The organism is Pseudomonas sp. NMI760_13, assembly GCF_021283245.1.
In the GTDB taxonomy this organism is placed as follows: Bacteria; Pseudomonadota; Gammaproteobacteria; order Pseudomonadales; family Pseudomonadaceae; genus Aquipseudomonas; species Aquipseudomonas peradeniyensis.
This window is the reverse complement of the sequence record NZ_JAJSRC010000005.1, coordinates 223,271-280,694: the sequence shown is the minus strand read 5'-3', so window position 1 is coordinate 280,694 and position 57,424 is coordinate 223,271. Positions and strand designations below refer to the sequence as shown.

At 64.4% G+C, this 57,424-nt stretch carries 47 protein-coding genes and 3 pseudogenes (2 of these 50 cut by a window edge); 20 read left to right on the top strand and 30 right to left on the bottom strand.

All coding sequences use genetic code 11. The annotated features are described in order from the left end of the window. Both LU671_RS08090 and LU671_RS08085 read left to right on the top strand, forming a co-directional pair. On the top strand, positions 1-992 hold the 3' portion of the coding sequence (locus LU671_RS08090; protein ID WP_203646992.1) for a DHA2 family efflux MFS transporter permease subunit. It extends 544 nt beyond the left edge of the window; only the last 992 of its 1,536 coding nucleotides appear in the window; the start codon falls outside the window, past its left edge; the stop codon is at positions 990-992. 94 nt (positions 993-1,086) lie between these two features. After that, complete coding sequence (locus LU671_RS08085; protein WP_203646991.1) at positions 1,087-1,833, top strand: SDR family oxidoreductase; 747 nt, start codon at positions 1,087-1,089, stop codon at positions 1,831-1,833. Between the two features lie 161 nt (positions 1,834-1,994). Here LU671_RS08085 and LU671_RS08080 read toward each other — a convergent pair whose 3' ends face one another. From LU671_RS08080 to ccoG, 4 genes are all read right to left on the bottom strand, one after another. After that, entirely contained in the window at positions 1,995-4,046 is a 2,052-nt protein-coding gene (locus tag LU671_RS08080) for a PAS domain-containing protein (RefSeq protein WP_232855378.1), read from the bottom strand. Positions 4,047-4,114: 68 nt separating this feature from the next. Then, positions 4,115-6,178 (bottom strand): PAS domain-containing sensor histidine kinase, encoded by a 2,064-nt coding sequence (locus LU671_RS08075; RefSeq protein ID WP_232855377.1) that lies wholly within the window; start codon positions 6,176-6,178, stop codon positions 4,115-4,117. A 65-nt stretch (positions 6,179-6,243) separates the two neighbouring features. Continuing rightward, a complete protein-coding gene (gene mapR, locus LU671_RS08070; protein ID WP_186714559.1) occupies positions 6,244-7,653 on the bottom strand; it encodes a GntR family transcriptional regulator MpaR in 1,410 nt (469 codons plus the stop codon). A 39-nt stretch (positions 7,654-7,692) separates the two neighbouring features. Next, a complete protein-coding gene (ccoG, locus tag LU671_RS08065) occupies positions 7,693-9,099 on the bottom strand; it encodes a cytochrome c oxidase accessory protein CcoG (protein WP_232855376.1) in 1,407 nt (468 codons plus the stop codon). Between the two features lie 425 nt (positions 9,100-9,524). On the opposite strand from ccoG, the gene LU671_RS08060 reads away from it, so the two are divergent. Next, complete coding sequence (locus LU671_RS08060; protein WP_232855375.1) at positions 9,525-10,061, top strand: MgtC/SapB family protein; 537 nt, start codon at positions 9,525-9,527, stop codon at positions 10,059-10,061. A 539-nt stretch (positions 10,062-10,600) separates the two neighbouring features. Here the strand turns inward: LU671_RS08060 and LU671_RS08055 are convergent. The 3 genes from LU671_RS08055 to LU671_RS08045 form a co-directional block, all read right to left on the bottom strand. Then, positions 10,601-11,500 carry a hydroxymethylglutaryl-CoA lyase gene (locus LU671_RS08055; protein WP_232855374.1) on the bottom strand — a complete coding sequence of 300 codons (900 nt, stop codon included), beginning with the start codon at positions 11,498-11,500 and terminating at the stop codon, positions 10,601-10,603. 20 nt (positions 11,501-11,520) lie between these two features. Beyond that, complete coding sequence (locus LU671_RS08050) at positions 11,521-11,922, bottom strand: MerR family transcriptional regulator (protein ID WP_028692177.1); 402 nt, start codon at positions 11,920-11,922, stop codon at positions 11,521-11,523. Between the two features lie 215 nt (positions 11,923-12,137). Next, positions 12,138-13,010 carry a helix-turn-helix domain-containing protein gene (locus LU671_RS08045; RefSeq protein ID WP_232855373.1) on the bottom strand — a complete coding sequence of 291 codons (873 nt, stop codon included), beginning with the start codon at positions 13,008-13,010 and terminating at the stop codon, positions 12,138-12,140. Positions 13,011-13,176: 166 nt separating this feature from the next. Here LU671_RS08045 and pobA point away from each other — a divergent pair, with 166 nt between their 5' ends. The 4 genes from pobA (at position 13,177) to feaR (ending at position 17,817) form a co-directional block, all read left to right on the top strand. Further along, entirely contained in the window at positions 13,177-14,364 is a 1,188-nt protein-coding gene (gene pobA / locus LU671_RS08040; RefSeq protein ID WP_232855372.1) for a 4-hydroxybenzoate 3-monooxygenase, read from the top strand. Positions 14,365-14,611: 247 nt separating this feature from the next. Next, positions 14,612-16,111, top strand: a complete 1,500-nt coding sequence (locus LU671_RS08035) for an APC family permease (RefSeq protein ID WP_232855371.1) — start codon at positions 14,612-14,614, stop codon at positions 16,109-16,111. Next, positions 16,092-16,655, top strand: coding sequence for a DUF3156 family protein (locus LU671_RS08030; RefSeq protein ID WP_232855370.1), 564 nt, complete (start codon positions 16,092-16,094; stop codon positions 16,653-16,655). The genes LU671_RS08035 and LU671_RS08030 overlap by 20 nt, the downstream gene beginning before the upstream one ends. A gap of 196 nt (positions 16,656-16,851) precedes the next feature. Continuing rightward, the gene (gene feaR, locus LU671_RS08025; RefSeq protein ID WP_203646983.1) at positions 16,852-17,817 is read left to right on the top strand and encodes a transcriptional regulator FeaR; all 966 of its coding nucleotides are present in this window, start codon (positions 16,852-16,854) and stop codon (positions 17,815-17,817) included. A 157-nt stretch (positions 17,818-17,974) separates the two neighbouring features. Here the strand turns inward: feaR and LU671_RS08020 are convergent, their stop codons facing one another. The 4 genes from LU671_RS08020 to LU671_RS08005 form a co-directional block, all read right to left on the bottom strand. Continuing rightward, positions 17,975-18,340, bottom strand: a complete 366-nt coding sequence (locus LU671_RS08020) for a cupin domain-containing protein (protein ID WP_050705511.1) — start codon at positions 18,338-18,340, stop codon at positions 17,975-17,977. Between the two features lie 30 nt (positions 18,341-18,370). Beyond that, complete coding sequence (locus LU671_RS08015) at positions 18,371-19,669, bottom strand: NAD(P)/FAD-dependent oxidoreductase (RefSeq protein WP_203646981.1); 1,299 nt, start codon at positions 19,667-19,669, stop codon at positions 18,371-18,373. A 375-nt stretch (positions 19,670-20,044) separates the two neighbouring features. Then, positions 20,045-21,202 (bottom strand): cationic peptide resistance protein CprA, encoded by a 1,158-nt coding sequence (gene cprA / locus LU671_RS08010; protein ID WP_232855369.1) that lies wholly within the window; start codon positions 21,200-21,202, stop codon positions 20,045-20,047. A gap of 376 nt (positions 21,203-21,578) precedes the next feature. Continuing rightward, positions 21,579-22,409 carry an alpha/beta fold hydrolase gene (locus tag LU671_RS08005; protein ID WP_232855368.1) on the bottom strand — a complete coding sequence of 277 codons (831 nt, stop codon included), beginning with the start codon at positions 22,407-22,409 and terminating at the stop codon, positions 21,579-21,581. Between the two features lie 116 nt (positions 22,410-22,525). Between LU671_RS08005 and LU671_RS08000 the strand changes: the two genes are divergently transcribed. Further along, positions 22,526-22,966 carry a MerR family transcriptional regulator gene (locus LU671_RS08000; RefSeq protein ID WP_232855367.1) on the top strand — a complete coding sequence of 147 codons (441 nt, stop codon included), beginning with the start codon at positions 22,526-22,528 and terminating at the stop codon, positions 22,964-22,966. A 118-nt stretch (positions 22,967-23,084) separates the two neighbouring features. Here LU671_RS08000 and LU671_RS07995 read toward each other — a convergent pair whose 3' ends face one another. Then, entirely contained in the window at positions 23,085-24,038 is a 954-nt protein-coding gene (locus LU671_RS07995) for an acetoacetate decarboxylase (ADC) (RefSeq protein ID WP_232855383.1), read from the bottom strand. A 206-nt stretch (positions 24,039-24,244) separates the two neighbouring features. Here LU671_RS07995 and LU671_RS07990 point away from each other — a divergent pair, with 206 nt between their 5' ends. From LU671_RS07990 to LU671_RS07965, 6 genes and pseudogenes are all read left to right on the top strand, one after another. After that, positions 24,245-25,471, top strand: coding sequence for an NADH:flavin oxidoreductase/NADH oxidase family protein (locus LU671_RS07990; protein ID WP_232855366.1), 1,227 nt, complete (start codon positions 24,245-24,247; stop codon positions 25,469-25,471). 56 nt (positions 25,472-25,527) lie between these two features. After that, on the top strand, positions 25,528-25,941 hold the full coding sequence (arfB, locus tag LU671_RS07985; RefSeq protein WP_203646975.1) for an alternative ribosome rescue aminoacyl-tRNA hydrolase ArfB: 414 nt from the start codon (positions 25,528-25,530) through the stop codon (positions 25,939-25,941). 129 nt (positions 25,942-26,070) lie between these two features. Continuing rightward, complete coding sequence (locus tag LU671_RS07980; RefSeq protein WP_232855365.1) at positions 26,071-33,819, top strand: RHS repeat-associated core domain-containing protein; 7,749 nt, start codon at positions 26,071-26,073, stop codon at positions 33,817-33,819. Between the two features lie 17 nt (positions 33,820-33,836). Then, a pseudogene (locus tag LU671_RS07975) lies at positions 33,837-33,980 on the top strand (IS5/IS1182 family transposase); the annotation flags it as partial. 488 nt (positions 33,981-34,468) lie between these two features. Continuing rightward, the gene (gene katB / locus LU671_RS07970; RefSeq protein WP_232855364.1) at positions 34,469-36,010 is read left to right on the top strand and encodes a catalase KatB; all 1,542 of its coding nucleotides are present in this window, start codon (positions 34,469-34,471) and stop codon (positions 36,008-36,010) included. Between the two features lie 199 nt (positions 36,011-36,209). Next, positions 36,210-36,518: a hypothetical protein gene (locus LU671_RS07965; RefSeq protein WP_232855363.1), complete on the top strand. Its 309-nt coding sequence runs from the start codon at positions 36,210-36,212 to the stop codon at positions 36,516-36,518. A gap of 726 nt (positions 36,519-37,244) precedes the next feature. Here LU671_RS07965 and LU671_RS07960 read toward each other — a convergent pair. Then, a complete protein-coding gene (locus LU671_RS07960) occupies positions 37,245-38,675 on the bottom strand; it encodes an MFS transporter (RefSeq protein ID WP_232855362.1) in 1,431 nt (476 codons plus the stop codon). A gap of 144 nt (positions 38,676-38,819) precedes the next feature. On the opposite strand from LU671_RS07960, the gene LU671_RS07955 reads away from it, so the two are divergent. Then, on the top strand, positions 38,820-39,752 hold the full coding sequence (locus LU671_RS07955) for a LysR family transcriptional regulator (RefSeq protein ID WP_232855361.1): 933 nt from the start codon (positions 38,820-38,822) through the stop codon (positions 39,750-39,752). 33 nt (positions 39,753-39,785) lie between these two features. Here LU671_RS07955 and LU671_RS07950 read toward each other — a convergent pair whose 3' ends face one another. From LU671_RS07950 to LU671_RS07925, 6 genes are all read right to left on the bottom strand, one after another. Continuing rightward, entirely contained in the window at positions 39,786-40,691 is a 906-nt protein-coding gene (locus LU671_RS07950) for a MurR/RpiR family transcriptional regulator (RefSeq protein ID WP_203646970.1), read from the bottom strand. A gap of 78 nt (positions 40,692-40,769) precedes the next feature. Beyond that, positions 40,770-41,534 carry an ABC transporter ATP-binding protein gene (locus tag LU671_RS07945; RefSeq protein ID WP_232855360.1) on the bottom strand — a complete coding sequence of 255 codons (765 nt, stop codon included), beginning with the start codon at positions 41,532-41,534 and terminating at the stop codon, positions 40,770-40,772. Positions 41,535-41,553: 19 nt separating this feature from the next. Then, a complete protein-coding gene (locus LU671_RS07940) occupies positions 41,554-42,666 on the bottom strand; it encodes a succinylglutamate desuccinylase/aspartoacylase family protein (RefSeq protein WP_232855359.1) in 1,113 nt (370 codons plus the stop codon). Between the two features lie 9 nt (positions 42,667-42,675). Then, positions 42,676-43,374: an ABC transporter permease gene (locus LU671_RS07935; protein WP_186714582.1), complete on the bottom strand. Its 699-nt coding sequence runs from the start codon at positions 43,372-43,374 to the stop codon at positions 42,676-42,678. Between the two features lie 12 nt (positions 43,375-43,386). Continuing rightward, positions 43,387-44,076: an ABC transporter permease gene (locus tag LU671_RS07930; protein WP_186735854.1), complete on the bottom strand. Its 690-nt coding sequence runs from the start codon at positions 44,074-44,076 to the stop codon at positions 43,387-43,389. 24 nt (positions 44,077-44,100) lie between these two features. Continuing rightward, a complete protein-coding gene (locus LU671_RS07925) occupies positions 44,101-44,877 on the bottom strand; it encodes an ABC transporter substrate-binding protein (protein ID WP_232855358.1) in 777 nt (258 codons plus the stop codon). Between the two features lie 77 nt (positions 44,878-44,954). On the opposite strand from LU671_RS07925, the gene LU671_RS07920 reads away from it, so the two are divergent. Then, the gene (locus tag LU671_RS07920; protein ID WP_232855357.1) at positions 44,955-45,230 is read left to right on the top strand and encodes a hypothetical protein; all 276 of its coding nucleotides are present in this window, start codon (positions 44,955-44,957) and stop codon (positions 45,228-45,230) included. A 106-nt stretch (positions 45,231-45,336) separates the two neighbouring features. Here LU671_RS07920 and LU671_RS07915 read toward each other — a convergent pair. After that, positions 45,337-45,456: pseudogene (locus LU671_RS07915) on the bottom strand (NAD(P)H-dependent oxidoreductase); the annotation flags it as partial. Between LU671_RS07915 and LU671_RS07910 the strand changes: the two are divergent. Beyond that, positions 45,456-45,647: pseudogene (locus LU671_RS07910) on the top strand (LysR family transcriptional regulator); the annotation flags it as partial. The pseudogenes LU671_RS07915 and LU671_RS07910 overlap by 1 nt on opposite strands. 4 nt (positions 45,648-45,651) lie before the next feature. On the opposite strand, the gene LU671_RS07905 reads toward LU671_RS07910, so the two are convergent. After that, on the bottom strand, positions 45,652-46,089 hold the full coding sequence (locus LU671_RS07905) for a carboxymuconolactone decarboxylase family protein (RefSeq protein WP_050706207.1): 438 nt from the start codon (positions 46,087-46,089) through the stop codon (positions 45,652-45,654). 196 nt (positions 46,090-46,285) lie between these two features. Between LU671_RS07905 and LU671_RS07900 the strand changes: the two genes are divergently transcribed. Both LU671_RS07900 and LU671_RS07895 read left to right on the top strand, forming a co-directional pair. Further along, on the top strand, positions 46,286-46,744 hold the full coding sequence (locus LU671_RS07900) for a nucleoside deaminase (protein WP_198743857.1): 459 nt from the start codon (positions 46,286-46,288) through the stop codon (positions 46,742-46,744). Then, complete coding sequence (locus LU671_RS07895; protein WP_232855356.1) at positions 46,741-47,934, top strand: cyanate transporter; 1,194 nt, start codon at positions 46,741-46,743, stop codon at positions 47,932-47,934. Before LU671_RS07900 ends, LU671_RS07895 begins: the two co-directional genes overlap by 4 nt. Here LU671_RS07895 and pdxR read toward each other — a convergent pair. The 9 genes from pdxR to LU671_RS07850 all read right to left on the bottom strand — a co-directional run bounded on the left by pdxR (position 47,927) and on the right by LU671_RS07850 (position 57,269). Next, on the bottom strand, positions 47,927-49,360 hold the full coding sequence (pdxR, locus tag LU671_RS07890) for a MocR-like pyridoxine biosynthesis transcription factor PdxR (protein WP_232855355.1): 1,434 nt from the start codon (positions 49,358-49,360) through the stop codon (positions 47,927-47,929). The genes LU671_RS07895 and pdxR overlap by 8 nt on opposite strands. A gap of 256 nt (positions 49,361-49,616) precedes the next feature. Next, entirely contained in the window at positions 49,617-49,958 is a 342-nt protein-coding gene (locus LU671_RS07885) for a hypothetical protein (protein ID WP_232855354.1), read from the bottom strand. 165 nt (positions 49,959-50,123) lie between these two features. After that, positions 50,124-51,380: a glycolate oxidase subunit GlcF gene (gene glcF / locus LU671_RS07880; RefSeq protein WP_232855353.1), complete on the bottom strand. Its 1,257-nt coding sequence runs from the start codon at positions 51,378-51,380 to the stop codon at positions 50,124-50,126. Between the two features lie 9 nt (positions 51,381-51,389). After that, positions 51,390-52,436, bottom strand: a complete 1,047-nt coding sequence (glcE, locus tag LU671_RS07875) for a glycolate oxidase subunit GlcE (protein ID WP_232855352.1) — start codon at positions 52,434-52,436, stop codon at positions 51,390-51,392. Further along, entirely contained in the window at positions 52,436-53,935 is a 1,500-nt protein-coding gene (glcD, locus tag LU671_RS07870) for a glycolate oxidase subunit GlcD (protein WP_232855351.1), read from the bottom strand. The genes glcE and glcD overlap by 1 nt, the downstream gene beginning before the upstream one ends. Before the next feature lie 6 nt (positions 53,936-53,941). After that, complete coding sequence (locus LU671_RS07865) at positions 53,942-55,162, bottom strand: M20/M25/M40 family metallo-hydrolase (RefSeq protein ID WP_232855350.1); 1,221 nt, start codon at positions 55,160-55,162, stop codon at positions 53,942-53,944. A 173-nt stretch (positions 55,163-55,335) separates the two neighbouring features. Next, on the bottom strand, positions 55,336-55,665 hold the full coding sequence (locus tag LU671_RS07860; RefSeq protein ID WP_232855349.1) for a hypothetical protein: 330 nt from the start codon (positions 55,663-55,665) through the stop codon (positions 55,336-55,338). Positions 55,666-55,739: 74 nt separating this feature from the next. After that, positions 55,740-56,390, bottom strand: coding sequence for a DUF998 domain-containing protein (locus LU671_RS07855; RefSeq protein ID WP_232855348.1), 651 nt, complete (start codon positions 56,388-56,390; stop codon positions 55,740-55,742). 63 nt (positions 56,391-56,453) lie between these two features. After that, complete coding sequence (locus tag LU671_RS07850; RefSeq protein ID WP_232855347.1) at positions 56,454-57,269, bottom strand: sulfite exporter TauE/SafE family protein; 816 nt, start codon at positions 57,267-57,269, stop codon at positions 56,454-56,456. Positions 57,270-57,377: 108 nt separating this feature from the next. Between LU671_RS07850 and LU671_RS07845 the strand changes: the two genes are divergently transcribed. Further along, on the top strand, positions 57,378-57,424 hold the beginning of the coding sequence (locus LU671_RS07845) for an AraC family transcriptional regulator (RefSeq protein ID WP_232855346.1). 721 nt of this gene lie beyond the right edge of the window; the window shows 47 of its 768 coding nt (coding positions 1-47); it begins with the start codon at positions 57,378-57,380; the stop codon falls past the right edge of the window.

Below are 57,424 nucleotides of genomic sequence, written 5' to 3'. Positions count from 1 at the left end.
TCGCCGCCGCCGTGGTGCGCCAGCAGATGCGTGCGCGGCCGGTAGTCACCAGTCGCCAGCCGATGGACTATATCGGCCTGCTAACCCTGATCATCGGTGTCGGCGCGTTGCAGGTGGTGTTGGACAAAGGCAACGACCTGGACTGGTTCGAGTCGTCGTTCATCGTGATTGGCACGCTGATCTCGGTGGTGTTCCTGGCGGTGTTCGTCATCTGGGAGCTGACCGATCGCCATCCGGTGGTCAACCTGCGTTTGTTCGTGCACCGCAACTTCCGCATCGGCACCCTGGTGCTGGTGGGCGGCTACGCGGGGTTCTTCGGCATCAACCTGATCCTGCCGCAATGGCTGCAGACTCAGATGGGCTACACCGCCACCTGGGCGGGCCTTGCGGTGGCGCCGATCGGCCTGCTGCCGGTGCTCATGTCGCCCTTCATCGGCCAGTACGCCCATCGCTTCGACCTGCGCTTGCTGGCCGGTATCGCCTTCCTGGCGATCGGTACCAGTTGCTACATGCGTGCCGGCTTCACCAACGAGGTGGACTTCCTGCACATCGCCCTGGTGCAGTTATTCATGGGCATCGGCGTGGCGCTGTTCTTCATGCCGACCCTGGGCATCCTGCTGTCGGACCTGCCGCCGCACCAGATCGCCGACGGTTCCGGGCTGGCCACCTTCCTGCGCACCCTGGGCGGCAGCTTTGCCGCGTCGCTGACCACCTGGATCTGGATTCGCCGGGCCGACCAGCACCACGCCTACCTGAGCGAGCACATCAGCAGCTTCGATCCGGCCACCCGGCAGACCCTGGAGCAGCTGGGCGGGGCCACTCCGCAGAGTTACGCGAAGCTGGAACAGATCCTCAACAGCCAGGCCTACATGATGTCGACGGTGGACTATTTCACCTTGCTCACCTGGGTGTTCGCCGGGTTGATCCTGCTGGTATGGCTGGCCAAGCCGCCCTTTACCGCCAAGGCCGGGCCGGCTTCGGCGGGGCATTGAACCAATGATCCTGTCCATGCAGCACCTGCCCCGTTTTCAAATGATGGCATTTCCCCTAATCTTGTAGGCCTTTACCTGGCTACTTGGCAGACTCATGGACAAGGTCATCGTCATCACCGGCGCCAGCCGGGGCATCGGCGCCGCCACCGCATTGCTGGCGGCGCAACAGGGTTACCGCATCTGCATCAACTACCACGCTGACGACCAGGCCGCCGAGGCGATGCTGGCGCAGGTCCGTGCGCTGGGCGCCGAGGCCATTGCTGTGCGCGCCGACGCCAGCGTCGAGGACGAAGTGGTGCGGCTGTTCCGCTGCGTCGACCAGGAGCTCGGGCCGGTTACCGCGCTGGTCAACAATGCCGGCACCATCGGCCAGCAGAGTCGCGTCGAGGACATGTCCGAGTTCCGCCTGCTCAAGGTGATGAAGACCAATGTGGTCGGCCCGATCCTCTGCGCCAAGCACGCCTTGCTGCGCATGGCCCGCCGCCATGGCGGCCAGGGCGGGGCGATTGTCAACGTGTCGTCGATGGCCGCGCGGCTGGGCTCGCCCAATGAGTACGTCGACTATGCCGCCTCCAAGGGCGCCCTGGACACCTTCACGGTGGGCCTGGCCAGGGAAGTAGCCGGCGAGGGTGTGCGGGTCAACGGCGTGCGGCCGGGCTACATACACACCGGCTTCCATGCCCTGAGCGGCGACCCGGACCGCGTCAGCAAGCTCGAGCCGGGCTTGCCGATGGGGCGCGGTGGCCAGCCCGAGGAAGTGGCCGAGGCGATCCTGTGGTTGCTGTCGGAAAAGGCGTCCTACGCGACCGGCACCTTCATCGACCTGAGTGGCGGACGTTAGGCTCTGTACGAAATGTATCTGCACTCGCCCATACTGCGTTGAAACGGGGCTCGGAATGCTCATGTACTCCAGTACAGTCGGGCGCGACCCCGGCCGTTCCTCCCCCCGTTTCGCCTTGTCTGGCCTTCGCGCAGACACATTTCGTACAGACCCTAGGCTCGTCAGTCGCGCAGCAACAGATCGACCTGATCCACCAGCTTTTCGAGGTCGAAGGGCTTGGTCAGTACACGCATGCCTTGCGGCAGGGGCCCATCCTCAAGCACCGCGTTGGCATCGTAGCCGGTGATGAACAGCACCGGGATCGAAGGCAGTCGCCCGCGCATGGCCTGGGCGACCTGGCGGCCGTTCATGCCGCCGGGCAGGCCGATGTCGGTGATCAGCAGGTCGAACCCCAGGTCTGCCTCGAGTGCCGCAGGTCCGGTGGCGTAGCCATCGACCTGGTGGCCCAGCTCCTCGAGCACTTCAGCGATCACCAGGCGCAACGCGGCCTGGTCTTCGACCAGCAGTACCCGCTTTCCGGGCCCGCGAGCGGACAGCAGTGACGCAGCTTTTGCAGGCGCAGGCTGGGCAACGGTGTCATGCCTGGGCAGGTAGAGGTGGATGCAGGTCCCTTCGCCCGGCTGGGAGCAGATCTGCAGTTGCCCACCTGACTGACGGACGAAGCCATAGACCATGGAAAGGCCCAGTCCGGTGCTTTGCCCCATGGGCTTGGTGGTGAAGAAGGGTTCGATCGCGCGATCGATCACCTCCGCTGGCATGCCGCGTCCGGTGTCGCTGACGCTCAAGCGCAGGTAGGGCCCGGAAGGCAGGTCCAGTGACTGGGCTGTAACCTGCGTCACCTCCAGCGCGACGCAGCGGATGTCGATGTGACCGCCGGCAGGCATGGCGTCGCGAGCATTGATGCACAGGTTGAGCAGGGCGCTTTCCAGTTGCGGTGGATCGATGAACACCGTGCCGTTTTCCTGCTCGAAATCGCTGCTCACCTCGATGGCCGGGCCGACGCTGCGGCTGATCAGGTCTTCCATGCCCCCTACCAGCGTGCTCAGGCGGGTGGCCTGGGGCAGCAGGGTCTGGCGGCGGGAGAACGCCAGCAGGCGTTGCACCAGCGTGGCGGCCCGTTGCGCGGATTCACAGGCACTGTTCAACAAGGGCGCGATTTCAGCGTGACGGGCCTGCTGCAAGCGTTGGCGTATCAGTTCCTGGGCACCGAGTATGCCGCCAAGCAGGTTGTTGAAGTCATGGGCGATGCCGCCGGTGAGCTGGCCTACGGCCTCCATCTTCTGGACCTGGCGCAGGGCCTCCTCGGCCTCAAGCAGCCGCTTCTGCTCGCTGACCTGGCGGGTGATGTCGTAGACGAACAGATAGGCACCGACAATCCCGCCGGTGTGGTCACGCAAGGGGGTGAAGCGCAGTTCGAAATGCCGCCTGTCATTGCCGCGACCGTATTCGATCACTTCGGTATAGCTATCACCGGACAATGCCCTGCGCCATAGCGCCACCGATCGTTCGCATTCCTCGGGGAATCCCTCCAGGCGTTCGAGCAGGCTGTCGCCCGCCTTGATCCTGCGTCCGAACAGGTACTCGAAATCCTTGACTGCACGGGCATTGATCGCGAGCAAGCGCAACGCGGTGTCCACCACCTGCACCCGGGCGACACTGTGTTCGACCAGCTCGGCAAACAGGCTGCGTTCGGCCAGGGCTGCGGTGACCCGTTGCTCGAGCTGGTCGTTGAGTTGTTGCAAGGCGGTTTCTGCGCGGCGTCGTTCGGTGACATCCTTGAACAGCACCGCCACCTGGTGTTTCCCGGCGGGCTCGATCCGGAAGGTGGTGACCGACAGCACCCGGCCAGTGGCAATCAATTCCTGCTCGAACTGCAGAGGCTCACCGGTGCGTAGCACCTGACCATAGCGGGCCACCCAGTCGTCGGCCTCGTCGGGCACCATCTCGCGCAGCTTCTGCCCGACCACGTTGGGAATCCCCGCATGGCGGGCATAGGCGGCGTTGGCGAGGATATGGATGTAGTCGCTCAGCGGGCCGTGCGGGCCGTCGAAGAATTCGATGACGCAGAACCCTTCGTCCATCGTGTCGAAGAGAAAGCGGAACAGGTCGGGATCATGCCGTGGTGGATTGGCCAGTTCGGCCTCCAGCAAGGCATTGCGCTGGCGTAGGCGTTCAACTTCCAGGCGCAGGGACTGCAGTTCGCGCGAGGGCATGCGGGCATCCGTTGAGGTGGGGTCAGATACGCTAATCGCCTGTCGGTGTGCCTGTCCAGTCGCGCGGCTCAAGACCTTGCGCGGGGCTTGCTTCGCGCGGCGTTCAGCAGTTGCTCCACGCTGCTGGTCAGCAGTGTCAGTTCGAAGGGTTTGTGCAACAGGGTCATGGGCGGCGAGCCCTTGATCCGGCGGGTATCGATGGCACCATCGTAGCCGGTGATGAACAGGGTGGGCAGATGCTCGTCGATAGCCCAGCAGGCATTGGCGACCTGGTATCCGTCGATATCCCCCGGCAGCCCGATATCCACCACCAGCAAGTCTGGGCGAGCGCCTTCGTCCAAGGCGCACAGGGTCGTGCGGCCATTCTCGAAGTCCTGAACCTGCAAGCCCTGTTCCTCGAGGATTTCCCGTATCACCAGACGCAGTGTCGCTTGATCTTCTACCAGCAGGATGAGCGGTTGCCTGGGCCTTGCTTGCGTGATCACCTGCTGCATATCGTCTGCTTGCGCTGCACTGCCTGCATGAGCACGTGGTAAATACATGTGGATGCAGGTGCCGCGCTCTGGTGAGCTGTCGATGCTCAGTTGGCCGGCTGACTGGCGCACGAAGCCATAAGCCATGGAGAGGCCCAGCCCGGTGCCTTGCCCCAGGGGCTTGGTGGTGAAGAAAGGTTCGGCGGCACGCTCGCTGATCTGCTGGGTCATGCCACAGCCGGTATCTTCGACCTGAATGTGCAGATACTGTCCGGTTTCGAGCTGAAGGGCTGCAGCCTGCGCGGCATCCAGCTGGCAGTTGTCGGAGCTGATGCGCAGGGTGCCGCCCCGCGCCATCGCGTCCCGGGCGTTGATGCACAGGTTGAGCAGTGTGCTTTCCAGCTGCGATGGATCGACGCAGACCAGCCATTGGCCGGCGCGGGTGGCATCGACGAACGTTATATGGGTGTCAAGGGAACTGCGGATCAGTTCGCGCATACCGGCGGCCAGGTGGTGCACATCCAGCGGCTGTGGCGTCAGCGCCTGCTGGCGGGCGAAAGCCAGCAGGCGCTGGACCAGAGAAGCCGCGCGCGAGGTGTTCTGCCGGGCAATGTCGAGCAGATGCCTGCTGTCCTGCTGACGCCCCTGCGTCAGGCGCTTGTCGGCCAGCTCCAGCGCGCCGAGAATACTGCCGAGCAGGTTGTTGAAGTCATGGGCGATGCCGCCGGTCAATTGGCCGATGGCTTCCATCTTCTGCGACTGGCGCAAGGCTTCCTCGGCCTGCCTCAAGCGCTCCTGTTCCTGCACGCGGGCGGTGATGTCGTAGGCGAACAGATAGCCGCCACGGATTTGGCCTTTGCCGTCGCGCAGTGGGTTGTAGCGCATTTCGTAATGTCGGGGCTGCTCAGGCATGCCCAGGCTGACCATCTCGACGAAAGACTCCCCGGTGATAAGGCGGGGCCAGATCGGTTGGAGCTTCTCCATGATCTGTGGCAGACCTGCCAGGATGTCATGGACATGGTCGCCAACCTTGGGCGAAATGCCATGCAGGCGCTCGAAGGTTTCGCGCGCCGTGCGGTTGATCGCCACCAGGCGTAAGTTGCAGTCTGCGGCGAACACATTGGCCAGGCTGTGGTCCACCAGCTCGCCGAGCAACCTGTTGTTGGTTTCGGCCTTGTCCATGCGCTCTTCCGTTTGTTCGTGCAGCAGCTGGCGCGCCTGTTCGCTGGCCGGGACACCGGTAAACAGTACGGCCACTCGTCTGTCACTGGCTGGGCCCAAGCGATAGGCGGCGACGTTGAGCAAACGGTCGGTGACGTTCAGGCGCTGTTCGAAGCGTACCGGCTGGCCGCTGCGCAGCACTTCGGCAAAGCGCGGCACCCAGGCATCGGCTTCGTCCGGGATCAGCTCGCGTACGGTCTGCCCCATCCGCTTGTCATGGCCTGTATGGCGCAGGCAGGCGTCGTTGCTGAGGATGTAGCGGTAGTCGCTCAATGGCCCTTGGGGGCCATCAAGCAGTTCCAGGACACAGAAGCCTTCGGCCATGCAGGAGCGTAACAACTCGAAACAAACCAACTCCAGCTCATGCCTCGCCACCTGCGTCTCGAGGGTCTGGATACGGGCCTGCAACTGCTCTGAAGGTGGCAACGGGGCTGGCATAGGCTGGATCCATCCGATGGACCCTAACACTATAGTTGTGGTCCATGCTCCCAGCCATCAAGCCATCAAAACGAACGCACGATCCGCCCAAGGGTCTCCATGGCCTGCTCGGCGGCATCGCCCCAGGGGCTGCCGTAGTTCAGGCGGATGCAATTGCCGAAGCGCCGGGTCGGCGAGAAGATCGGCCCCGGCGCGATGCTGATGCCCTGGGCCAAAGCCATGTGGAACAGCTTCAGGGCGTCCATCTGCTCGGGCAGCTCCAGCCACAGGAAGTAGCCCCCGGAGGGTTGGCTGACCCGGGTCTGCGCCGGGAAGTGGCGGGCGATGGCGGCCAGCATGTTGGCCTGTTGGCCTTCCAGGGCGTAGCGCAGCTTGCGCAGGTGGCGATCATAGCCGCCGTGCTGCAGGTAATCGGCGATCGCCGCCTGGGCCGGCATCGAGGCGCACAGCGAGGTCATCAGCTTGAGTCGCTCGATCTTCTGCGCGAAGCGCCCGGCCGCCACCCAGCCGATCCGGTAGCCGGGGGCCAGGCTCTTGGCGAACGAGCCGCAGTGCATCACCAGGCCTTCGGTGTCGAAGGCCTTGGCCGGTTTCGGTGCCTGCTGCGAGTAGTACAGCTCGGCGTAGACGTCGTCCTCGATCAGCGGCACCTGGTGGCGGCGCAGCAGCTCGACCAGTTCCTGTTTCTTGGCCTCCGGCATGCTGGCGCCCACCGGGTTCTGGAAGTTGGTCATGCACCACACGGCCTTGACCGGGTGTTTCTCCAGGGTCTGGGCCAGCACGCCGAGGTCCATGCCCTCGCGCGGGTGCACCGGGATCTCCACCGCCTTGAGTTTGAGGCGCTCGAGCACCTGCAGGCAGGCATAGAAGGCCGGTGCCTCGATGGCCACCAGGTCGCCGGGCTGGGTGACGGCCTGCAGGCACAGGTTCAGCGCTTCCAGGGCGCCGTTGGTGATCAGCAGTTCCTCCATCGGCAACATCAGCCCGGCGACCATGTAGCGCAGGGCGATCTGCCGGCGCAGTTGCGGGTTGCCCGGCGACAGGTCGGTGACCACCATGCGCGGGTCCATGGCCCGGCTGGCACTGGCCAGCGAGCGTGACAGGCGCTGCAGGGGGAACAGGGTCGGGCTGGGGAAGGCCGAACCGAACGGCACGGTGTGCGGATCCTTGATCGAGTCGAGGATCGAGAACACCAGGCCGCTGACATCGACATCGGTGGACTCGCTGGCCGGCGCCTGGGGCTGCGGCTCGCTGAACGGGCGCGGCGCATGGGCGTTGACGAAGTAGCCCGAGCGCGGCCGGGCGCGGATCAGGCCGCGCCGCTCCAGCAGGTAGTAGGCCTGGAACACCGTGGACGGGCTAACCCCGTGGGTCTGGCTGGCGTAGCGTACCGAAGGCACCCGCTGGCCGGGGCCAAGCACCCCGGAGCGGATCAGTTCGGCAATGTCGTCGGCGAATCGTTCGTAGCGTTTCATTATGGTCTGGGCAGGCAAGGTGGTGATCAGTTTAAGGGATCAGCGATTCATCGGCGCGACGAAACGGCTGTGCGCGGTGCTGCGGATGCCCGGCTGGTCGCTGTCCTGGATCTCGAACGTCAGCTCCTGGGAGCTGCTGCTCGGGCGGTCGGCGAGCATCGCCACCGACACCGGCAGCTCGCTCATTTCGCCAGCGGCGATGGTGAACTCGGTGCGCCCGTGCAGTTCGAAACCATCGGCGTCCACCAGGCGCAGGCGATAGTGCTGCGGTTCCTGGGTCTTGTTGATGATCTTGAGCAGGTAGATGTTCTCGATCTGGCCCAGGGCGTTCTCGCGGAACAGGCCACGGTCCTTGATCACGTCCATCGACACCATCGGGCGCATCTGCAGGGCGACCACCAGGGCGCCGATCATCACCGTCAGCGCGGCGGCGTAGCCCAGCAGGCGAGGGCGCAGCCAGTGGGTCTTGCCGCCTTGCAGGTTGTGCTCGGACTTGTAGCCGATCAGGCCGCGGGCGTAGTTCATCTTGTCCATCACCCCGTCGCAGGCGTCGATGCAGGCGGCGCAGCCGATGCAGGCCATCTGCAGACCCTCGCGGATATCGATGCCGGTGGGGCAGACCTGCACGCACAGGGTGCAGTCGATGCAGTCGCCCAGGCCCTGGCTGCGCGGGTCGCTGCCTTTCTTGCGCGGGCCACGGGCTTCGCCGCGGCTGGGGTCGTAGGCCACCGCCAGGGTGTCCTTGTCGAACATCACGCTCTGGAACCGCGCATAGGGGCACATGTGCATGCACACCGCCTCGCGCAGCCAGCCGGCATTGAGGTAGGTGGCGCCGGTGAAGAACAGGATCCAGAACAGCGCAACGCCGCCCAGCTCGAAGCTGAACAGCTCGGCGGCCAGTGGGCGGATCGGGGTGAAGTAGCCGACGAAGGTCAGCCCGGTGAGCAGGCCGATGGCCAGCCACAGGCCGTGCTTGAGGCCGCGCCGGGCGATCTTTTCGACGCCCCAGGGCGCGGCGGCCAGCTTGATGCGCTGGTTGCGGTCGCCTTCGGTGATCTTCTCGCACCACATGAACAGCCAGGTCCAGGTGCTCTGCGGGCAGCTGTAGCCGCACCAGACACGCCCGGCGAACACCGTGATGGCGAACAGGCCGAACGCGCAGATGATCAGCAGCGCCGACAGCAGGATGAAGTCCTGCGGCCAGAAGGTCGCGCCGAAGATGTGGAACTTGCTTTCGGCCAGGTCCCAGAGCACGGCCTGGCGGTCGCCCCACTGCAACCAGGCGGTGCCGAAGAACAGTACGAACAGCAACCCGGCGAAGGCGATCCGCAGGTTGCGGTAGAAGCCGGTGAAGCTGCGGGTGTGGATGCCATCGGCCACCTGGCTTTTGCTCTTGTTGGCGGCGGGGGCAATCTCGATGACTCGGAAGGGGATTCTATCGCTCATGGTTCATCGCTCATCAGGCCTCGATCAGGCCAGGGCACTATGGCCCCCGATCTGTTTTCAGCACAGGCCCAGATATTGAGAGAAAAACCATATCAGATGATGGGTTGATTTGCTCAGGCCTTGGATTTAGCAGCCTTGAGCAATTGGTTGCAGATGCCTGCGGCTATCCACCGCACCTTCGTCGCAGCGTGCTTGGGGCCGTTGGGCGGGGTGCAAGGCACGAGGTGCTTGTGTCGCGGTCATCTGTAGGAGATCGCACAGGGAAGCACACCCTGTGGAAGCGGGTTTACCCGCGAAGAATCCAAAGAGGTGGATGGCACCGGCTGCGCCGGTGTTCGCGGCGGTCCGATAAACCCACTCCCACAGGGGCGCGAACTGCGCGACAGGCGATCTTCCACAAGGATCGGGGACACCGGAGGCAAGCGATGGACACATTCTGGCAATCGGTGCTCGAGGCCTTGCAGACCGAGTTCGCCGATGTCACCGACGAGCGCGAGGTCGCCCGCATCCTGATCCGCCTGCTGATGGCGGCCCTGCTGGGGGCGGTGCTGGGCTTCGAGCGCGAGAGCAAGGGCAAGGCGGCCGGAGTGCGCACGCACATGCTGGTGTCGATGGGGGCGGCGTTGTTCGTGCTGGCGCCGAGCATGGCCGGCGCCGACGAGCAGGCGTTGAGCCGGGTGATCCAGGGTATCGTCGCCGGCATCGGTTTTCTCGGGGCGGGCACGATTCTCAAGGGTAACGGCCAGGACGCCAGCCACGTCAAGGGCCTGACCACCGCCGCCGGGCTGTGGATGACTGCCGCCATCGGTACGGCCGCAGGTATGGGGCGCGAGGCCACGGCACTGGTGAGCACCGTGCTGGCGCTGCTGGTACTGGCCAGCATGCCGCTGCTGGTGGACAAGGTCGAGGGCGAGGCGAGGGAAAAGAAAGGTGAGGAAGACGAGGAGGGCAGGAAGCACTGAGGGGAGCCGAAGCTCCCCTCATAAGCGTTGTTGCCTGCTCTTTTCTTATTATTGGAGACGGGCCTGTTGTTGTTTTTGTCGGCGGTTGTCTCTGCATTGCGGGGCCCCCAACCGGGGCCAAGAGCAAACGTATTTTTTTGAGCGCTGACCTGCGTTCATGCAACGTGATCCAACCTTGACTGCCGCTACCTTGGAGGTAGTTTTATTGTTCTGTGTCAGGCTGCGGGGTCGAAACCCCTGGAAAGCACGTCGACTCCAAAAAAATCTGCTTGCTACGCCTCTGCCGTGTTGTTCTTGTTATGTCAGAGCCGTTTACTGTTGTTTTTATTGGGTATCGCGTTTTTTGTTCTTGTTATGCCAAAAGATATAGCAGGTGGCGTGCCAACTTTTTAAAGTCCTTTAAAATCAACGGTTTGATGATTTTTGAGGGAAAGCTGGCACGTGAAATTCTGTCGAATTGTTTCCCTGTTACCCGATTTTTTTCTGCAAAGCGTGTAGGCGGTAACACTCCGCCCACACCTGTGTGACAGGCGTATGACTCAGCGCACGCCACGTGCCCGCGCCACCCGTGAACCAGTGGCGCGCCCCAGCACTTCGCTGATGTGCAGGCCGGCGGCGATCAGCTTGTCCAGGTCGATCCCGGTCTCGATGCCCAGCCCCTGCATCAGGTACACCACGTCCTCGCTGGCGACGTTACCGGTGGCACCCTTGGCGTACGGGCAACCGCCCAGGCCCGCCACCGAGCTGTCGAATACGCTGATGCCTTCCAGCAGGCTGGCGTAGACATTGGCCAGGGCCTGGCCATAGGTATCGTGGAAGTGCCCGGCCAGTTGCTCGCGGGGTACCTGGGCCGCGACCACCTCGAACAGGCGGCGGGTATCACCGGCGGTGCCGGTGCCGATGGTGTCGCCCAGCGACACCTCATAGCAGCCCATGTCGTGCAGGGCGCGGGCCACCGGCGCGACCTGCTCGGCACTGATACGCCCCTCGTAGGGGCAGCCGAGCACGCAGGACACATAGCCGCGCACCCGCACACCCTGGCTGCGGGCGGCGTCCATGATCGGCTCGAAGCGCTTGAGGCTGTCACTGATCGAGCAGTTGATGTTGCGCTGCGAGAAGGCTTCCGAGGCCGCCGCGAACACCGCCACTTCCTTCACCCCGGCGGCCAGGGCATCCTCGAAACCGCGCAGGTTGGGTGCCAGGGCCGCATAGGTGACCCCTTTGCGCTGGTAGATACCGGCGAACACCTCGGCGGAGCCGGCCATCTGCGGCACCCACTTGGGCGAGACGAAACTGCCCACTTCGATATAGCCGAGACCGGCGTCGGTGAGGTCGTCCACCAGCCGCACCTTGTCGGCGACGCTGATGGGCTGGGCTTCGTTCTGCAGGCCGTCGCGCGGGCCGACTTCGACCAGGCGGACATTCTTGGGCAATGACATGGCGGGCTTCCTGTGGCGGATCAACGGTGGGGGTGCGACGGGTTCAGGGTGGCGGCCAGGGCCTGCTCGCAGCGCTCCTGGGCGGTGTCCAGCTCCAGGTGCATCTGCTGGATGTCGAGCATCTGCTGTTCGAGCTGGGCACGGCGTTCGGCGATCTTGGCCAGCATGCTGGTGAGCTGCTTCTGGTTGCCGCTGGTGGGGTCGTAGAGTTCGATCAGCTCCCGGCACTCGGCCAGCGAGAAGCCGATGCGCTTGCCCCGCAGGATCAGCTTGAGGGTGACCTTGTCGCGTGCCGAGTAGATGCGCTCCAGGCCACGGCGCTCGGGGCTGAGCAGGCCCTGTTCCTCGTAGAAGCGGATGGCGCGGGTGGTGATGTCCAGCTCGCGGGACAGGTCGGAGATGCTGTAGGTCTGGCTGCTCATGCTTGGGCTCGGGGGAGGGAATGCGAGTAACCTAATGCCAGGTTGACGTATACGTCAAGCAGGCTGCCAAGGGATTTGGCTCTCTGTAGGAGCGGCCTTGTGCCGCGAAAGGGCCGCTGAGCGGCCCCAGGATTCAGCTTTTAAGCAAAGATCGCCGGGGCCGCTCTGCGGCCCTTTTCGCGGCACAAGGCCGCTCCTACCGGGACTGCGCAAGTTCAGGTATTGACCGACCTGCGATATTCCTTGGGCGTCTGGCCATCGAGCCGCTTGAAGAACCGCGCAAAGTAGGTCGGATCGCTGAACCCCAGGTTGTCGGAAAGCTGGCCGATGCTCATGCGGGTATACGCCAGGTTTCGCCGCGCCTCGAGCAGCAGGCGCTGGTGGATCACCTGCAACGCCGATTGCCCGGCCAGCGTGCGGCACAGCTGGTTCAACTGCAGGCTGGTGATGCCCAGCCGACCGGCGAATACGTCCACGGCCAAGTGCTCGCGGTAATGCGCCTCGACCAGGCGCAGGTAACGCCCCAGCAGTTGCTGGTCCCGTTCGTCCTGATTGCGCGCCGGCAGGGCGCGCTGCTGGCGGTGAATCCAGACCATCAACGCGGTGACCAGCGCCTGCAGCATGGGCCCTCGCGCCGGTGCGCTGCCCTGGTACTCCTGCTGCAGCGTGTCGATCAGTCCGTGCAGGCGCATACGGTCCTGGCCCAGCGGGTAACAGCGGGGGGCCGCCAGTACGCTCAAGGGCGCGCCGAGGCGCTGCTCCAGGTCGACCACCAGGGCCGTGCCGAAGGTCAGCACATGCCCCTGGATATCGGCGCTGAAGCGAAAGCCATGCACGGTGAGCGGCGGCACCACCTGGATCGCCGCCTCGCGAATCACCCGGCGCTCGCCCTCGATCTCCACCTGGGCCTCGCCCCGTTGCACATAAAGAAGCTGGAACAGTTCGGCATGCCGGTGCGGCTTGATTTCCCAATGGTGCAGGCGGCTGCGCGCCGGGATCGACTCGCAGTGCAGCAGGTCGGTGTCCGGCCAGGCGTGGTGTTCGCCGTACAGTTGGAACAGCGGGATACCGGGGAGCGGGGTGTTCATGAAAGGCTGTCCGTTAATCGAACGAATTTTGTAAAAGTACAGTTTTTAGCGCAGATATCACACGTTTCGCGCCAGGTTAGCCAGTAAAAATACAGGTGCAAACCCTAACAGCAGGTGTACGGCCATTGCCAGTACCGGCCGGCATCGTCATCGCGAGACAACAACAATGAAGACTCAGGTTGCAATCATCGGCGCCGGCCCCTCTGGCCTGCTGCTGGGCCAGCTGCTGCACCGTGCGGGCATCGACACGCTGATCGTCGAACGCCAGGCCCCGGACTATGTGTTGGGGCGTATCCGTGCCGGGGTGCTCGAGCAAGGCACGGTCGACCTGCTGCGCGAAGCCGGGGTGGCCGAGCGCATGGACCGTGAGGGGCTGGTGCATGAAGGCGTCGAACTGCTGGTCAATGGCCGTCGCCAGCGCCTCGACCTGAAGGCACTGACCGGCGGTAAGACGGTGATGGTGTACGGCCAGACCGAGGTCACCCGCGACCTGATGCAGGCGCGCCAGGCCAGCGGGGCGCCGATCATCTATTCGGCGGACAATGTCCGGCCCCATGCCATCGACGGTGAGCGTCCCTACCTCACCTTCGACAAGGACGGTCGCCAGCACCGGGTCGACTGCGACTACATCGCCGGCTGCGACGGCTTCCACGGTGTGGCGCGCCAGAGCATTCCGGCCGATGTGCTGAAGGTCTACGAACGGGTCTACCCGTTCGGCTGGCTGGGGCTGCTGGCCGACACCCCGCCCGTCAACCACGAGCTGATCTACGCCCACCATGAACGTGGCTTCGTGCTGTGCAGCCAGCGCTCGCAGACCCGCAGCCGCTACTACCTGCAGGTGCCCTTGCAGGAGCGGGTGGAGGACTGGTCCGACGCGCGCTTCTGGGAAGAGCTCAAGGCACGCCTGCCGGCGGAGGTGGCCGCGCAGCTGGTCACGGGGCCAGCGCTGGAGAAGAGCATCGCGCCGCTGCGCAGCCATGTGCTCGAGCCCATGCAGCATGGCCGCCTGTTCCTGGTCGGTGACGCTGCCCATATCGTCCCGCCCACCGGTGCCAAGGGCCTGAACCTGGCGGCGTCGGACGTCAACTATCTGTACCGGATCCTGGTCAAGGTGTACCGCGAGGGTCGCACCGACCTGCTGGCCGAGTATTCGCCGATGGCCTTGCGACGGGTATGGAAGGGCGAGCGATTCAGTTGGTTCATGACCCGGCTGCTGCACGATTTTGGCGAGCACCAGGATGATTGGGACCGCAAGATGCAGGAGGCGGATCGTGAGTATTACCTGGGCTCGTCGGTCGGCCTTGCCAATATTGCCGAGAACTATGTGGGGCTGCCATTCGAGGCGGTGGAATAGGACCGGCGAGGATCGCGTCGAGGTTCAATCGTCGGCACGCAGGCCCCAGGGCATGCAGCTGGGCTGGCAGGGAGCGGCAAGATCGGCGGCAGGCTGTGGCAAGACCCGCCTGGGAGGAGGCCGCAAAGTGAAGGGGTAATGCCGGCAATGGGTGTCAAGCTCATCGCGGGGCAGGCCCGGCGTTCGCCAGCACTTGCGGCGCGCCGGGCAAGCGATCATCTTTCCCTCGTCCACCCAGGGCCTACCCATGACAATAAACAATAAGCTCACCGAGCACCTCAACCGTGGCAGCGTCGGCTTTCCCACCGCGCTGGCCAGCACCGTCGGCCTGATCATGGCCAGCCCCGTGATCCTCACCGCGACCATGGGTTTCGGCATTGGCGGCAGCGCCTTCGCCGTGGCCATGGTGATCGCCGCGGTGATGATGCTGGCGCAGTCGACCACCTTCGCCGAGGCGGCGGCGATCCTGCCGACCACCGGCTCCGTCTACGACTACATCAACTGCGGCCTGGGTCGTTTCTTCGCCATCACCGGCACCCTCTCGGCCTACCTGATCGTGCATGTGTTCGCCGGCACCGCCGAGACCATCCTCTCCGGGGTCATGGCCCTGGTGAACTTCGAGCACCTCAACACCCTGGCCGAGTCGGCTGGCGGATCCTGGTTGCTGGGGGTGGGCTTCGTGCTGGTGTTCGGTGTGCTCAACGCTTTCGGCGTGAGCGCCTTTGGCCGCGCCGAAGTGGTGCTGACCTTCGGCATGTGGACCACGCTGATGGTGTTCGGCGTGCTTGGCCTGATTGCCGCGCCGGCCGTGGAGCTGGACGGGCCGTTCGGCGTGTCGCTGGTTGGCACCGACCTGATGACCATCCTGTCGCTGGTGGGCATGGCCATGTTCATGTTCGTCGGCTGCGAATTCGTCACCCCGCTGGCCCCGGAACTGCGCCGCTCGGCCTGGGTCATGCCCAAGGCCATGGCCCTGGGCCTGTTCGGCGTGGCCAGCTGCATGTTCATCTACGGCGCGGCGATGAAGCGCCAGGTGGAGAACGTCGTGCTCGACGCCGCCAGCGGCGTGCACCTGCTGGACACGCCCATGGCCATCCCGCGTTTCGCCGAGCAGGTGATGGGCGATATCGGCCCGGTGTGGCTGGGCATCGGCTTCCTCTTCGCCGGCGCCGCCACCATCAACACGCTGATGGCCGGGGTGCCGCGGATTCTCTACGGCATGGCGGTGGACGGGGCGCTGCCCAAGGTGTTCACCTACCTGCACCCGCGCTTCAAGACGCCGTTGCTGTGCATCCTGGTGGTGGCGCTGATCCCGTGCCTGCACGCCTGGTACCTGGGCGGCAACACCGACAACATCCTGCACCTGGTGCTGGCGGCGGTATGCGCCTGGAGCACCGCGTACCTGCTGGTGACCCTGTCGGTGGTGATCCTGCGCATCCGCCGCCCGGACCTGCCGCGCGCCTACCGTTCGCCGCTGTTCCCGCTGCCGCAGATTGTCTCCAGCATCGGCATCCTGCTGGGCATGTGGTTCATCACCCCGCCGGGGATGAACCCGGCCGATGTCTACCAGCCGTTCGCCGTGATGCTCGGCGCCACTGCGGCCTATGCGCTGTTCTGGACGCTGTGCGTGCAGAAGGTCAACCCGTTCCGCCCGGCGCGGGTCGAGGACGTGCTGGAGAAGGAGTTCGCCGCCGAGCCCGGTCATTCTCACAACGAGCAGGTGCAGCATGTCGGCAAGCTGGCTTGAACACCTGACCGGCCCGCGCGCCCCGGCTGGATATCGGCCTGGGGCGACCTTGCAGCGGGTGGGGCGAAACCTGGGATTGACGGATTTGCAATCCGCAACATCGTTTACCTACCGCGAGGATGGCCCTCGGATCGAAGTGCGTGAGCGCACCGAGAGTCATCTGCTGATGCACCTGGTGATGTGCGAGTTCATCCTGCGCGTGCCTGCCCGCGACCAGGGCAGGTTGCGGGCGGAACTGCACCACACCGGCGCGCTGCGCCGCAGTGGTGTTACCTGCCGACGGCGGGGCGGCGACCAGGCCTTGTTCGAGCGCCTCGACGCGCGTCTCGCAGCGGTTCACGCCATCCTGATGCCCCTGGATTTCAAGCGCCTGGCCATCGACTGCCAGGACGGCCTGTGGCAGGTAACCCTGGAGCACATGGGCGCCAGCGAGGTGGTCAACCGGATGCCCGCCTTGCGCCGCTACATTCCCCTCGACGCAGAACAGCGCAAGCACCTCTGGCAGGTATTTGATGCGTTGGAGCGCATGCTTCGCGATCTTTGAACCTGGGGCCGCTTCGCGCCCCTTTCGCGGCACAAGGCCGCTCCTACAGACGATCGCATCCTTGTGTAGGAGCGGCCTTGCGCCGCGAAGCGCTCCCACCGTCCTAAAGCCTCCCGCGAACAATGATAGTTGTACGCTCATTGATAACATGTTAACAATTAGCGCATAACAACAACGCCCGCGTGTGGAGGTTGCCATGCCCCAACCCGTCACTCAGTGCAACGCCAGACCCGCCCTGGACGGCCTGGAGCGCTGGACCACGGCCATGCAGAAGGTCTGCGGCCGGTTCCAGACCGAACTGGCCTTCAACCGCTCGCTGTTCATCGGCGAGATCTCGACCTACAACCGCGCCGGCCTGGCCCTGGCCAACCTGCGCACCAACGCCGGCACCATCCGCCGCTTTGGCGACAACCCCGACCGCGACGACGACCAGCATTGCTTTTTGGTCAGCCAACGCATGGGCTACTCGCAGATCACCCAGGACGGCGTGAGTATCCAGCTGTCACCGGGCGAGCTGCTGTTGATGGATTCGGTGGGCCCGTGCGAGATCACCCCGTTCGGCCTGATCGAACATGTCTCGCTGTCGTTGTCTCGCGAACAGGTGCGCAAGCATGTGACCGGGCAGGGCGCGACCTTCGGCAAGATTTCCTCGACCAACGCCTGCGGGCGCATGCTGCACCTGCTGATGGACCAGTTGTGCCGCGAGGGCGATGAGGCCGGGGCAACCCAGGGCGAGGCGCTGCAGGCGGCGTTCATCGCCTTGCTGGAGCCGGGTTTCGAGCGCGGCGACGACAATCCCGGGTCGCTCGCCGGGCTCAGCGGCGCCAGCCTGCGCGGCTACGTGCAGAAGGTCATCGACGAATCGCTGGGCCAGCCGGGCCTGACCCCGGCCAACCTGGCCGAACGCCTGAGCATCTCGGTACGCCACCTGTACCGCCTGTTCGAGGAGGAGGGCGACAGCGTCTGCCGCTACATCCAGCGCTCACGCCTGAAGCGCAGCGCGGACGACCTGTCCAACCCGTTCCTCAAGCGCGAGTCGATCACCTCGATCGCCTACAAGTGGGGGTTCACCGACTCGGCGCATTTCAGCCGGGCATTCAAGAAGCACTTCGAGCAGTCGCCGAAGGATTTCCGGGCCATGGCCCTGATGCCGGGGCGGTAATGGTCATCGCGGGGCAAGTCGCATCGGCGCACCGCCGCTCCCACAAGGTACTCATCGAACCCGTGGGAGCGGCGGTGCGCCGATGCGACTTGCCCCGCGATAGTATTAATCTGCCTGACGAGGATGTATCGGCGGCCGCTATCGCGGGGGCGTTTCGTCAGGCAATCGCCAGGTAATGCTTGACGAAGGTCTCGCTCAGCACTTCCCACAGCACCGGCGTGCCCTTGGTCACGAACCAGGCATCGCCTGCCTTGTACCGAGTCACCTGACCGGTGGATTCATCGGTCAGCTGGATCTCGCCGGTCACGATCACCGCCTGCTCGCTGAACGGGTAGACCATGCGGAACTTGCCCTGGGTGGTACCGAAGTAGGCGCTGCTGACCGGGTCGGTGGGGGCGCCGTGGGTCATCTTGCCGTAGCACTTGACCTCGCCTTCGAGGATGGTCGAGCCCAGGTCGGCAACGGTGCCCCAGGCGTCGAGTTCGGACAGTTGCACACCCTGGCGGACGGCGGTAAGGGTCATGGTGGTTCTCCTGGTCTTGTTCAAAAGGAATCAACGGCGGCCGTTGAAGAAGCCCGACAGCTGATGCACGGTCTTGCCTGCGGTCAGCAGCAGCGGACGGATGTGGTCCTTGCCGAGGATGCGTGCATGCTTGACCGAGCTGATCAGCTCGTAGCGGCTGGAGCCTTCGCTCATGCCTTCGGCGAGGATCTTGCAGATGATGTGGCTGGGGGTGACGCCGAAGCCCGAATAGCCCTGCACGTAGAAGGCGTTGGGACGGTTACTCAAGGTGCCGATCTGCGGGAACAGGTTGGCGCTGGTGGCCATCGGTCCGCCCCAGGCCAGGTCGATGCGCACGTCCTTGAGGTAGGGGAAGATCTTCAGCATCAGGTTGCGGTTCCAGGCCTTCAGGTCCTTCGGGATGTGCTCCACGAACGGGGTGGCGGCGCCGAACAGCAGACGGTTCTCGCGGGTGACGCGGTAGTAGTCGATCACCGGGCGGATGTCGCTGTAGGCACCGCGGATCGGGCTGATGCGCAGGATCTGCTCGTCCGACAGCGGTTCGGTCATCAGCTGGAAGGCGTAGGTGTTGACGGTACGCGCATGCAGCTCGGGTTCGAGCTTGTTGAGGAAACTGTCACAGGCCCACAGCAGTTTGTTGGCCTTGACCGAGCCGCGTCCGGTGCGCACGGTGATCCGCTCGCCGTAGTGCACCTCCAGGGCCGGGCTGTGCTCGAAGATCCGCGCGCCATGGCCGACCAGGGCCTGGGCTTCGCCGAGCAGCAGGTTCAGCGAATGCACGTGGCCGCCGCCCATGTGCAGCAGCGCGCTGCTGTAGGCGTCGGAGCCGATGATCTGCTTGACCTCCGAGCCGCCGAGGAAGCGGATCTCATCCTTGCCGTTGATCGCCTTGAAGTCTTTTTCCCAGGCTCGCAGGGTCTTTTCCTGGCGGGCGTTGAAGCCCATGTAGCCGTAGCCGTGGCAGAAGTCGGCGTCGATCTGGTAGCGGGCGATACGCTCCTTGATGATGCCGGCGCCCAGTTCGCTGATCTCGAAGATCTCGCGCAGGCCTTTCTCGCCGACGCTGCCCTTGATCTTCTCCAGGTCGTGGCCGATGCCGGCCATGATCTGCCCGCCATTGCGGCCGGTGCCGCCGAAGCCCAGGTAGCGTGCTTCGAGCACGACGACGTTGGTGATGCCTTTCTCGGCCAGTTCCAGGGCGGTGTTGATGCCCGAGAAGCCGCCGCCGATCACCACGACATCGGCGTCGATGTCGCTTTCCAGGGTGGGGAAGCTCAGGTTGTACTTCTTGGTGGCGGTGTAGTACGTGGGCGTTTCGATGTTGATCATGGCGCAGCCTGGACAGTTGGAATTGTTGGACAGCAGGGCTTGCACAAGCGCTGGCGGTTGCAGGCATTGAGCACCTAACGACAGGTAGGTGTCTTGCCTGGGGCTGCCAGGGTTTTGCTTCAGGCTGCCAAGTGTGTCCATCTCTGAGGGCGTACGGCGACAGCATGACCTCCACAGGAGGTGTGGTGATCATGCGCCTCATGAACATGTTAAGTAAATCACCGCCAGCGGCTGCATTCCCTGTAGGAGCGGCCTTGTGCCGCGAAAGGGCTGCGCAGCGGCCCCAGGATCTCAGCGTAGAGGCAGAATTCGCTGGGGCCGCTGCGCGGCCCTTTCGCGGCACGAGGCCGCTCCTACAGGGATGGCGAATGGCTTTTACTTGAAATCCCACTGCATCTGCGTGGCGATGCTCACACCGCTGGACGACCTGACGCACACGTCCAGGTAGTCGGTGAAGCGTGGCGGCACGGCGATGCCTTCTTCCAGCAGCCGGCTGTTGTCGAACAGGTAGTTGAGGTCGGCGAAGCCGCTGTACAGGCGCAGTGCGCGCAGCACCAGGCGCGGGTTGGCCGGGCCGATGCGGGCTTCGAAGCGGCTGGCCAGCGACTTCAGGTCGTCGACATCGACCTTGCGGTAGCGCTCGCCCACTGGTTGCGCGCCATTGGCCAGGGCGAAGGCTTCGTCGATCTCGGCGAAGGTGCAGGCCGAGTGATGGCCGGCGGAGATGTGGTACAGGTCGTGACTCAGGCGTGGCTTGAGGGTCAGGCCGATCAGCGCCTCGGCGCAATAGTCCACCGGGATCACATCGATCTGTTCGTCCAGGCCGCAGGTGAAGCTTTCCAGGGCGAAGCCCATGCGGAACACCCAGAAGATGCTGCCCGACGCCTGGCAACCCAGGCTGCGGTGGCCGACCACGATGGACGGCCGCGCCACCACCAGGGGCAGGGCGGGCAGCTCCTCACGCAGACGTCGTTCAATCTCAGCCTTCGAGGCGGTGTAGTCCACCAGCTGTTGGGCGGCCTCGGGGAATTCCCAGGACTCGCTGATTGGCGACTCGCGCTGCGGGCCGCAGCACATGGCGGTGCCCACGTGCAGGAAGCGCTTCAGGCGCGCGGAGCGGCTCAGCACCTGGGCAAAGGCGAAGGTGCCCTCGACGTTCACCGGCCAGATATTGGGGTTCTTCGAGAACGACGCCACGGCGGCGCAGTTGATTACCCTGTCGACCTGCATCAGCCGCGGGGTCTCGCGGGCCAGCCAGGCGGTGTCGAGGAAGTCGCCGCAGATGATCTGCGCCTCGCTCAGCGCCAGGCCCTGGCGCTCATCGACGCCATGCTGGCTCAGGTTGTCGCGCAGGCGTTGCAGGCCCTGGGCCGGGTTGTCGGCGCGGACCAGGAAGCACAGGGCGCCGGCATGGCCTTCGGCGATCATCCGGGCGGCGACGGCGCCTCCGAGAAAACCTGTGGCGCCGGTCAGCAGGATACGTTCCTGGGTTGAAGGGACAGCGTCGAGCGCGACGGTGGCAGGGGTGTTCATAGGTTTCCTCGGTTAATGACGGGCCCGGCTTACACCCCGTGACGGGGTGTAGAAGTCGTGTGAAAGTTGGGCCGAACAGCAGTTTCAGGCGCACAGCCATACGCACTCTTGAGTCAAGAGAAGGCAGCCGTACCTGGTTGGTTTGAAACCACCATGCCCAGGTAACGCGGGACGTTACCAGGGGCAGGGGTATTTAATTGTCTGGCCCGTGGCCTGTTAATTCAATTAACAGTTGTGGCCGATATGGAGGTTTTTGGTGAAAGTATTTTAATGGGTGTTGAACAGCTGTAAGTGCGCGTAGCCAATATGTAAAAAGTTTTAAAGTTGTTACTCGATCAAGTACTCGTCGGGGGCGCGGCGGCCCCCGACGGGTATCTCAACTGCGCAAGAATGCCAGCAGGTCCTTGTTGATCACGTCGGCGTGGGTGGTCGGCATGCCGTGGGGGTAGCCCTTGTAGGTCTTCAGGATGCCCTTGGGCAGCAGCTTGGCCGACAGCGGCCCCGAGTTCTCGTAGGGCACGATCTGGTCGTCGTCGCCATGCATCACCAGCACCGGGACGGTCACTTTCTTCAGCGACTCGGTGAAGTCGGTCTGGGAGAACGCGACGATGCCGTCGTAGTGTGCCTGGGCGCCGCCCATCATGCCCTGGCGCCACCAGTTGAGGATCACCCCCTGGTCCGCCTTGGCCCCGGGGCGGTTGTAACCGTAGAACGGCCCCGCCGGGATATTGTGGTAGAACTGCGCCCGGCTGGCTTTCAGCTGGGCCTGCAGATCATCGAACACCGACTTGGGCAGCCCGCCGGGGTTGCCGTCGGTCTTGACCATCAGCGGCGGAACCGCGGCGATGATCGCGGCCTTGGGCACCTTGTCTTCGGGATGGCGGGCCATGTAGTGGATCACCTCGCCACCGCCGGTGGAGTGGCCGACATGGACCGCACCCTCGACGCCCAGGTGCTTGACCACGGCGGCCACATCGTCGGCGTAGTGGTCCATGTCGTGGCCATCCCAGACCTGGCTCGAACGGCCGTGGCCACGGCGGTCATGGGCGACCACGCGATAGCCTTCGGCGACGAAGAACAGCAGCTGGGCATCCCAGTCGTCGGCGCTCAGTGGCCAGCCGTGGTGGAAGAAGATCACCTGGGCGTTACGGGGTCCCCAGTCCTTGTAGAAGATTTCGACACCGTCTTTGCTTGTGACGTATCCCATTTCGCTTCTCCTGTCTCTAGGGTGTGGAGCGGGCAGGCCGGTGATGGTTCACTGGCCACCGGACAACACTAGGATTAAAGTGCGCTTGAAGGTCAATGCAATTTCAAAGGTGCCGGATGAGAATAGGAGAGTTGGCCAAACTTACCGGGCTGGCCGCGTCGCGTATCCGCTTCTACGAAGCCAGCGGGCTGATCAGCTCGGTCGAACGCAAGGCCAATGGCTATCGCGACTACGACGCCGACGCGGTGTGGGTGCTGGAAATGATCACCAACGCCCAGGCTGCCGGGTTCTCGCTGGAGGAGATCCGCCAGTTGCTGCCTGCCAAGAGCAAGGGCTGGCAGCATGACGAACTGCTCGGCGGGCTCAGGCGCAAGGTCGAGGAGATCGAGCGGCTGCAGGAGCGCCTGGCGCGCAACAAGGCGCAGTTGCTGCTGGTGATCGAGGGGATCGAGAGCAAGCCTGAAGGCATGCCCTGCGTGGACAACTCGCAGCGGGTGCTGGAGCGGTTGCGCGAGGAGCTTGCCCAGGACAAGGCCCGGCGAGCTACTGACTTGTAGGAGCGGGCTTGCCCCGCGAACACCGGCCTCGGCCGGTGCCATGCCACTGCATAGTCATGGCCGGCCTCATCGCGGGGCAAGCCCGCTCCTACAGGAATCGAGCACCGTCAGTTCCGTCTCAGTCGCTCGAGCCCAGCGCCGCCAGCGGCCTGGGCGCATACAGCGCGCTCTGGAACTCAGGCACATACTCGTACTTGACCATCCGTCCCAGCTGCAGATCGCGGATATAGCGCGACAGCTCGCCATCCCCAAGCACCAGCTGCGCCGAATCCCCGCTCATGCTCGAGGCATGCAGGGTCTGGCGCGAGGTGGCGTAGCCGTAGGCCAGCCGGCCCTGGTGGTCGAGGTTGGTGAAACTGTTGGTCACCAGGCCTGGTTCAGCGGACAGCCCCTCGAGCTTCTTCGCCCTGAAGATCACGTCCACCTTGCCGCTCTGCGCGTCGCCGATGTCGTAGGTCACGGCGCGCGCATCCTCGCGGCGGTCGATCGCGGTCAGCCACTTGGGCAGGTTGTAGCCCACCACGCCGCGCACCCGCGCCAGCTCGGTATTGACCGGCAGCTTGAGCACATAACCCCAGAAATCCTTGGCCATCGACTGGCCGACCAGGGAGAAAGGCCCGAGATTCGCCTTGCCGGGCTTGCTGGTAATGATCGACAGGGCGATCTCGTTGTAGCTGTCGTTGTCGCAGTAGTCGTAGGTGTAGGCGGTAAACGCCACCAGCCCGCGCTCCGGCCACACCTGTAACGGTTGCACTTGTTCCAGCACTTCGGCGGGCATCAGGGCGCGCAGGCGGTCGAGGTCGGCGGTATAGACGGCGGTGACGCGGCTGTTCCTGTAGTAGAAGTTCGGCGAGTAGGAGGTAAAGCCCATGTCGACCCGGGTCTTCTCCAGGCCCTTGAACCAGCTCAGGTCGATGCCCGGCGCCTCGGCCTGGATCACGGCCAGCGGCGGGTTGGAACGGTAACGGTCGTACAGCCCGCCCTTGAGCACTGGCACCGAGAGCCCTGCGATGTCGATCTGCGTGGTTTCGGCGTGTTCAGGGAGGCCATTGGCGGCGTGGGTGACGGGCATCAGCAGGGCGCCGGCCAAGGCGGTTGCGCTTGCGAGTTTCACGGTGCGGTATCTCCAGGGGGGGTAAGGGCTGTCGCTGCGCAATCACCCTAACGTTCAACCCAACTTGAGAGTCAATGATCAAATTTTCGCCAACCCAGGGCTTGACCTTAAAGTTGACTTCAAGGCTAACGTCTGCGGCACGCCACTTTTTCGAGGTATTGCCGATGGACGTGTTCTCCCCCCTGACCCTGCCCAATGGCGCGGTCGTCCCCAACCGCATCGCCAAGGCCGCCATGGAGGAAAACATGGCCGATGCCGACCATGCCCCTTCGGACCGGCTGATGCGCCTGTACCAGGCCTGGGCGCAGGGCGGCGCCGGTCTGCTCATCAGCGGCAACGTCATGGTCGACCAGCGCGCCATGACCGGCCCCGGCGGCGTGGTGCTGGAAGATGACCGGCACCTGGAGCGTTTTCGCCAGTGGGCCGCCATTGGCCGCTCGAAGGGGGCGCAGTTCTGGTTGCAGATCAACCACCCCGGCCGGCAGATGCCGGCGAGCCTCGGGCAGCAGACCTGGGCACCCTCGGCCGTGGCGCTGGACCTGGGCAACATGTCCAGGCATTTCGCCACCCCGCGGGCGATGCCTGCCGAGGTGATCGACGAGGTGATCCGGCGCTTCGCCAGCTCCGCGCGGCTTGCCGAACAGGCCGGCTTCAGCGGCGTGCAGATCCATGCGGCCCATGGCTACCTGCTCAGCCAGTTCCTTTCGCCGCTGAGCAACCAGCGCACCGACCAGTGGGGCGGTTCCCTGGACAACCGCGCGCGGCTGCTGCTGGAGATCGTCAAGGCGGTGCGCGCGGTGGTGTCGCCCGGCTTCGCCGTGGCGGTCAAGCTCAACTCGGCGGACTTCCAGCGTGGCGGCTTCAGCGCCGACGATGCCCGGCAGGTGGTATGCCTGCTCAATGAGCTGGCGGTCGACCTGGTGGAACTGTCCGGTGGCAGCTACGAGGCGCCGGCGATGCAGGGCCAGGCCCGGGATGGCCGCACGCTTGCGCGTGAAGCGTACTTCCTGGAGTTCGCCCGGGACATCCGCACGGTGGCGAAGATGCCGGTGATGGTCACCGGCGGCATCCGCCGTCGACCGGTCGCCGAGCAGGTGGTGCAGAGCGGCGTCGAGATGGTCGGCATCGGCACCGCCCTGGCCATCGCGCCGGCCTTGCCCCGCGCCTGGCAGGCGGGGGAGACGGTGGTGCCGGAACTGCGCCCGATCACCTGGAAGAACAAGGCGCTGGCTTCGCTGGGCAACATGGCCATGGTCAAGTTCCAGCTGCGCAGGCTGAGCGAGGCCAAGGCGCCCGAGCCCGGGGTATCGCCATTGTGGGCTTTGCTGCGCCAGCAATGGACCGACGCCGTGCGCGCCAGGCAGTACCGGCGGCGCATGGCGCAGGCCTGACACCCCGGGACGCCAAGGAGATGCGATAATGGCCGCGCTATCACAAGAGGCGCACCATGCTGACCATCTCCAACAACGTGCATCTGCCGGATGCCGAGATCGAACTGACCTACATCCGCGCCCAGGGCGCCGGCGGGCAGAACGTCAACAAGGTCTCCAGCGCCGTGCACCTGCGCTTCGACATCCCGGCCTCGTCGCTGCCCGCGTTCTACAAGGAGCGGTTGCTGGCGCTGCGCGACAGCCGCATTACCGCTGACGGCGTGCTGATCATCAAGGCTCAGCAGTACCGCACCCAGGAGCAGAACCGCCTGGACGCGCTGGAGCGTCTGGCCGAGCTGATCATCGGCGCCGGCAAGGTCGAGAAGAAGCGCAGGCCGACCAAGCCGACCCTCGGTTCAAAGACCCGCCGCCTCGACTCGAAGTCCAGGCGTGGGACGATCAAGGCGGGGCGCGGCAAGGTGGATTTCTAGAGACCTGGCATTTATGTCAGTTGTGCCTCTTTCGCTAGCCCTAGTAAATAAAGCATCGAATGAACTTTGGTGCTTCTGTTCGCTGTCTGGCACCGGTCTTTCTCGCCTGAACATTCAAGGAGAACCGTAATGGCCAGTGCAAACACCGCCTCTGCTCCCTCGCCACAAAACGTTTCGTCTTCTGCGGTACCGTTTAAAGTCACCACCCAGCCCGATGGCTACCTGCCGGACATGACAGGCTTCGAGCTTGAGCGCCTGGGCACGCTGGAAAAGGGCTGGCACACCCTGTGCCCGATCCGTGCCGGACGCGACCTGGTCGAGGGCGAGGTGATCAGCGCCTGCCTGGTGCGCGAACGCGACGGCGAGTTGCAGCGGTTCGACTACACCGCGGTTGCCGGGGCGCTGAAGGCCGACCAGTGGCCGCAGGCGTTCGCCAGCTTTATCGTCGCCCAGGGCAAGGGCATCAGCGCTGGCGGCTGGAACGCGAATGGCGGGTTGACCTGCGAGGGTACGGTGGACTTGCGGCTGTGGTGCCGCAACCTCTACCGCGCGTTCAGCACCGCGCCGTTTGCCAACAACCTGGTGCAGGCGCTGGCCTGCGATGACGATTACGTGCTGGCCAGCGGGCAGAGCCTGTGTCTGCAGGTACGTGACCTCAACACCCAGCACCTGTACGAGCACCATGTTTTCACCCCGACCAGCAATCAGGCCGGCAAGGCCTGGTTCAAGGCATTGTGCGAGCAGCTGAACCGGGACAGCCGGTTGGTGCGGGCGGGCGTGCTGGATACTGCTACCTGCGCCATCACTCCGGCCGCCGAGGGTAATGCTTTCTGGGTGGCGCAGTGCGCCGGCTTGAGCGTGACCCTGAACGAAGTGAACTGGTGGGCGAGCCAGGAGGTGCAGGGTGGTGAAGCGCTGAGTGCCGGGCAGGCGGTCCAGGCGTGGGTCTACGATGCCTATTCCCATAAGCTGATGGACAGTTTCAGCTGGGAACCGACAGAGGCCCAGTGTGCGGCGGGTAAATGGCTGGAGGACTGGGCGAAGGCGCTCAACACCTCGACCGTGGGCCAATGGCTGTGCGCCAGCGTGGCAGCGCCGAGACCCGCCGCCAGCGGGGTGGCCAAGGCCAAGCAACTGACCCTGTGGCAGCGTGGTGAAGGCCTGCGGGTGTTCACCTCGTTGCCGGCCAGTGACAACTGGGTGGCCGGGCCGCGGCTGGATTCGGCGTGGGGCACGGCCAACGATGCGGTGCTGGTGACGGTGCGGCATCCGTTTAGCAAGCAGCTGCTGGGGCATACGGTGTTTCTGGCCAAGGATCTGGCTGACCAGGCCGCGTGGGAAGCTGCGCTGGGGCAAGCCATTGGCAAACAGCCGTGGCCCGAGCTGCGGGTGGGGCGTGAAGGGGACGATGGCAAGCTGGAGAGTGGTGAGTCGAGGCAGGGGGCTTGGCGGTTGTGGCAGCCACGGTTTGGTGGGTTGTTGGTTGAGCTGGAGAACCTGGGGGACAGTGGCAAGTGGTCAGATGGTCAGTTGGGTAAGTACCTGTTGGAAACTGATGCCTTGTCAGGTAGCGCTCCAACCGTGCCCCCGAGATATCAGGTCACTGTCAGGGATGATTACCCGAAGGATGGCGCGCTGCTGTACATCACCGGCTGTTCGCATGAACTGGTGTTTCGCCTCAGCGAGCAGGCCCGCAAAAAGGGCTACCGAGTAGCGGAATGCTATCCGGAAACAGACGACAGGTATTTCAATGTAAGAGGAGCTAGAAACCCCAGCGGCTACGCTGTGCAGTCGCTCACGAGCGATTCGGTGACTTGGGGCGAGGGTCGTAATCGCATCGCTATCAAGTTGGTGCTGGATTACCCAGAGAGCTGTCGCGACGCAACCCGACTGACCGTCGGCCATGTGGGGTACATCGGCGAGGATTACCTCTGGCAGAACGTGGCAGTCGTTCCTTTCAATCCTCCCGCAGCCCGACCTGCCTACGTACCTAGTAGCCCGCTGTGCGAGGATTACGGTAATACCCTCGGTTCTGAGGTGTTCGACGCCGGTGGCGCCAGCGATACGGGAGTCGACCCGCGCACCGGGCTGTTCCATGCCCACTACCCGGTGGCGACGCTACAAGGCCTTGGCGGGCGTGGCCCGGTCTGCGAGTTGACCCTGCATTACTCGGCCCTGCGCGGCAACGAGGCCGGGTTGGGTGATGGCTGGGCCTGGCGCTTCGCCAGCCTGGAAACCCGTGAGCGGCGGCTGACCCTGGCGGACGGCATGACCATCACCTTTACCGATAAGGAGTGGGAGGCCCTGGCCAAGGGTACCCGCCTGGCCAAGAAGGCCTGTTTCATAAGCAGCAACAAGCAACGCAACGTCTTCACGCTCGACCTGCCCAGTGGGCGCCAGGAGATCCTCAGCGAACCCGCCGCTCCAGGCAGCGATACGGCCGAACATAATGATGAGTTCCGCAAGGAGATCCTCCGCTTGCTCCAAGCGATCAAGGCCAAATCCAAGCCTGAGTTCCCCGCCAAACCATCCCATTGGACCCAGTGGGCGTTGGCGATCCTCTGTTCGACGGGTTACTCCGGCGCTGCCGCTGGCGACTACGCCGAGGCCTTGGAAAAGTGGCGTGATAAAACCAAGGAACTGGACGAGCGGATTGCGTACTACCAACGGACCTCTGTGCAGTTACTGCCTTCAACTGTCGTTTCGCCTTATGGTGAAACGTTGGACTTGAGCTGGCAGCGCAAGGCGGGGCAGTTTCTGTTACGCCAGGTCAAGAGTGGTGATGTCGAACTGTTCAACGCCAGTTACACGGCCGCCCAGGTGGAGATGAATGTCTGGCCCTCCAGCGACCTGGAAAAATCCCGGGTCACGCTGATCCTGAATGATCATTTGCTCAGGACTTTCACACGTACCCATGGTGATAAAACTGCGCTCAACCCGTTGCAGCAGGTCGACTGTGACTATGAAGATGATCCGACGCTTGATCGGGTGCTTTACCGCTTGCGGGAACTCGATGGCTCGGTGGAGCGGGTGAACTATGAAGCGAAGGCAGTGACGTTCAAGGATGGGCGGCCGGCGTTGCCCAGGGTGACCTGCCACCTATTGATACCAGGGGGCGGGGCGGAGAATGTGGTGACTGACTTTAGCTATGCGGGGAGTTATGTTGAGGGCGGTGCATCCTATGACGTGGTTTCGCACAGTCAGAAAATACGTGAGTTTAAACAGTACGGAAAAAATGGCGAGATGCTGGTCGGCATCCGATCGGTTGGGGGTTGTGTTGAGATCAATGGTCAGTGCGGAAATGAATCAAACGGTGAGTTAGTGAGTTGTACCATGAGCTTGGGGGCGGCTCATGAAATTTTAAGCAGTGAGTCTAAGTATTACCAATCTAATACTGATCGGGAGCAGGCGCAGGAGTGGAAGCGGGCGCGGGCGCAGGATTGGGCGCGTGTGGTTAGGGCTAAGGTTTGGGATGACGCTTGGGATGATGCTTGGGCTGAGGCTAGGGCTAGGGCTGAGGATGAGGCTATGACTTGTGCTAAGGCTTGGGCTTGGGCTTGGGCTAGGACTAGGACTGAGACTGATGCTGAGGCTGAGGCTGAGTTTAAGGCTTGGGCTAAGGCTGGGGCTGAGGCTGGGGCTGAGGCTGAGTTTAAGGCTTGGGCTAAGGCTGGGGCTGAGGCTAAACCTTTCTATGAGGCGTTTCTTACAGAGGCGGCCCTCGTTACCTTGATGAAGGAAAGGTTTGATCAAAATCATATCGCAAGGGATATCAAGCTTCTTGTTGCAGTGTTGGCCGTTGAGTGCTGCCTGCAGCGGCTGGACGCGTGTGAAGAAAGCAAGTTACTCACCGTTTTAAATGGATGGGATGTGGCTAAGCGGGTGAGCGTTGAAAAAATGCAATTCGCAGTGGCCACTTATCAATTGTTGAGGGCCGTAGGGCGCATTCTTTGCGTGGCTGATAATCCATCATGGGGTAAAGGAGGGGATCACGCGTATGTTGAGTTTCTCCGTGGTGGTCAATTCATGGATGCCAACCTGGCCAAAAGCTTGCTTCCATTAGCCCACAATGATGCTGCTCCAGGTTGCTTCAATGTACTCAAACAACAGATCGAATACAGTGCAGATCACACCGTTCAGAAACTGACAACTGCCGACAATATCGCCATTTACCGCTGCTATTATCCTGCCACCGCAAGCGGTACCAACCCTCTTACGCCCAGCGCATTGGTCAGTGGTTTCACAGACTTCCCTGCCTTGTCCTGCCCCGCTGTGCCTGAAGGGGCGACGCCCCCCCTCATGGCCGAGTACCAGTGCGATGCCCAAGGCAACCCGCTGGGCTTGACGCTCTACGGCTACCGGTCAGTCACCCGTAATGCCCGCCAGCTGCTGGAAGCGACCAGCATAGTGACCCTGGAAGGCATCAAGGCCACGCTGACCGGTGATCGTCTGGACGCGACGGTGGTTTGGGCGCTGGCCAATCCAGACGAGCAGATTCTCTGGCGGGTACGCAGCACTTCGAGCAGTGAACCGGGCCCCAAGACCCCTAATGAGGGCAAGGTGCTGGTCTGGTCCATCACCGATGAGCAGTCCACCGTACTGGGCGACCAGCGTGTGAAGATGACCACCGTACAGGCGTTCGAGGACAACCCTACCGCTGCTGGCCTGCAGGTCACCACGCGTGTCAGCACCGTGGCAGGTACCCAGGAAGTCAGCCGCGAGACCCGCTCACGCTTCAGCCGCCGTTGCCTGAGCAAAACTGTCGACGGCGTGCAAACCGAGTTTGAACACGACGGCCTCGGCCGGGTGATCAAACAACAACGCTACCGCTTCAAGGCCAATGGTGAAACCGTCCCGGAAAGCGTCGTGACCACAAGCTACGCCATCGAGCAGGGCAGCTTGTGTGCATTGACAACTTCCCACAACGGTAGTGAGCAACGCGATTGGCTCGACGGCCTGCAGCGGGTGGTGCGCAGCGAGTGGCGGCGCTCAGGCAACTCCCCATTCATTCCCTTCAGCCGCAAGGACCTGCGCGGTACCGGCGATGACGACGAGGTGGTGGATCAGCAGTGGGATTACCTGCCCGGCGGCCTGGCGCTCTGTGAGCCCTTGCAGCAGGTGCAAATACCCGGGCGGCAAGTTTGGAGCCGCGACCGGTTGGACACCGCCGGTACGGTCGAGCAGGGCCTTGGGGGGCAGACGTTGCTACGCAGCACCAGCACCCTCGAAACCCTCGCCAATGGTCATCTGAAGCGCAGCGAAACCCTGTGCAGCACCACCGGTGTCGCCAGGGCTGATGTCGTCCGTGAGTTCGATGCCAACGGTCGGTTGATCGAGCTCACGCAAACCGTCGATGGCATGGCGCGCAAGCACCTGTTAAAGCGGGATGGCCTTGGCCGTGTGACCCACCAGACCCGCCCGGATGGAAGCGTCGTGCAGCGCACCTACCACGCGATGAGCACCCACGTAACCGAGTTGAGGGTGTTCGATAATGGCGAGGCCGCTACTGCTGGCCAGATCGTCGCCACCCAGACAGTCAAAGATATTTCAACCCTGAGCACACGCAAGGTCGGCACCCGCGAATACAAGTTCCAGGGCGACAACGTAATCCTTCCGGACAGTACCCCATTGACACTGGCCGAAACGGGCAACGGAGGCGACTACCAGGCGGGTACCCTGAACCTGTCCAGCATCAGCCGCAGTGGCTCGGTCACGACCTTGGCCAGCGGCAGCGGCGCTGTACAGGGTAGCGATCTCAAGGTCGGCCGCTGGCAGCACAGCCTGACCGTCAGCCCGCTGCCTGGCAAGCAACAGCTCGATGAAACCACGCCGCGCAGTTCCACCCGTGGCTACATCTGGCAATCGCTGCGCGGCCAGACGGTCGCCACGCTTCGGGCTGACGGGCACTGGCAGCGGGTATTCTCAGACCATCAAGGACGCCTGCTGCGCAGTTGGCATGACCATGAGGACGTGCTGTACCGCCATGACGAACATGGCCGCCTGGTGGAGCGCCGGGTACACGGCAATCGCTCGGGCGCACAGTGGCAGGTGGCTAGCGAACACGACGTGTTCGGCCAGGAAAGCCTGCGCACCTTCAGCCACAACGGCCAGGCCGTGTTCGCCCAACAGCTGGAATGGCGCGGGGACGGCCAATTGCTCGCCAAGCACAGCGAGGAGGCCGGGAAGCGGGTGCGCAGTGAACGCTTTGCATACGACGCGCTGAACCGTTTGGTCGACTACACCTGCGATGTCGAAGACAGCAAGCACTGCCCGTGCGATGAGCAGGGCAAGCCGGTCAAGGCGCAGCGTTTCACCTGGGATGCACTGAGCAATCTGCAAGTGTGTGTCACCACCTACAGTGACGGCAAAACGCGAAGCCAGGCGTTTGCCTACGATGGCAGCAACCCTACACGACTGAAGACCGTCACTACCGATAAACAGGCCGTGGAAGTGAAGCACAACGGCAACGGCTACCTGACCGAGGATGGCAAAGCCCGCAAGCTCACCTACAACGCCGGCGGGCAACTGACTCAGGTAAGCGACGCCACTGTACAAACGAGCTACGCCTACGATGGTTACCAGCGTCTGGCCGCGCAATACGTGGACAAGGACAAGAGTACCTGTGAGTTACGCTACGCCGGTGACACATTGATCGGCGAAGACTGGTTCGCTGCCGATGGCGCACTAAGCCGCCAACGCAGCATCAACCCAGGGTTGGCGGAGTATGAAGGCAACGACGTCAACTGGCTGATCGACGACCCACAGTGCGGTGTCGCCGGTTACTACAAGAACGCGACGCTGCAGTTGACGCCGTTGTTGCCGTTCGGTGAGGGAAAGGTCACGACCGCCATCAGCTCAGGCTACAACGGCATGCGCCGCGATCCGGTGACCGGCAGTTATCACGCCGGCAACGGCTACCGCTGCTATGACCCGAACGTGTACCGTCACACCCAGCCAGACTGGTTGAGCCCGTTCGGCGAGGGCGGTATCAACGACTACGGGCATTGCCCGGACCCGGTGAACCTGCACGACCCGAGTGGCGCGATCATGATCAGTCGCTGGGGCCAGTCGCAGATGCTGGCCAGCCTGCAGCAAAGCCTGCGCGATACCCAGCCCTTCCCGGTAGGCAGTCGCTGGCGTGGCATTGCCTTCTCTGCCGCAATGACAGTGATTGGCATCGGGGCTTCGATCTTGACGGGTGGCACTGCATCGATGCTGGTGTTTGCCGCGCTCACGGCATTGAGTGTCGCGTCGCTGGGGCTGGAGGTTGCCTCCGTGGTGGTCGAGGACAGCAACCCTGAGCTGGCCAAGAAGTTGTCGATCGCCTCGGCTGTGACTGGGTTGTTGTCCATCGGTAATTTCACCGGTGTCTTCAAACAAAGCGCGCGTTTTCTGAAGTCGGCCGCCAGCTTTGCAGTGCGTGTGGTAAAGAGTGCACCGCAAGCGTTGCGGGCGGGTTTGAATATAGCTTGGAATATAAAGCGCTATGGCTTCGCGGTAGCGCGGCAGATGTTTATTAGCAGTCGTAAAGCTGTCAAGTTGGCGCAGGAGGCAGCGGAAGCAACTGCTCAGGCTGTTAAAACAGAGGTGTTCGATGGATTGGGGGAACTGGCAACCCGTCAATACACGGTGGTCAAAAAAGATCTATTGCTGAAGGTGGCCAGCGGTAACAAGTTCCATGTGATTACTGGCTGGAGTGCGAATTTTTATAGTCGTGCAACTCAGCAGCAGCCCAGAATGGTTAGGCTTGTCGCAGAGGTCGCTGAGTGGGCAGATAATGTAATGGACTATAGTGAGGTGGTCTCAGTATTTGTGGGTGCGGAAGATGAGCAGGGCGGTGGCCGTAATCGGATTAGTTCAGTCGTGAGGGTCCTTTAGCAAACAGGGTGCTGAGTGGACGACTGGGCCTGTCGTTGCGCCAGGGCACTATTGTCGACGCCACTATCGTCCACGCACCCAGTTCGACCAAGAGCAAGCAAGGCAAGCGCGATCCTGAAATGCATAAAACGAAGAAGGGTAACCAGTACTTCTTCGGCATGAACACCTAGTGAGCTTGGGCTCAATGCTAGTGTCCTGTCTCGGAAATAGGCTGTTCACTTTTGGCGGCGTCTTGGGCGCCCGGCCGGCGTTGCCACTCCTCGCCATAGCCCTGCTATGACTTGTCGCGGCGTCTTGCCCGAACACCCAAGCCACTCGCCAAAAGAGAACGTATTTCCGAGACAGGACACTAGGCTCTGTACGAAATGTATCTGCACTCGCCCATACTGCGTTGAAACGGGGCTCGGAATGCTCATGTACTCCAGTACACTCCGCTTCCTCCCCCCGTTTCGCCTTGTCTGGCCTTCGAGCAGACACATTTCGTACAGACCCTAGGACAGCTTTGCTTGCCTATAGCATTCATGAATAAAAAACAGGATTGAAATTACCAATTGCACTGATGAGCAGGATCAATTTAGCGATCGGTCACGGGCTCCTTACCCTTTTCGAGGCGCATCAAGACGCCTGAAAGAACCCTTAGGAGTACCCCATGATCCCTTTGCTCAAGCTGTTCCAACCCGGTCGCCTGCTGGTGGCGGGCAGCCTTGCCGCCAGTCTGCTGTCGCTATCCGTGCAGGCCGCCACCCTGACCCGTGACAACGGCGCGCCGGTCGGCGACAACCAGAACTCGCAGACAGCCGGCCCCAACGGCTCGGTGCTGTTGCAGGACGTGCAACTGCTGCAGAAGCTGCAGCGCTTCGACCGTGAACGCATCCCCGAGCGCGTGGTGCACGCCCGCGGCACCGGCGCCCATGGCCAGTTCACCGCCAGTGCCGACATCAGCGACCTGAGCATGGCCAAGGTGTTCCGCCCCGGCGAGAAGACCCCGGTATTCGTGCGCTTTTCCTCGGTGGTGCACGGCAACCACTCGCCGGAAACCCTGCGTGATCCGCGCGGTTTCGCCACCAAGTTCTACACCGCTGATGGCAACTGGGACCTGGTCGGCAACAACTTCCCGACCTTCTTCATCCGCGACGCGATCAAGTTCCCGGACATGGTCCACGCCTTCAAGCCGGACCCGCGCAGCAACCCCGATGACGATTCGCGCCGCTTCGATTTCTTCTCCCATGTACCGGAAGCCACCCGCACCCTGACCCTGCTGTACTCCAACGAAGGCACGCCGGCCAGCTACCGCGAGATGGACGGCAACAGCGTGCACGCCTACAAGCTGGTCAACGCCAAGGGCCAGGTGCACTACGTGAAGTTCCACTGGAAGAGTCTGCAAGGGCAGAAGAACCTCGACCCGAAACAGGTCGCCCAGGTCCAGGGCCGCGACTATAGCCACATGACCCACGACCTGGTCAGCGCGATCAACCAGGGCAAGCTGCCGAAATGGGACCTGTACATCCAGGTGCTCAAGCCCGAGGAGCTGGCCAAGTTCGACTTCGACCCGCTGGACGCAACCAAGATCTGGCCCGACGTGCCGGAGCGCAAGATCGGCCAGATGGTGCTCGAGCGCAACGTCGACAACTTCTTCCAGGAGACCGAGCAGGTGGCCATGGCGCCGTCGAACCTGGTACCAGGTATCGAACCGTCCGAGGATCGCCTGCTCCAGGGGCGCCTGTTCGCCTACGCCGATACCCAGATGTACCGGGTCGGCGCCAATGGCCTGAGCCTGCCGGTGAACCGCCCGCGGGCTGAGGTCAACACCGTCAACCAGGATGGCGCGATGAACGCCGGGCACACCGACAGCGGCGTGAACTACCAGCCGAGCCGCCGCCAGCCGCGTGACGAGCAGGCCGACGCGCGGTACGTGCAGACCCCGCTGAGCGGCAGCACCCAGCAGGCGAAGATCCAGCGCGAGCAGAACTTCAAGCAGGCGGGCGAGCTGTTCCGTTCCTACGGCAAGAAGGACCAGACCGACCTGATCAACAGCCTCGGCCAGGCCCTGGCGACGGCGGACGAGCAGAGCCGCTACATCATGCTGTCGTTCTTCTACAAGGCGGATGCGGACTACGGCACCGGCCTGGCCAAGGTGGCCAAGGCCGACCTCGAGCGGGTCCGGGAGTTGGCGGCGAAGCTCAAGGACTGAGCGGCGCGGATCTGCAGGAGCGGGTTTATCCGCGAGCACCCGCGAAGCCGGGCGCGTCATGGATAAATCCGTTTCTCCCCCAATATCGCGCCCGAGGTTGTGATGATGGCTAAAGAGTGTCACCTTTCTGCAGTTGTTGACAATAGTCTGTCTGGCTCAGCGAGCGCAGACTTCATTCTTGTAAGGAAACGTGAACCAAATGACAATTGCCGCCCATGATCTCAAGGAAATGAATCAACTTTTGGAGAGTGGAGTAAATATTTCTGAAATTGCCGAAAAATTTCCGAGCTATGACTACTTGGAGATTTACGGTAGCGTGAATGACTACAGCCTGCTGGGCAGAAAGCGCATTATCACCAATCGCCTGAATTCCATCAAAAAAAGTACTTCAAAGAGCGAACGGATCGAACTGATTGAAGAGGTTAATAGGCTGGTGACCGAAATGTACGAACTCGCCAAAAGCAATGGGAAGAAGCTGGTGGATATCAGTAAGGTCTTGAAGCGTTAGTTGCCAATGTCTCAGTGATACAAGGTGCAGCCGAGTAGAGGGAAAGCGTAACGCCATGGAAAAAATCGAAAGAGCTCTACGGGCTGATAATATTGATTTCGAGGGGCGAAAAATTAGTGTAATCAGGCGCATCTTATTGGTGATCTCCTGTATTGCCGCTCTGAGTCTTTTCGCTGCATTCATGTCGGTTAACGAAGGGCATCCGGATCTTGGTTTTGGTCTGATGGCAGTGTTCGTGTTCTTGGGAGTCTATGTTTTCATCGCGACATTGGAAACGACCGTCCTGAGAAACCTGGTAGAACTGCGTGCGTCACTCGTGGCCTGGCTGGCGATTTTTTCGTATGTGGCGTTCTTGGCGAAATCCAATGCGGCCATCGCCATCAATGACATATTTCATGTGGATGCTTCGGTTTTCCCGATGACGTTGTTGGCGGTGACCGCGCTTCAGACGCTTGGGATGTTTTTTTGGTTTGTTGTGGCAATTTCTGTGCTCCTGATTATAGTCGCTTGGCTGGGGCGCGATAGTTTTTCAGGCTCCAGGGATGGTGTTGCGATTATTGTAACTATCATAATCAGTGCGGCGGCACAGCTTTTTTTTGCACTGATGATCCACGCTTGGATTAATGATGAAGAGCAGAGTCGTAACTCCATATATCGGATTGCGCATTTTGCTGACTTCAATGCAAGGAACAGTTGCAAGGGAGTTGCAAGTGACGAGCTTGTTGTCTATACGGATGCGCAACGAAGTAAGGTGCTTATAGCGCCCAAGCTCGAGGAACGTGTGGGCTGGAACGCTGACAAGAAGGCCTCGTGGTTGCAGCCTGTGACAATTCCAGATGAGTTTCCGCAACAGGACTGTATCCCGTTGGAAATCAGTCGTTCCGTCGAGGAATCTTTGCCGCCCAATCTGTCCAGCGAGTGGCAGTAGAGGGGGCAAGCCGGGTGGTTGCGCGAGCAACTGCCCCGGGGACCATCGACCACGTGACGATAGGCGCAAAGCGCGGCTAGCATCGCCACCAGCGAGGCCAGCACGCCGATCAGGAATACCGCGGGTACCCCCTGCTGGCGGGCGAGCAGGCCGGCCAGCGGTGCCGTCAGGCCGATGGAAATATCGAAGCAGGCGTCATAGAAACCGATGGCCAGCCCCAGGCTGTGCAATGGCACCGCACGCAGCGCCACCAGCGCCAGCAAGGGATAGATCATCGACACACCGAAGCCGCTCAGTGCCGCCCCCAGCATCGCCTGGGCGGGGCTCGCCGCCAGCCACAGCAGCAACTGGCCGATGGCCTCAATGGCCAGCATCGACAAGGCCATGTCCGGCCCCGCAGTGCTGTCCACCCGAGCGCCGAACAACAGGCGGGCGCAGACGTAACCGGCGCCGAACGCCGCGAGGGCATAGCCGGCGCCGTTCCACTGATGGTGTGTGTAGGTAAGGGTGATGAACGACGACACCGACACATAGCCCACGGTTGCCAGCGCGAACACCAGGCCGGGGCGCCAGATCCGGGCCAGCAGCGCCGCCAGGGGCATCGACGCGCCCGACGCGTGGACGAGGCGGGCCGCCGGCGTGCGCAGTGCAACGAGCAGGCCGAACAGCGGAATGATCGCCGTCACCGCCGACACCCAGGCAAAGCTTGCGACTTCACCCAGCTGCGCTGCCACCGCCGCGCCGCAGGCGATGCCGGCGAACATGGCGATGCCGATCCAGGACAGCGCCTTGCCGGCCTGCTCTGCGCCGAACAGGGCGATCGGCCAGGTACTGCCACCGGTAAACAGCAGGCTCTGGGCAAAGCCCATGGCGATTCGCCCGGCGATGACGGCCGCCAGGCTGGCCGCAGGGGTGTCCTGCAGTTGCGCGGCCAGCAGGTAGCAGAGGCCGGAGACCGCGCTGCCCAGCAGACCCAGAACCACCGCCCGTTTCGGGCCGCGACGATCCGCGGCGGTCCCGGCGAAATGACGGGTGAGCAGGGTGGCCAGCGACTCGACGCCCATGACGCACCCCACCATGAGCATGCCGTAGCCCGACTGCCCATGGACCCACAGCGGCACGCTGGCCAGCGGCATGCCCATGGTCATCAGGCCGAGGAACACCGCGGTGGCCACCGGTAGCAAGCGGCCGGTTTCCGTGTGCTGTGCAGGTTGCGTTTCAATGGTCATGGTCCAGGTCCCTGGGCAGGTGAAGGGGGCAGGTAGACGCTTGGGCCCACCTTGCTTTTTGCCGTAGCCTATTGGAGAACCCAGGATTGATCTGGGCGATAAATTCCGCCGGTAGCGGAATTTTCGTCATCAATGGAGTGGCTGATGTACGCATCCGAACGGTTGAAGGGAATCGACGTCTTCGTCGCGGTGGCCGAGATGGGCAGCTTCAGCGCTGCCGCCGGGCGCCTGAGCCTCAGTGGCTCGGCGGTAAGCAAGGGGGTGGCGCGGCTGGAGGCGCGCCTGGGGGCACGATTGTTCAACCGCACTACCCGCAGGCTGTCGCTGACCGAGGCGGGCGCGCTGTTCTACAAGACCTGCACCAGCGTGCTGGCCGATCTGGAAGAGGCCGAGCAGGCCATCTTCGCCGAAAGCGACACCCCCCACGGCAAGGTACGCATCGATCTGCCGGCCGCCTTTGGCCGACTGCATGTGTTGCCGCTGATCGTGGCGTTCACCCGGGCGCATCCGCGGTTGCAACCGCATGTGTCGTTTTCCGACCGCTACATCGACCCGGTGCAGGAGGGCGTGGACATCCTGGTGCGCATCGGCGGCGCGCAAGCCTGGCCTGCGGCCCTGGGGCACCGGTATTTCGGTGCCCAGCGCCTGGCGTTCTGCGCTTCGCCCGACTACCTGGCGCAACATGGCACGCCACAGGACGAGCAAGCCCTGGAGCGCCACCTGTGCATCGGCTATGGCGAGGCCGCAGGTCTGGTCACGCCGTGGTACCTGGGCGGTGGGTTGCCGGGCGAGATCAGGCAGCGGATCGTCCAGCCACACCTGGCCATCGGCGATGGCGAAGGCATGCTCGACACGGTCCTGGCGGGCCTGGGCATTGGCCAGCTGCCGACCTGGCTGACCCGAACGCATATCGAGTGCGGCACGCTGGTCGAGGTGTTGCCGCAGCTCACCTCGCAGGGATTGCCGATGAATCTGGTCTGGCTGAAAAGGCGGGAGGGGTTGCCCAAGGTACGGGCGTTGCTCGATTACCTGTTGCCCCGATTGAGTGCCGAAGGCTGCTCAGGGAGAGCGGAGTAAATTCACGGGGATCTACCCAGCTGTCTGGCGCACCTACTTTCTGCTGAACTTGTCACCTGGCACATGCAGATACGACATCACGCTTTCGGTGAGTTCGGTGGCCAGTTTCACCGCCTCCTTGTTGCGCGCCATGACCCCGGCCACCAGGCCCTCGATCAACGCCAGCACGGCGATGTTGGAGCTGGTCAGCACCGGATGATCGGCGGTGGCATACAGCACATGACGGGCCAGCGGCGCCAGCGGCGAGGCCGGGGAGTCGGTGATGGCCAGCACGGTGGCCTTGCGCTCATGGGCGAAGCGCGACAGCTGCAGGGTGTCCTGGGAGTAACGTGGCAGGGCGATGGCCAGCAGCACGTCCTGTTCGGTGATCGCGGCCAGGCGGTAGGCGGCGTTCTCGTTGCCGCCTTCCATGCTGATGGCGCAGGTGTCCTTGCAGAACGGCACCAGGGTCGAGGCGGCGAGGCCCGCCAGGTAGACACTATTGCCGAACCCCAGCACATAGACCTTGCGCGCCTCGAGCAGGCAGCCGACGAACGCCTCGAAGGCGTCGGCCTGGTTGTTGCTGGCGGTGGTCGCCAGGTTGCTGCTGGCGCTCTGGATCTGCTCATGCAGGCCGAACTCGCCACCCGGGCGCTGGGCCAGTTCGTTGCGCAGCTTGTCCACCGGCGAGACCATCTGTTGCAGGGTCGCCACCAGCTCGGCTTTCATGCCGCTGTAGCCGCCCAGGTCCAGGGCCTTGGCCAGGCGGTTGACCGCGGCCGGTGAGGTGGCGGTGGCCTGGGCCATCTCCTCGATGGTCAGAGTCGCGGCCTTCAGCGGGTGGCGCAGGATGTAATCGGCGACCTTGCGCAGGGACGGCGGCAGTTCGCCCAGGCTCTGCGACAGCTTGCGCATGACCGCAGAGGCGTAGACGGTGGTGTTCCTGGTATGGCTCGACATCCGGCGCGACGCTCCCTGAAAGTTGCCGGTAGTGTATCCCAAGGCGCCCGGCGGCGGAGCCGTTGAGCGCCCTGGCGCTTACTTCAGGCTGCCGGCGAGGAACTGGCGCAGGCGTTCGGACTGCGGCCGGGCCAGCACTTCGCGTGGGTCGCCGCGCTCCTCGGCCTGGCCCTGGTGGAGGAACAGCAGCTGGTTGGACACCTCGCGGGCGAAGCCCATCTCGTGGGTGACCACGACCATGGTGCGGCCTTCCTGGGCCAGGTCCTGCATGACCTTGAGCACCTCGCCGACCAGCTCCGGGTCGAGCGCCGAGGTCGGCTCGTCGAACAGCATCACCTCGGGCTCCATGGCCAGGGCCCGGGCAATCGCCACCCGTTGCTGCTCGCCACCGGACATGTGCGCCGGGTAGGCGTCGCGGCGATGGCCGACACCGACCTTGGCCAGGTAGTGCTCGGCCTTGTCCCGGGCCTCCTTGCGGTTGATGCCGAGCACGTGCACCGGGGCTTCCATGACGTTGTCCAGGGCGCTCATGTGCGACCACAGGTTGAAGTGCTGGAAGACCATGCTCAACCGAGAGCGCAGGCGCTGCAGTTGGTGCGGGTCTGCCGCGCGCAGCCCGCCGCGGGCGCACTCGCGCAGCTTGAGCTGTTCACCGTTGACCAGGATCTGCCCGGCATTGGGTTGCTCGAGCAGGTTGATGCAGCGCAGGAAAGTGCTCTTGCCCGAGCCGCTGGAGCCGATGATGCTGATCACATCACCGGCGTCGGCCTGCAGTGAAACACCCTTGAGCACCTGGTGGTTGCCGTAGCTTTTGTGCAGGTCGTGGATTTGCAGTTTGTTCATCAGTCGGTACTCGCAGGGGTCAGTCGCTGAGCAAGCGACCTTGGCGGATGGAGGTGCTGCCGGCGACCTTGGCCAGCCACAGGCCGGGCTGGGCGAAGCGCAGGCGTTCGCGGGCATAGAGGATGCCGTCGGTGGTGGCCCTGACCACGCTGTGGCGGTCGCTGAGCGGATCGAGCACTTCGAACAGCGGATCGCCGACCCGCACCTGCGCGCCCAGCGGCTGCAGGTAGCTGACCACCCCCGGGTGCTCGGCGTAGGCATACTGCGCACCGGCGAAGGGCGTGGGTTGGCAGCAATGCTCCGGCGCGGCCGGCCACGGCCCGCTGATCAGGCCCTGGTCGGCGAGGTAGCCGAGGATCTGCTCGGCGCTGGCCTGGCACTGCTCGCGTTCGGTGTCGGCCATGCCGCGCAACTCGATGGTGGTCGCCACGCAGGCCAGGGGAATCTCGGCCTCGGGGAAGTATTCGCGCAGGTGCAGCCACGGCGCCGCGCAGGCTTCATCGAAGGCATCTCCACCGGCGCCTTCGGCCAGCAGCGCCACTTGCGCGCCGAGGCGGGCGGCGAGCGGGCGCAGCTGGCTCCAGTGCTGCGGCATGGCGTACAGCAGCATCACCGATTCGAAATCGCAGTGCAGGTCCAGCACCAGGTCGGCGTCGCAGGCGTGGCGCAGCAGCAGGCGGCGCAGGCCGTCGAGCTCCGAGTCGGGCGCGGGCAGTTCGTCAAGAAGCTCGAGCATGGCCCGGCGGATGGTTGCCACGTTGGCCTGGCCATCGCTGCCCAGGTGGCCTTCCAGGTGGGCGGCCAGCGCTTCGGTCAGCGCTGGGAAATCGCGATTGAAATTCTTGCCGCTGTTGAACTCGAAACGGCCCTGGTGGGTGGCCTGGAACATCTGGCCGATGCCGATCGGGTTGGCCAGTGGCACCAGTTCGATCACCGCAGTCAGCCGGCCTTGCGCCTCGAGTTCGAGCAGGCGGCGCTTGAGCTCGATGGCCACGCGCATCCCCGGCAGCTCGTCGGCGTGCAACGAGGCCTGGATATAGGCCTTGCGCGGGCCGCTGCCAAAGCGCAGCACGCGCAGCGAGCGTTGGGTGCCGCAGGCGCTCCAGGGCAGGATATGGTCGATGTGCTGCATGGAAGCTCCTTAGTGCTTGCGGGGGGCGAGGTAGGCCAGCCAGTGGCGCTCGGCCAGCTTGAACAGGCGCACCAGCAGGAAGGTCAGGACCAGGTAGATCAGCCCGGCGGTGATGAAGGCCTCGAACGGCAGGTAGTAGCGCGCATTGAAGGTCTTTGCCGCGCCGGTGATGTCGACCAGGGTGACGATCGAGGCCAGGCTGGTGGTCTGCAGCATCATCAGCACCTCGTTGCCGTACTGCGGCAAGGTGCGGCGCAAGGCCGAGGGCAGCAGGATGCGCCTGTACAGCGTCAGCCTCGACATGCCCATGGCGCGGGCCGCCTCCACCTCGCCACGCGGCGTGGCGCGCAGGCTCCCGGCCAGCAACTCGGCGCTGTAGGCGCTGGTGTTGATGGCGAACGCCAGGCAGGTGCAGAACGTGGCGCTGGACAGGTAGGGCCACAACGGGCTCTGGCGCACCGCCTCGAACTGGGCCAGCCCGTAGTAGATCAGGAACAGCTGCACCAGCATCGGCGTGCCGCGGATCACATAGGTGTAGAGCCAGGCGGGGTAGCGCAGCAGGCACGCGCGCGAGACCCGCATCAACCCCAGCGGGATCGCCAGGGCCAGGCCGCAAGCCAGCGAGATCAACAGCACCTTGAGGGTCAGGGCGATGCCGTTCAGGTACAACGGCAGGTTCTGCCAGATCAGCGGATAGTCGAGTGTCATCGGGCAGATCCCCTAGAGCTCGGCGGCTTTGAAGCCGACCGAGTAACGTTTCTCCACGCCGCGCAACAGCAGCAGCGAGGCACTGGTCAGCAGCAGGTACAGCGCCGCCACGGCGAGGAAGAAGGTGAACGGCTGGTGGGTGGCGTCGGCGGCGTTCTTGGCCTTGAACATCATGTCCTGCAGGCCTATCACCGAGATCAGCGCGGTGGACTTGGTCAGCACCAGCCAGTTGTTGGTGAAGCCCGGCAGCGCCAGGCGCACCATCTGTGGCAGGCTGATCCGCACAAACACCTGCAGGGCGCTCATTCCGTAGGCCATACCGGCCTCGGCCTGGCCTTTGGGGATGGCCAGGAAGGCGCCGCGAAAGGTCTCCGAGAGGTAGGCACCGAAGATGAAGCCCAAGGTGCAGACCCCGGCGACGAAGGGATTGATGTCGATGTACTGCTCGTAACCCAGTGCCAGCGCCAGGCGGTTGACCAGGTCCTGGCCGCCATAGAACACCAGCAGGATCAGGACCAGGTCGGGAATGCCGCGCACCACCGTGGTGTAGACCTCGCCCGGTACCGCCAGCCATTTCAGGGGGGACAGGCGACAGGCCGCACCGAACAGGCCCAGGCCGATGGCCAGTGCCATCGCCAGCAGGGCCAGGTGGATGCTCAGCCAGGCGCCATCGAGAATGCTCGATCCGTAGCCGTGAAGCATGATGAAAACCCTCGTCAGCCTGCGCTATTGGCCGTAGATGTCGAACGGGAAGTACTTGCGCTGCACCTGCTGGTAGGTGCCATTGGCGCGGATCGCGGCGATGGCGGCGTTGAGCCGCGCCAGGTTGGCGCTGTCGCCCTTGCGCACGGCGATGCCGGCGCCGCGGCCGAAGTAGTGCGGGTCGGCGATGTCCGGGCCGACCAGGGCGAAGCCCTGGCCGGCCGGGGTCTTGATGAAGCTCTCCTCGGTGTTGACGATATCGGCGAGGGTGGCATCCAGGCGCCCGGACACCAGGTCGAGGAAGGCTTCGTTCTGCGAGGCGTAGCGCACGATCTCGACCCCCGCCGGCTCCAGTTGCTCGGTGGCGAAGCGGTCATAGGTGGACGACCTTTGAACCCCGACCTTGCGGCCCTTGAGGTCCACCGCCGGGGTGTCGAGCCGGCTGCCGGCCTTCATCGCGAACTTGCCGGGGGTCTGGTAGTACTTGTCGGTGAAGTCGACCGACTTCAAGCGATCCTCGGTGATCGACATCGACGACAGCACCGCGTCGATCTTGCGCACCTTCAGCGACGGGATCATGCCGTCGAACTCCTGGATCACCCACTGGCACTTGACCTGCATCTGTGCACAGAGGGCATTGCCGATGTCGTAGTCGAAGCCGGCGAGCTCGCCTTCGGGAGTGCGGTAGGAGAAGGGCGGGTAGGCGGCCTCGATGCCGAGGCGCAGGCTGCCTTCGTCGGCCTGGGCCAATGCGCTGCAGGCACAGAGTGCCAGCGCGCCGAGAAGTCCTGTCTTGTTCATGTTCTTGACTCCGGTGGGTGGGGCGTACCGTCCAGGGCCTTGCTTGGGAGGGGCCTGGGTACGGAGAAGAACATGACATGAAATATTTCATTTATCAATACGGTGAAAATAATTGTGTCAGTGCAGTGGTCGATGGTGTTCGCCGACAGGGTTGTGGCGCCTATGAGATCGAGCGCCGCCCGCGCGGCGCATCGCGGCACAAGGCCGCTCCTACATTTGTTGCAACGTGCCGAACCTGTCAGGCCATGGTTGCCCGCCTTGGCGCATGTCTTGAGACAGGTGAGGCGACAGTAATGCCCACGCTGAAATTGCGTCGGACCAACAAGGCGGACCAGGTAAGAGCACAGGATTGACTGGCCCGAAACAGATGTGGGAGCGGCCTTGTGCCGCGATGCGCCGCGCGGGCGGCGCTCGATCTGACAGGCGCTGCAAGGGTTGTGACGGACACCTGGTATCCGCCTAGTCGGCAACATGCACGCCCAATCCATCCCGGCCAGGCGCAAGCTCTGGCCGCAGGGGCAACGCCGGAATCACATAATCCCCACCGTTCTGCCGCCGGAACGGGATGGGCGCATCACGCCAGCGACCTGGTGGCCATGCTGCCGCCGCGCCTGGTGGCCGGGAACCCGGCCCTCAGGGTGGTGGAGGCGCCCTTGGTGGTGCCGGGCTTCGAGATGCTGATGCTGTGGCCGGAGCGGGTGCACCGCGATCCTGCGCATCAGTGGTTGCGTGAACAGTTGGCCCGGGCGGTACCGTTGCAGGCGCCTTGAGCTGTTATGCCGGCACCATGGCAAAGCCCACGCCGAAGCGGTTCCAGGCATTGATGGTGGCGATGGCCAGGGTCAGGTTGGCAATCTCCTTGGCGCTGAAGTGCTCCAGCAGCGCCTGGTACTCGTCCTGCGGCGCGCCGCGCTCGGCCAGGCGGGTCAGGCTTTCGACCCAGGCCAGGGCCGCCCGCTCGCGCTCGCTGAAGTAGCGGGTCTCGCGCCAGACGCTCAGGGTCTGCAGGCGTGCTTCGGTTTCACCAGCCTTGCGCGCATCGTTGGCGTGCATGTTGACGCAGTAGGCGCAGCCATTGATCTGCGAGGCGCGCAGGCGGATCAGCTCGAGCAGTGAATGCTCAAGGCCCGAGGCGACCAGCGCCTGCTCGAGGCCGATCATGGCCTTGTAGGCTTCCGGCGAGTGTTTGGCCCATTCGATACGGTCATGCATGGTGAGGCTCCAGTTCGACAAGAGGAAAGTGGCACTACCTTAGGGCCAGTTCGCGCCGCGCCGAATAGCCAATCCCGCGCTTTGCCAGGAGGCCAATCCGTCATTCGGATGGGCACTGACAGGCATCCAATCTCTTCATTTCTGCCAGGGCGGCCGAGGCGGGATAATGGGCAGGTCTTCACCTGAGAACCGTTTCATGTCCGCAGATCGATTCATGCGCGAGGCCCTTGAGCTTGCCCGCGCCAATATCCAGGCCGGTGGCCGCCCCTTCGGCGCCGTGCTGGTCCACCAGGGGCAGGTGATCGCCCGTGCCGTCAACCAGATCCACAGCACCCAGGACCCCACCAGCCACGCTGAGATGCAGGCCATCCGCCAGGCCGCCCAGGTGCTTGGCCGGGCGCGCCTGGACGGTGCCGAGATCTACGCCAGCGGCCATCCGTGCCCGATGTGCCTGGCCGCCATGCACCTGTGCGGCATCGAGCGCGCCTGGTTCGCCTACGACAACGACGAGGGCGAGCCCTATGGGTTGTCCACCGCCGCAGTGTATGCGCAGATGGCCCGCCCGCCACAGCAGCAGAGCCTGCCCCTGCGCCCGCTGAAACCGGCGGGTGAAAGCGGCCTGTACCGTGAATGGCAGCAGGCCGGCGAAGCATGAGGGGCGCGTTGAACCTGTTGCTGGTGGTGCTGCTGGCGTTGAACCTGCGGCCGATTCTTACCAGCATTGGCCCACTGCTCGAACCGATGCGCCAGAGCACCGGCCTGGGCTACCAGCAGGCGGCGCTGCTGACCGCGTTGCCGGTGCTGTGCATGGGCCTGGTACCGCTTCTGCAACCCTGGCTGCGGCGCTGGCTGAGCGAGCATGGCGGCATGCTGGCGGGACTGGCGGCCATCGCCCTGGCGTGTCTGTGGCGCCTGCAACTGGACAGCGCCTGGGCGCTGATCGTAAGTGCGGTGGTCGCAGGCCTGGGTGTCGCCGTGGTGCAGGGCATGATGCCGGGGCTGGTCAACCGCTGGTTCCCCGGCCGCCTGGCGGCGACCATGGGGCTGTATTCGGCGGCGTTGATGAGCGGCGGTGGCCTGGCGGCGGTGCTTGGCCCATCGATCACCGCGCACTTCGGCCATTGGCAGTTCGGCCTTGGCCTGTGGGCGTTGCCGGCGCTGCTGGCGATCGTGGCGTGGACCGTCCTGCGCCCGCGCCAGGATGCACCCAGCCTGGCCGGTGGCGGGGGCGGCCATTGGTTCGGCAACCGCCGGGCCTGGCTGCTTGCGCTCTATTTCGGGCTGATCAACGGTGGCTATACGAGCATGGTGGCCTGGTTGCCGGCCTATCACCTCGAGCACGGCGGCACGGCCCAGGGCGGCGGCGAGCTGGTTGGCCTGATGACCATCTTCCAGGTCTGCGGTGCCCTGGGCCTGCCGTTGCTGCTGCGGCGTCTGGTTGATCGGCGGCCGGGCCTGTGGCTGGCCTTGCTGATCCAATTGGCGGGCTTCCTTGGCCTGCTGCTGGCGCCAGCCAGCGCCATGGGCCTGTGGGTGGCGCTGATCGGCCTGGGCCTGGGCGCGTGCTTCAGCCTCAGCCTGACGCTGACCCTGGAGCACCTGCGCACGCCCGGCGAAGCCGGCAGCCTGGCGGCTTTCGTCCAGGGCGTAGGTTTCATCGTCACCGGTATCGTGCCGTACGTCACCGGCTGGTTGCGTGATGTCAGCGGCGACTTCCAGGCCTCCTGGACCCTGCTGGCCTGCACCGTGCTGGCGATGCTGCTGGTGACCGTGCGTTTCGCTCCGAAAGGCTATGCCCGGGCCATCGCCCGTGAGGGACGAGTCGCTGAGGCAGCGCTCAACTGAGGCGCTGCAGGGTGTCACCGACCCGGTCCAGCGCCGGGTCGATGTCCAGCAGTTCGATGGCACCGAAACCGAACAGCAGTCCCGGCCTGACCGGCGCTTCGCTGAAGAACGGGGCCAGCGAGTAGAGGCCGACTTCCACCTTGCGCGCCAGGTTGATCAACAGCTCGATATCCACCCCGGGCTTGGCCAGCGCGCTCAGGTGAAAGCCGGCGCTGGCCGGCACCGTGTCGAACCAGGGCGCCAGGTCGCCGCCCAGGCGTGCCAGGATCCGCTCGCGGCGGGCGCTGTACACCTCATGGCAACGACGGATGTGCTTGTTCAGGTGACCTTCGCTGATGAAGCGGGCCAGGGCCCATTGCTGCAAGGTCGGGCTGTGCCAGTCGCTCAGGTGCTTGGCCACGCAGGCGGCCTGCAGCACGGCCGGTGGCAGCACCGCGTAGCCCAGGCGCAACTCCGGCAGCAGGGTCTTGGAGAAGGTTCCGACATAGGCCACCAGGCCATGTCGATCCAGGCGCTGCAAGGCTTCGGCGGCTGGCCCCTGGTAGCGGAACTCGCAGTCGTAGTCGTCCTCGATGATCAGCGCGCCGAGCTCGACAGCCCGCGCCAGCAGCGCCTGGCGCCGCGGCTCGGCCATGGGCATGCCAAGCGGAAACTGGTGCGAGGGTGTCACGTAGATCAGCCGGGTGCCGTCCTCGATCTGCTCGACGCACAGCCCCTGGTCGTCCACCGCCACCGACTGCAGGCGCGCGCCCAGGGCCAGGAACAGTTGGCGCGCCGGTGGGTAGCCCGGGTCCTCCATGGCCACCTTGCAGCCGGGTTCGACCAGTACCCGGGCGATCAGGTCTAGGGCCTGCTGGGCGCCGTTGCATACCAGCACGTCACTTGCGGTGCACTGGATGCCGCGGGTGAAGGCAATCTGGTGGGCGATGGCCTCGCGCAGCTCGGGCAGGCCCTGGGCGGAAAACTGTCGGTCGGGGTGGCGCTGGCTGCGGCGCAGGGCGTAGTTCATGCAACTGCGCCAGTGGTCGTAGGGGAACTGCGCCTTGCTCGAGGCGCCGCCGATGAAGTCGTAGCGCGACGGCGCGTCCAGCGCCCGTTGGCCCAATACCGTGGCGCGCTGGCGCCAGCGTTCGAGGGTTTCGGCGGCGGCCAGGGGGATGTTGTCGCTGTCGCTCTGGCGCGGCGTGTGGCGCGGGGTGATGAAGGTGCCGCGACCGACCACGCCACTGAGCAGGTTGTCGTAGGTCAGGCGCGAGTAGGCTTCGGCCACGGTCTTGCGCGAAACCCCCAGCTGCTCGGCCAAAAGGCGCGTGGGTGGCAGTTGGGTGCCGGCCGCCAGGTGGCCGCTGTCGATGCCGGCGCGCAGTTGCTGGTAGAGCTGGTCGGCCAGGCCTTTGCGGCCTTCGAGGCGGATGTGCAGTTCCATCGGGGCAGGGGGTCCGAAGCGCAGGGGGTGTAAAAGCTTCGGGTTTTATCGACAAAGCTGCAAGGGGCCCTACTGACGATCGCGCAGGGAATAATACCCGAGAGCGAGTGGCATACCCTGTGGGAGCGGGTTTACCCGCGAAGCAAGCAACGCGGTGGATGGCACCGGCTTTGCCGGTGTTCGCGGCTAAAGCCGCTCCCACAGGTTCCTGCTAAATCAACAAGTCATGTGCAGTTCCATGAGAGGGACGGCGTGTTCACAGGCGAGCGGTACTGATGGTGATGTAGCCTTTTTCCGGCAATGCGATGCGGATCACCGTCTCGTCCTCGCAGGCCTTGCGTTTCTGTTGGATGCACACGCCATCCACCGCTGCTTCGCGCATGCGCGCGGGGATGGCGCGGCCCTTGGCATCGAAGAAGGCTTCGCTGGCGAGCAGCTCGACACGCTCGATCAGCTGGCGGGTGTGTTCATCGGTGGCGCAGAAGAACCGCACCCCGGACAGGTGCGGGTTGTCGTCGGGGTTGCTGACCTCGTGGGCCAACAGTTGACGCAGGGTGTGGCGCAGTTCGCGGGTAGGGCGATGAGCATTTGCGGGCATGGCATGGCCTCGTCTGGATGGGGTTGGCCGCGCCGGGGCGGCGGTCACGTCTCCAGTCCTGATGATGTTTTGCCGAGGGTGGGGCAACAATCTAGAAGCTTCCGTACTTTCGGTAGGAGGGTTCCGAAATTACAGGCACCAGGTTGAACATCGCCTTGATCCGCGTCAGGTGCGGGGCACAATTTCCGCGGCCTCGACAGCGCCGGGCTCAAGTGCCGCCTCGACGATTTCGATCCAGTGCCGCACCGGCGTGCGACCGGCGCCGCCGAGGTGCAGCTGGCAGCCGATGTTGGCAGTGGCGATGACCAGTGGGTTGTCGCTTTCCAGGGCATTGAGGCGGTTGTCGCGCAGCTGGCGCGCCAGCTGCGGCTGGGTCAGTGAATAGGTGCCGGCCGAGCCGCAGCACAAGTGGCTATCCGGCACCTGGGTGAGATGAAAGCCCAGCCGGGCCAGCAGACCTTCCACCGCGCCGCCAAGCTTGAGGGCGTGCTGCAGGGTGCAGGGGCAGTGGAATGCCAGGCGCTGCTCGGCGCATAGACCCAGATGCTCCAGTGGCTCGGCCTGCAGCACCTGTACCAGGTCACGAGACAGGGCGCTGACCCGAGCGGCCTTGGCGGCGTAGCGTGGGTCTTGTTGAAGCAGGTGGCCATAGTCGCGGACAAAGGCGCCGCAGCCGCTGGCGGTTTGCACGATGGCCTCGGCGCCGGCCTCGATGGCCGGCCACCAGGCGTCGATATTGCGTCGGGCGCGGTCGAGGCCTCGTGCCTGGGCATCCAGGTGATAGTCCACGGCGCCGCAGCAACCGGCCTGGTGGATCGGCTCGACGCTGATGCCTAGCCGGTCGAGCAGGCGAGTGGCGGCGGCATTGGTGTTGGGTGAAAGGGCCTGCTGCACGCAGCCTTCGAGCAGCAGCACGCGACGGGTGTGGCGCGGCATCGGACGTTGGCCCGGGGTGACGACCTGCGCCGGCAGCTTGTCCTTGAGGCTGGCCGGGAGCAGGGGATACAGGGCCTGCCCGGCGCGCACAAGCGCCTTGAATGCGCCCGGCCTCGGCACCACGGCGCGAAGGCCCGCGCGCAGCAGGCGTTGCCCCGGCGGCCGGGGGACCTGCCGATCGACCACGGCGCGGCCGATGTCGAGCAGGTTGTGGTATTCCACCCCCGACGGGCAGGTGGTCTCACAGTTGCGGCAGCTCAGGCAGCGGTCCAGGTGCGCCTGGGTGCTGGTGCCCGCCGGTTCGCCTTCGAGCACCTGCTTGATCAGGTAGATGCGCCCGCGAGGCCCGTCCAGCTCATCGCCGAGCAACTGGTAGGTGGGGCAGGTGGCAGTGCAGAACCCGCAGTGCACGCAGGAACGCAGGATACGTTCGGCCTCGTCGGCGCGGGGCAGCTGGCGGGTGGACTCACTCAGGTGGGTTTGCATGCCATGGCCTCACAAGTGCGCGTATAGGCGGCCAGGGTTGAACACACCCTGGGGATCGAGTTGGCGTTTCAGCGCCTGGTGATAGCGCAGCGTCAGCGGATCGAGTGGGGCACTGCTGTCGTCGCCGGGCGCGTAGGCGGTGGCATGACCGCCGGCCTCGGCCGCCAATGCCCGGATGACGGACGTCGGGGCGTCGGACTTGAGCCAGCGCTGGGCGCCACCCCAGTCGATCAACTGCTGTCCCGGCAGTTCGAGTGCACCGCAGGCCATGGGCAGGGACAGCCGCCACAGCGTTGCGGGTGCGGTGAAGAACGCCAGGCGCTGCTCGCGCAGGTCTTGCCAGAAGCCTGTGTCGAACGCTTCACCACCCAGGCGCTCACGGGCCGAGCGCACCGAACCTTCGCCGCCCTCCAGGCGCAGATGCAGCGCCTCGCCGTCATGGCAGGCGGCGCTGACTGGCAGCGCTTGTCGGCCCCATTCGGCGAGTGCGGCGAGTGCCTGCTGCGTGCTCATCTCCAGGCGCAGGCCCAGGCATTGGCGCGGTTGCGGCAGCACCTTGAGTGACACTTCGGTGAGCAGCCCCAGGCAGCCGAAGCTGCCCGCCATCAGCCGCGACACGTCGTAGCCGGCGACATTCTTCATCACCTCACCACCAAAGCGCAGGAGCTTGCCGTGGCCGGTGATCAGCCGGGTGCCGAGGACATAGTCACGCACCGACCCGGCCCAGGGCCGGCGTGGCCCCGACAGCCCGGCCGCGACCATGCCGCCCAGCGTCGCCTCGGGGCCCAGGTGCGGTGGCTCGCAGGCCAGCATCTGCCCGGCCTCGTGCAGCGTCGCCTCGACCTCCCGCAGGGGCGTGCCGGCGCGGGCGGTGAGCACCAGCTCGGTGGGGTCGTAGCCGACGATGCCGCGGTGGCCACGGGTGTCGATGACCTGCCCGGTCACCGGGCGACCGAGCATGGCCTTGCTGTTGCCGCCCTGGATGCGCAGCGGGGTGCGCCGGTTCAGCGCCTGGTTGACCTGCTCCAGCAGGTCCTGGCCGAGGTCCCTGTCCATCAGAAACGCTCCAGGTCGGGGAAGGGCAGTTGCCCGTGGTGTACATGCAGCGCGCCGAACTCGGCGCAGCGCTGCAGGGTGGGGATGTTCTTGCCCGGGTTGAGCAGGCCCCGTGGGTCGAAGGCGGCCTTGACCGCGTGGAACAGGGTGATCTCGTCGCTGTTGAACTGCGCGCACATCTGGTTGATCTTCTCCCGTCCTACGCCGTGTTCGCCAGTGATGCTGCCGCCGACGGCCACGCACAGTTCGAGGATCTGGCCGCCGATGGCCTCGGCACGTTCCAGTTCGCCGGGCAGGTTGGCATCGAACAGGATCAGCGGGTGCAGGTTGCCGTCGCCGGCATGGAACACATTGGCCACCCGCAGGCCGTACTGCCGGGAAAGCGCGCTGATGCCCTTGAGCACCCGCGGCAGCTCGCGGCGCGGGATGGTGCCATCCATGCAGTAGTAGTCCGGGGAAATGCGCCCCACCGCCGGGAAGGCATTCTTGCGCCCGGCCCAGAAGCGCACGCGCTCGGCTTCGTCGCAGGCCAGGCGCACCTCGCGGGCGCCGGCCTTGCGCAGCACGGCATCGACCCGGGCGCAGTCGTCCTGCACGTCGGCCTCGACGCCGTCGAGCTCGCACAGCAGGATCGCCGCCGCGTCCAGCGGGTAGCCGGCATGGATGAAGTCCTCGGCGGCGCGAATCGCCAGGTTGTCCATCATCTCGAGCCCAGCCGGGATGATCCCGGCGCCGATGATCTCGGCCACCGCGCCCCCGGCGCCCTCGACGCTGTCGAAACTGGCCAGCAGCACTCGCGCCACCTGCGGCCTGGGCAGCAGCTTGACGGTGACCTCGGTGACGATGCCGAGCATGCCCTCGGAGCCGGTAAACAACGCCAGCAGGTCGAAACCGGGGCTGTCCAGGGCGTCGCTGCCCAGTACCAGGCGTTCGCCTTCGACGGTGAGGATCTCCACCTTGAGCAGGTTGTGCACGGTCAGGCCGTATTTCAGGCAATGCACGCCACCGGCATTTTCGGCGACATTGCCGCCGATCGAGCAGGCGATCTGCGAGGAAGGATCGGGCGCGTAGTACAGCCCATGGGGCGCCGCCGCCTGGGAGATCGCCAGGTTGCGCACGCCAGGCTGGACCCGCGCGAAGCGGCCCTGCGGGTTGACTTCGAGGATGCGGTTGAAGCGCGCCATCACCAGCAGGATGCCCTGGCTCAACGGCAGGGCGCCGCCGGACAGGCCGGTGCCGGCGCCGCGCGCCACCACCGGCACGCCGCGCTGGTGGCAGAGCCGCATTAACGCCTGCACCTGCTCCAGGCGCTCGGGCAGCGCCACCAGCAGCGGCAACGAACGGTAGGCCGAGAGGCCGTCGCACTCGTAGGGCTTGAGGTCTTCGCTGCGGTGCAGGATCTGCAGATCGGGGAGGGCCTCGCGCAGGGCGGCCAGCAGTGCCGGCTTGTCCACGGCCGGTAACGGTCCATCGACACGTTCGTCGTAAAGGATGCTCATGCAGGCTTACTGCGCCAGGTGCCGGATCATCGCCACCGTCAGGTACAAGCGTGGCGCCACGCTGGCGATCTCCATGTACTCGTCGTCGCCATGCAGGCCGGCGCCGACCACACCCAGCGTTTCCAGCACCGCCGGCTTGTCGCTGTCGGGCACGTAGGCGTAGCCGGCGTCGGTGCCGAAGCGCATGGCGATCGGCTGCAACTGCCGGTCGATCTTGCTGTAGAGCTGCCGCGCCGTTTGCGCAAGCTCCGTGGAGGCGTCGTTCCTGGCCAGCGGCGGGCGGCCTTTTTCCACGACCAGCTCGGCCTGGGTATCGGCTACAAGCTGTTTCTTGATGATCCGCAGGGCGTCTTCCTGCACCCGCTCGGTCTCGCTCAGGTCGGAGTAGCGCATGTCGGCCTCGGCGCTGGCCTGGGCGGGAATGATATTGGCCTTTTCCCCGGCCTTGGCCAGGGTCCAGTTGACGGTGGTGCCCTTGCCCTTGTCGCCGAGGTCGTTCAACTGCAGCAACTGGTGCGCCAGCTCCACCAGCGCGTTGCGCCCGGCTTCCGGGGCGGAGCCGGCGTGGGAGGCGCGGCCCTTGACCTCGAGCTTGAGGCGGTTGATGCCGTTGGTGGCGACGGTGACCGCGTCCTTGTCCGGCGGCTCGTAGGAGAAGACGAAATCGTGCTTGCGTGCCAGCTCGGCGATCAGTTGCCGCGAGCCGGCCGAGCCCATCTCCTCGTCCGGGTTGAACAGCACGGTGAGGGTGCGGTAGCCCTTGTACTGCTGGTCCTGTAGCAGTTTCAGCGCATGCAGGATCATCGCCACGCCGCCCTTGGCGTCGGCCACGCCGGGGCCGTAGGCGCGTTCCCCATCGATCCGGAACGGGCGCTTGGCCACGGTGCCGGGGCCGAACACCGTGTCGTAGTGGACCATCAGCAGGAAGTCCTTGTCGCCGCTGCCCTTGAGGGTGCCGACGATATTGTCGCCCACCGAGGGCGTGGCCGGCTGGGTGCTGACCTTGGCACCGAGGGCCTCGAGGCGTTTCACCAGTTCGCTGCCGACCTGTTTCAGACCGGGTTCGGTGCCGGTGCCGGTGTCCACTGCCACCAGGGTCTTGAGGGTCTCCAGGTAATGAGGCTGTTCGGCCTGGGCCTGGCTGAACAGTTCCTGGGGCGTCGGGTCGGCGGCCTGGGCGGTGGCACAGGCCAGGGCAAGGGCCAATGAGCAGAATCGCAAGGGCATGGGCAGGGATCTCGTTGTCGTGAACCCTTCAGCGTAGACCCTGCCATCCGATTACCGAGTCATTTGCCCCCGGCGACAAAGCTGCCGTGCAGCCTGAGAGGGGTGAAAATCATGACAACTCATAGTGATGCATGACATTACATATAGTTAATAAGCTATTGAATATAAATAATTTATCTTTTCGCTATCGCGTGTTGTACGCACTGCTCGTAATACGTCTGCTTGATCGCCGCCGGCTTCAGCCGAGACCGGCTGTTGTAGGTCTGCTCGGTGATGCCGAAGGCCGTCATGCGCATCCACGGCTTGGCGAACTTGCGCGCCTGGAGCTTCTTGCGCGTGGCGTACAGGGTGACGCCGGAAAGCTTGGCCTGCTGCGCCTCGGCGGCGATCTGCGCGCCCCAGCCGCACACCTGGCGATCGTTCTGGCTCAGTGCCCGGGCCTGGGCGCCGAAGGCGGCGGTGGCCAGCAGGCAGCCGGCCACGGTTGCTAGAATCACTCGCATGTTGCTGTCCTAAGCATCTGAAGGAAAACAAAGTTTGCCTTTGCTTCCGACGCCTGGGGGCCAGCAGTTTGCCGTCAGGCGATGGCCATTTGCAGGCCACCGTGCTGGCGCCTGCGCAGCGACTGCAGGGCCAGGGCCGCGATCCACAGCACGCCGACGCCGTAGTTCAGGCGCTGGTAGAGACCGAACAGTTCACCGCTGTGCACGGCCTGGGTCATCAACACTACGGTAACCACCGCCAGTACAGCGCTCAGCAGCGACCCCCAGGCCAGCCCCGGGGATCGGGCAAGGTGCATGCCCAGGCCGATCCACAACACGCTGGCGAGCGTCAGCGAAAGGAACATCAGCAGGCCGCCGAGGTTGTGCATCTGTTGCGAGAACGATGGCTCCAGCGGCGCGCAGCCCTGGTCACAGGCAAACCCGCCGGTCACCAGGCTGCCCAGGCCATGCAACAGCACCAGCAGGGCGCTCAGCCGTGCCAGCTTCGAGCGCCGCCAGCGCCGCGCCAGGCCCCAGGCGAACAGTGCGAACAACAGGGCCAGCGGGAAATTGTTGGCCCAGGGCGACAGCCCGTGGGTGGGGGCGCCGACCGCGCCGAGCTGGCTCATGGCTTGTTGCAGGTGGTCGTAGCCGGGGTAGGCCAGCGCCGTCAGGGTGACGCCCAGCAGCAGCCAGAGGGGGATGAGCAGGCCGCTGGCGAGCAGCAGGCGATCGAACGTCTTCATGCAGTGCCTTCCTTGGTGAGTGCAGGACGCAGCCTACCGCGTCGCCGTGGCCATTCGCCAGCCTTAGCGGCCGTTGACCAGCATCACCAGCAGCACGCAGGCCAGCAGCGCCAGGTAGGCCCGGGCATGCACGCTGTCGGGGATGCGCCCGAGCAGTGGCGCGGCCAGGTGCATGCCGAGCCAGGCGCCGACGGTCATCACCAGGGCCGCGCGCAGGTCGATGAAGCCCAGCAGGCCCGGGCCAAGGTCGAGCTGGCCAGCCGGCAGCAGCGCATAGACCAGCGTGGCCGCCAGGGCCATGGGCAGCGACAGCGGGTTGGCCATGGCCGTGGCGGTGCGCATGCTGGCGCCGCGGCGGCGCATCAGTGGCACGGTCATCACGCTGCCTCCCACCCCGAGCAACGCTGCCAGGGCGCCGATGGGCACGCCGACCAGGCTGGCGCCGGTACTGCCCAGGGGCGCCAGGCGATGTTCGCCAGCGCGGACGAAGCCCGGGCGCAGCCAGGCGTCCATCAGGCTCAGCGCCAGGTAGGCGATGAACAGCCAGCGCAGCCAGGCGCTGGCCAGGTACAGCGCCGCCCAGGCCCCGAGCAGCGCGCCGAGGGCGATGGCCGGCGCCAGTGGTCGCACCAGGTCCCAGCGCAGGCTGCCCGCGCGGTGATGGCGCCAGGTGGCCAGCGCGCTGCTGAAGATCATCACCGTGGCCGAGGTGGCCACGGCGATCTGCATGGCGTGCTGGGCCATGGCGGTCCCCGCGCCATGGCTGGCCAGCAGCAGGGCATAGAACAGCGGCACGGCGAAGAACCCGCCGCCGAAGCCAAACAGCAAGGTGGTGACGCCGGCGCACAGGCCGAACAGGCCAAGCAGGGGATAGAGCATGGTGTGGGCCTCGGGCCAGGGTTGAGGCGGTCAGGGTAGGGGTATGCCTCTTGGCTGGCTTGCGCAACCTGGCCAATAATCGTCGTGTTTCGGCCAGAGCCTCCTTTCATGCGCAATGTTCCCCTGTCCGAGGTCGATGCCACCCCCCGTGCGGT

Coding starts and splice junctions, on each gene's coding strand:
- LU671_RS07960 (WP_232855362.1), bottom strand. CDS start 38,675: ATGACCATTGAAACGCAACCTGCACAGCACACGGAAACCGGCCGCTTG.
- LU671_RS07950 (WP_203646970.1), bottom strand. CDS start 40,691: ATGTCGAGCCATACCAGGAACACCACCGTCTACGCCTCTGCGGTCATG.
- LU671_RS08075 (WP_232855377.1), bottom strand. CDS start 6,178: ATGCCAGCCCCGTTGCCACCTTCAGAGCAGTTGCAGGCCCGTATCCAG.
- LU671_RS08000 (WP_232855367.1), top strand. CDS start 22,526: ATGAGAATAGGAGAGTTGGCCAAACTTACCGGGCTGGCCGCGTCGCGT.
- LU671_RS07945 (WP_232855360.1), bottom strand. CDS start 41,534: ATGAACAAACTGCAAATCCACGACCTGCACAAAAGCTACGGCAACCAC.
- LU671_RS07930 (WP_186735854.1), bottom strand. CDS start 44,076: ATGCTTCACGGCTACGGATCGAGCATTCTCGATGGCGCCTGGCTGAGC.
- LU671_RS08020 (WP_050705511.1), bottom strand. CDS start 18,340: ATGACCCTTACCGCCGTCCGCCAGGGTGTGCAACTGTCCGAACTCGAC.
- LU671_RS08055 (WP_232855374.1), bottom strand. CDS start 11,500: ATGTCATTGCCCAAGAATGTCCGCCTGGTCGAAGTCGGCCCGCGCGAC.
- LU671_RS08035 (WP_232855371.1), top strand. CDS start 14,612: ATGACAATAAACAATAAGCTCACCGAGCACCTCAACCGTGGCAGCGTC.
- LU671_RS07865 (WP_232855350.1), bottom strand. CDS start 55,162: ATGCCCTTGCGATTCTGCTCATTGGCCCTTGCCCTGGCCTGTGCCACC.
- LU671_RS07995 (WP_232855383.1), bottom strand. CDS start 24,038: ATGCCCGTCACCCACGCCGCCAATGGCCTCCCTGAACACGCCGAAACC.
- katB (WP_232855364.1), top strand. CDS start 34,469: ATGATCCCTTTGCTCAAGCTGTTCCAACCCGGTCGCCTGCTGGTGGCG.
- LU671_RS07860 (WP_232855349.1), bottom strand. CDS start 55,665: ATGCGAGTGATTCTAGCAACCGTGGCCGGCTGCCTGCTGGCCACCGCC.
- LU671_RS08080 (WP_232855378.1), bottom strand. CDS start 4,046: ATGCCCTCGCGCGAACTGCAGTCCCTGCGCCTGGAAGTTGAACGCCTA.
- LU671_RS07900 (WP_198743857.1), top strand. CDS start 46,286: ATGTCCGCAGATCGATTCATGCGCGAGGCCCTTGAGCTTGCCCGCGCC.
- LU671_RS07980 (WP_232855365.1), top strand. CDS start 26,071: ATGGCCAGTGCAAACACCGCCTCTGCTCCCTCGCCACAAAACGTTTCG.
- LU671_RS08015 (WP_203646981.1), bottom strand. CDS start 19,669: ATGATCAACATCGAAACGCCCACGTACTACACCGCCACCAAGAAGTAC.
- LU671_RS08005 (WP_232855368.1), bottom strand. CDS start 22,409: ATGGGATACGTCACAAGCAAAGACGGTGTCGAAATCTTCTACAAGGAC.
- LU671_RS07850 (WP_232855347.1), bottom strand. CDS start 57,269: ATGCTCTATCCCCTGCTTGGCCTGTTCGGCCTGTGCGCCGGCGTCACC.
- LU671_RS07965 (WP_232855363.1), top strand. CDS start 36,210: ATGACAATTGCCGCCCATGATCTCAAGGAAATGAATCAACTTTTGGAG.
- mapR (WP_186714559.1), bottom strand. CDS start 7,653: ATGAAACGCTACGAACGATTCGCCGACGACATTGCCGAACTGATCCGC.
- cprA (WP_232855369.1), bottom strand. CDS start 21,202: ATGAACACCCCTGCCACCGTCGCGCTCGACGCTGTCCCTTCAACCCAG.
- pdxR (WP_232855355.1), bottom strand. CDS start 49,360: ATGGAACTGCACATCCGCCTCGAAGGCCGCAAAGGCCTGGCCGACCAG.
- LU671_RS07925 (WP_232855358.1), bottom strand. CDS start 44,877: ATGAACAAGACAGGACTTCTCGGCGCGCTGGCACTCTGTGCCTGCAGC.
- glcF (WP_232855353.1), bottom strand. CDS start 51,380: ATGCAAACCCACCTGAGTGAGTCCACCCGCCAGCTGCCCCGCGCCGAC.
- LU671_RS07885 (WP_232855354.1), bottom strand. CDS start 49,958: ATGCCCGCAAATGCTCATCGCCCTACCCGCGAACTGCGCCACACCCTG.
- LU671_RS07955 (WP_232855361.1), top strand. CDS start 38,820: ATGTACGCATCCGAACGGTTGAAGGGAATCGACGTCTTCGTCGCGGTG.
- arfB (WP_203646975.1), top strand. CDS start 25,528: ATGCTGACCATCTCCAACAACGTGCATCTGCCGGATGCCGAGATCGAA.
- glcE (WP_232855352.1), bottom strand. CDS start 52,436: ATGGACAGGGACCTCGGCCAGGACCTGCTGGAGCAGGTCAACCAGGCG.
- pobA (WP_232855372.1), top strand. CDS start 13,177: ATGAAGACTCAGGTTGCAATCATCGGCGCCGGCCCCTCTGGCCTGCTG.
- LU671_RS07940 (WP_232855359.1), bottom strand. CDS start 42,666: ATGCAGCACATCGACCATATCCTGCCCTGGAGCGCCTGCGGCACCCAA.
- LU671_RS08030 (WP_232855370.1), top strand. CDS start 16,092: ATGTCGGCAAGCTGGCTTGAACACCTGACCGGCCCGCGCGCCCCGGCT.
- LU671_RS07895 (WP_232855356.1), top strand. CDS start 46,741: ATGAGGGGCGCGTTGAACCTGTTGCTGGTGGTGCTGCTGGCGTTGAAC.
- LU671_RS07905 (WP_050706207.1), bottom strand. CDS start 46,089: ATGCATGACCGTATCGAATGGGCCAAACACTCGCCGGAAGCCTACAAG.
- feaR (WP_203646983.1), top strand. CDS start 16,852: ATGCCCCAACCCGTCACTCAGTGCAACGCCAGACCCGCCCTGGACGGC.
- LU671_RS07935 (WP_186714582.1), bottom strand. CDS start 43,374: ATGACACTCGACTATCCGCTGATCTGGCAGAACCTGCCGTTGTACCTG.
- LU671_RS07990 (WP_232855366.1), top strand. CDS start 24,245: ATGGACGTGTTCTCCCCCCTGACCCTGCCCAATGGCGCGGTCGTCCCC.
- LU671_RS08085 (WP_203646991.1), top strand. CDS start 1,087: ATGGACAAGGTCATCGTCATCACCGGCGCCAGCCGGGGCATCGGCGCC.
- LU671_RS07855 (WP_232855348.1), bottom strand. CDS start 56,390: ATGAAGACGTTCGATCGCCTGCTGCTCGCCAGCGGCCTGCTCATCCCC.
- LU671_RS08060 (WP_232855375.1), top strand. CDS start 9,525: ATGGACACATTCTGGCAATCGGTGCTCGAGGCCTTGCAGACCGAGTTC.
- LU671_RS08050 (WP_028692177.1), bottom strand. CDS start 11,922: ATGAGCAGCCAGACCTACAGCATCTCCGACCTGTCCCGCGAGCTGGAC.
- LU671_RS07920 (WP_232855357.1), top strand. CDS start 44,955: ATGAAATATTTCATTTATCAATACGGTGAAAATAATTGTGTCAGTGCA.
- LU671_RS08045 (WP_232855373.1), bottom strand. CDS start 13,010: ATGAACACCCCGCTCCCCGGTATCCCGCTGTTCCAACTGTACGGCGAA.
- glcD (WP_232855351.1), bottom strand. CDS start 53,935: ATGAGCATCCTTTACGACGAACGTGTCGATGGACCGTTACCGGCCGTG.
- ccoG (WP_232855376.1), bottom strand. CDS start 9,099: ATGAGCGATAGAATCCCCTTCCGAGTCATCGAGATTGCCCCCGCCGCC.